Raw genomic sequence first — 57671 nt, 5'->3', positions numbered from 1 at the left:
AGGGGCCTGGAACGTTGATGGAAAAGGGATGTCGGTAGCAGATGTCGCAATGTACAAACCTGATGTAGATAGGACAGATTATATCAGTCAATGGCACGTGTCTCCTGAACAAATCGAGGAAGCCATGCAGTCAAAAAACGACCAGTTATTTCCGAAAAGACGAGGAATCGATTTTTATCATCGTTACAAAGATGACTTGGCTTTATTTAAAGAAATGGGACTGAAATGCTTAAGGGTATCTATTGCATGGACAAGATTATACCCCAATGGGATTGAAAGTGAACCCAATCAAGCTGGGATCGATTTTTATGTGAGCTTATTCAAAGAGATGAAGAAGAATGGGATTGAACCTCTAGTCACATTATCTCATTATGAAATGCCATTATATTTGGTCAATGAATATGACGGCTGGGTTTCCCGAGAAGTGATCGACATGTTTGTACGATTTAGCAAAACTTGCTTTGAACATTTCGGACCGTATGTAAACTACTGGCTGACTTTCAATGAAATCGATAGCGTCTTTAGACACCCCTTCACTACGATGGGAGTGGTGGAAGAAAAGTACAAAACAAAAAAAGAAGCTGAAGAGGCCATTTATCAAGCACTACATCATCAGTTTGTAGCTAGTTCCCTAGCGACTAAATATGCCCATCAAATCATTCCTAATGCGCAGGTGGGATGCATGGTTACAAGAGCTTTAGCTTATCCGTTAACCTCAAATCCAGTGGACGTGATGCTAGCCCAACAACATAATCGGGAGAACTACTTTTTTTCTGATGTGCAGGTTTTTGGAACGTATCCGACTTTTGTCAAAAATTACTGGCAAGAGAACAATTTTTCCATTGAAATGGTGGAAGGGGATGAGGAGATCATTCAGCAACACACAGTGGATTTTGTCTCTTTTAGTTATTATATGTCTATGATTAAAACAGAAGATGAAGAAGATCGGGAAAAAGTTGGCGGAAATTTAGTCACCAGTGTGAAGAATCCTTATCTTGATACAAGTGATTGGGGTTGGCAAGTAGATCCAACAGGATTGAAAATTGCATTAATCGACATGTACGATCGTTATAGAATGCCTCTGTTCATTGTTGAAAGCGGGATTGGTGCTTTTGATGCATTTGTGGAGGGAAAAATTCATGATGATTATCGCATAAAATATTTTGAAGATCATTTTAAAGCGGTCAATGAAGCCATCAGAGAAGGCGTTGAAGTAATGGGTTATACTACGTGGGGATGTATTGATTTAGTAAGTGCGTCGACTTCTCAAATGTCAAAACGATATGGATTTATCTATGTGGATGCGGATGATGAAGGAAACGGCACTTATGACCGGTTTAAAAAGGACAGCTTTTACTGGTACAAACAGGTGATTGCGAGCGATGGAGCTTCTCTATATGAAGAAAATAGTTAAGCATTAAAAATTACAAAAGAATTGAGAACGAAGTCCTTCAAAAAGTCAGTTGGCGCCACAAGGTCCAATCATCTTAGTAGATGGTTGGGCTTTTTTTGCGGAGCGGGTAAGAAAGTTGATAGTCGACCAAAGGTACCAGAAAAGTCGTACGTCAAATCGTAAAGAACAAACGAGTATTTTGTCTTTTTTCAAACATTTTAAGACGGATTGAGAAGAAAAAACAAAGTATTAAACGCTACTCATAGAAATACTCTAAATCGTTCTTTTATTTTTATAGTTCAAAAAGCAGCTGTAATGATTCTAAACTCATACCAATGCAATGTGATGTTATTTATCAATCTCATGTATGAGGAAGTCGTGAGAAATAATTCTTCAAAAATTTAGTAACCATTTTGCCTGTTGTCTGCTACTATGTGTACACTAAATACTCTATAAGAGAGGTCTTACAAGTGAAAAAAGTTCTAGTAACAACGATGGGTCTACTGCTTCTTTTGGGTGGCTGTTCAACAAACAAGCCAGAAACATCTACTCCAGCAAAAGCTGCAATAACTGAAACAAGCACGACTAAATCAAGTACCACCCAATCAAGTACAGCTCAAGCTTCTAAATCTACGAGTACCGAAGCAACTAAACTAAATACGACTGAGTCATCCGAGCGCCAATCGACAAAAGATCAAAGTGCGTCACTCGTTGCTCAAACCAAAACTTCCTCCAATCAAGCACAAACCAATCAACCAGTGACACACGTTTTGTGGGATGATTCCAAGACTGCAGAGCTTGCGACGTTTATGCAGAGCTGGGGACAAGAAATGGGGCAGCAATATCGAAGCTATGACGACCATGTGCAAGCAAATTACTATGGTCTCCAAGTACCTCAAGATATTTTTGATGGTAAATGGACAACCGTCATTAATCAAACGCCCGTCTCGGTGGAGTGGTCAGAAAATGGTGAGGGACAAGCCGATTTTCAGATCGTGGCAATCTATTCGGACATCGACCATGCTACACCAGCTGGAGGGCATCTCTATTTCTTTGGCTTCCAGCAAAAGCAGCCAGAAGTTCTAATCACACAACAAAATCAAGGAAATCAAAACAATTATCTGTATTTTAAAGAGACAGCGAATGAATCATTGAAAAATGCATTTATTCAGCTTGCCAATCGTTAAACAGTGCTAAGATGAAGAACACTTGGAACTGAATGGCATGAAAAAGATTTTGAAAAAATTGTCGGGCTTTCTGAGTCAGACAAAAGAGGGTATTCAATGAAGAAACACTACTTTATGGCTTTTTTACTTAGTTTATTCTTTTTGTTTGCTCTGCCAGTGCAGGGAATGGCAGTTGCTGGGGGACACGGCGGTGGTTCGACCAGTCGTGGCGGATCCGGTGGCGGCTTTGGCGGTGTCACTACATTTGATGACTATTCGGATCATTATTCCAAAGCTTCTTGGGGAAGACGAGGGTATGGATATTATAGCCCCTATGGTTCATCATCAGTTATAGAAAATTATGTTTTGGTTGGGGCGTCAGTAGGCGGAGCCGCGATTCTCTCTTTGGTTAAACGAAAAAAAGACCAACGAACCAGAAGGAATGATTTATTCGCTCAAATTCCTGGTAATAAAAAGAAAAAACTGCTTGACGAAATCCAACAGACTTTTTTTGCGATCCAAACCGCTTGGGATCAAGAAGCACTTGAAAAATCCAGCAGACACTATACTGACAAACTATTGTTGGAACACAGTCAAGTATTGCAACAGAATAAAGAGGATGGTATAAAAAATCATACAAAGAAAGTCATCCTACATCAAGTGGAAAATTATCGACAACTTCGTGCAGACAGCTTCTCCATTCGGATTGATTTCAGTTGCTGCGATTATGTGGAAGACCGGGTGAGTAAGCAGATCCTCTCAGGAAAGAAACATCGAAAACAATCTTTTTCTCAACTATGGTATTTTAACTATTCTGAAAAAGAGGGGAAATGGCAAGTTGATTTTATTCAACCAATTGACTTGGATTAAGCAAGACCGGACTGGTGATAGTCGTAGTTGTTGGGTTAAATGCATGCATATGATGAAACATTCTAGTAAGTATTAGGTTTTAGTTATTCGAGTTAAGATATCCAGTAAAGCTGCTGACTCCTAATGCCAGACGTTTCGTACCGACCGTAGGCAGGAGGCAGAATAAAAGAAGCATTTCTATACGCAAACAGTTCAAAAAAATCTTTCGATCAGATAGACGGTTACGAACCGCTTTATCAAATCGAAAGATTTTTTTTCGGATGATCATTTTTTGACGAAAAAAATATAAGCAAATTTAACTGGATAAAAATCAAAGAACCCCATCGTTTGACGAGTATCGAATTCTATATGAATAACTGCAAAAACAATGCGTTCAGCGTGAATCACTTCATTTTGAAAAATCTCAAATCAACTACAGCTTCCTTACCGGTTATGATTTTCTCAAGATATCAGTGCCTCTTTGATTCTGCAGTCCGCAGCGCATACGCGTCGAGCAAGATTCTAGCAAGGATCGAGAGGGGCAGTCTTGAACGAACTTCATAGTCTGGAAAGAAGGAGCCTTCTGATTTGAAGCCAACAAAAGGAATTTCGATATGCGCCATTAAGCTAGAGTGCCGATTGGCTGTCAGCAGAATGGTACCGATCTCCGCTTCATAACAGTTTTCAGCTGCGGTGATCAATTCTTTGGTTTCACCATTTAAAGAAACGAAGATCACGATATCTTCCTTTGATAGTTTCTTACTGATGTTCTTAATGATGTTGGGATCGGTATGCATCTCACAGTATTTGCCAGTAAGCTGAAATTTGACCATCATTTCTTGAGCAATCAGTTCAGAAAATCCACGAGCAAAAATCATGATTCGTCTAGCAGCTTTGATTCGTTGGATCGCGTCTTCGATATTGCCGCTTTCCACCATATTGATCGTGCGGATCACTTCTTGTTCATTCTTTAGAATCGCCGTCTTTATCCCTTCGTCCACCTTATCAAGCGCTGCAAAATTGATATTGGTATTATCTTTTTCTTTTAGTGAATGCTTGAAAGCAGTAAACCCCTCGTATCCTTTTTTCTTCATGGTACGAACAACAGTCGCCGTTGAAACGTTTGCATATTCACTTAATTTTATAATGGAGCAAGACGGAATCTCAAGGATATGACTTTGGATAAAATCCCACAGGTATTGCTCTGACTCACTTAATTTTGTATCCATGTTCTGCCTCCCTTCAGCTAGTCTTTATTGTAAATCGAAAGATTCACCTACTTCAAGGTCATGAAGTATTTCTTGTAAAAGTTTTCAGCGGTTTTGTTTATTTATGAAAACATTTACATCAAGTAGTGATCCATAATAGGTTTGTAGGAAAGGAGGGGCGCAAATGGCTGTTTATACATGTACGTTAAATCTAGCGATCGATCTTTTTATCGAAACAGATGAGATGAAACCATTTCAAGTGAATCGCGCAAAGGATGATGATATCCAAGCCAATGGAAAAGGGGTCAATGTCTCATTGATCATGAAAAAACTTGGTATCGATAGTACAGCATTGGGTTTCAAAGCTGGTTTTACTGGTAATTATATTGAGGACTACTTGCATCAACAAGCGATTCAGACCGATTTTGTTCCCGTTCCGGGATTTACGCGAATCAACGTTTTTACGCATGTAAATCGCGATAATAAGGAGTACAAACTTGTGAATAAGGGACCTGAAATTTCAAAAAAGCAGATCAATCTTTTGCTAGACCAAGTTAGACATTTGCAAGCTGGTGACTATCTTTGTGTATCTGGGAGTATGCCACAAGGTGTCTCGCCCAAAATTCTTATAGCAATCAGTCGTATTTGCTTTGAAAAGCAAGTGAATCTGATTATTGATTCAAGTTATTCAGAGGTGTTGGAATGTCTGCCTTATCAGCCCTTCTTGTTAAAGCCCAATGAAGAAGAGCTGCAAGCATGGTATCAGACCGAAATCAATGATCGCAAAGGCTATATCGACTACGCAAAACGATTGGTGGCTAGTGGTGCGCAAAATGTGCTGCTCTCTTTGGGAGGAGAAGGCGGCCTTCTTTTGACGAAAGATACGGTCTACTCTGGAAACTCTCCTAAAGGCAAAGTAGTGAATACAGCATGTGCCGGAGATACGTTGCTAGGAACATTTCTTGCAGGGTATTTAACAGGTGAGCCGCTGGATGTCAATTTGAAGAAAGGATTAGCTGCTGGCAGTTCAACCGCTTTTCGTAAGGGATTAACTGATTTTTCGGATGTTGCAGAGTTGGAAGAACAAATTGAAATCAAAAGAAGGAGCGAATAAAAAATGACAACTTACAAGATTGTTGCTGCAACGGGCTGTCCCACTGGGATCGCCCATACCTATATGGCACAAGAAGCGTTGGAACAAGCCGCCAAACGCAAAGGAATAGCTATTAAAGTAGAGACTCATGGACAAGTGGGGATAGAAAACCAGTTAACGCCAGAAGAGATAAAAAATGCGGATGCGGTCATTATTGCTGCAGATAAAGATGTCCAAGCGGAACGTTTTGCGGGAAAACGCGTGATCAATGTTCCGGTCAGCAAAGGAATCAAAGATGCCGATCAGCTAATTGAAGAAGCATTGAGAGGGTCGCTGATTGCAGAAAACAAGACGGTCGATGCATTGGAGCAAGCAGATGGGGGAATGGCTGCTGGAATCGGACATAGTATTTATAAAAATCTGATGAATGGTGTTTCTCATATGCTGCCATTTGTCGTAGCAGGGGGCGTGATCATCGCCGTCTCATTCGCAATCTGGGGTGTCTACTCTTTTGATCCTAATGATCCCACCTATAATCCGACATCAGCGATGTTAAAAGGAATTGGGGATACGGCAATGGGAATGATGGTCCCTATTTTAGCGGCTTACATTGCTGAAGGGATTGCTAAACGACCTGGTTTGGTGGTGGGATTTGTCGGCGGCTTGTTGGCCAATGCTGGTGGCGCTGGTTTTCTAGGCGGGATCTTTGCTGGATTCTTAGCTGGGTACTTTATTCTGTTCTTGCAAAAAGTCATGAAAGGATTACCGAAACAATTAGATGGATTGAAGGCTATTTTCTTATATCCAGTGATTGGTGTTTTAGTCATTGGTGTGGTGATGTCTTTGTTAGCAAGCCCGATGGAGGCGATCAATCAAGGTATGATGGATTTCTTGGCAGGATTCCAGAATTCGAATCCATTGATTTTAGGCATCATTGTTGGCTGTATGTCCGCATTTGATATGGGCGGTCCCGTCAATAAAGCCGCTTACGTTACGGGAACGGCATTGTTAGCTCAAGGAAACCATACCTTTATGGCAGGTGTTTCTGCGGCATGTATCGCGCCACCATTGATTACGGGATTTGCTGTCTTATTTTTTGGGAAATATTTTGATACGAACGACCGCAATGCAGGGCTAGTCAACTTTATTTTAGGATCAACGCATATTACTGAAGGGGCGATTCCCTTTGCAGCCAAAGATCCTCTGCGTGTTCTGCCTACGATGATGTTGGGTTCATCGATCGCAGCGGTTTTGACCTATATGTTTGGAGTCCAAGTTCCTGCTCCTCATGGCGGCTTCTTAGTATTGCCGGTTGTCACGGGGAAAATTGCTTGGGTAGGTTCGATTTTACTTGGCTCGATCATAGGTGGAGTGATTTTAGGGTTCATCCAAAAACGCAGTGTACAAAAACGTGAAGCAGAAGTTTCAGCTGATGAATGGAAAGAAACAGCGAAAGAATAGAAAAGAGGAAGACAAATGACGTTGATCAAAACAGACCACATTTTTATGAAGCGAGATTTTGTGACACAAGACGAAATAATGACCTTCCTTGCAGCACAAGCAGTTACTCTAGGCATCAGCAGTGATCAAGCTGCTGTTTATAGAAAATTGCTAACAAGAGAAGAGGAGAGTACAACGGGGATGATGGATGGATTTGCTATCCCTCATGCGAAAGATCACAGTATCGAAGAAGCCAATGTCATCATCGTCCAATTAAATAGCAAAATCGATTGGAAAAGTTTGGATGGGGAAGGAACTGATTTTATTATTGCTCTTTTTATACCTGATTCAGAAGCGGGAACGACTCATTTGAAACTATTGTCTCAAGTGGCACGGCTTTTGATGCATAAAGAGGTGACAAATTGTTTGAAGCAAGCACAGTCTCCTGATGAAATTGCCGAAATTTTAAATGGAAAACTGGCAGAAAACTAAAAAAGGAAGTAGTGAAAGCATGACATTATCAAATAAGCAAGCATATATCCAACAGCTATGTAATGAAAATGGCATTATTAGTGCTTTAGCCATTGATCAACGAGGGGCTTTGAAAAAAATGATTGGCAGATTCCAAGACCATTCAGTCACGACAGAGCAAATCAGTGCCTTCAAAAAAATCGTGTCAGCCGAGTTGACGCCCTATGCCTCAGCAATTTTACTAGATCCAGAGTACGGATTGCCAGCAGCCCAAGTTCGGGATGAACAAGCTGGATTATTGTTAGCCTACGAGAAAACCGGTTATGATGCTTCAACTCCGGGTCGTTTGCCTGATCTTTTGTCCAACTGGTCTGTGAAACGGCTAAAAGAAAATGGCGCGGATGCTTGTAAGTTTTTGCTCTATTATGATGTGGACGAACCTGACGAGATCAATGATCAAAAGAAGGCATTTATCGAACGGATTGGTTCGGAATGCCTTGCTGAAAATCTACCATTTTTCTTAGAACTGGTTTCTTATGATGCTGCTATCCCAGACACCACTTCGAAAGAATATGCTTTGAAAAAGCCTCATAAAGTAAACGATATGATGCGAGAATTTTCGCAAGCATACTATGGCGTTGATGTCTTAAAAGTGGAAGTCCCTGTGAATATGAACTATGTAGAGGGCTATGCGGAGGAAGCTGCTTATACTAAAGAAGAAGCGGCGGTTTATTTCAAAGAGCAAGCGGAAGCAACGGATCTGCCCTATATTTTCTTGAGTGCAGGGGTTTCAGCTGAGTTGTTCCAAGAAACGTTGAAGTTTGCCAAAACATCCGGCTCAAAATTCAATGGCGTACTTTGTGGACGAGCAACCTGGGCAAACGGTGTAGAGCCTTTTGTGACTCAGGGAGAAGGTGCGGCGAAAGAGTGGCTGCAGACCCAAGGACGTACAAATATTGAAGCGCTAAACAATGTTCTGCAAAAGACTGCTACACCGATTCACTTGTAATAAAAACGTCCTTTAGAAACAACTGAAAATCAATTCTATCGGTTCCTTCGTTCTCTTCAGTGAATGAAGGGCCTTTTTGTTTGGATGAACCAAACGAATAGCGGTCAAGAATTTCTAGTTAGGTGGTAGAATAAAGCTAGTATTCGTTGTTACAGATAAATAAGGATGCGTTCTTTTCCCGAAAATCTGAGATAACAGTAGGAAAAATGTTGTGTCATAGAAGAAAGGAGTTTTCGATGGAAACTCGTGTATTAAAGTATTTTCTAGCAATAGCCGAGGAACAAAATATTACCCAAGCAGCTAAAAAGCTGAACATTACGCAACCCACTTTAAGCAGACAAATTCGAGAGTTTGAAGAGCGTTTGCACACAGAATTGTTTGTGCGCCAAAATAAGAAACTTTATTTAACAGAAGCAGGTCTGTTTTTAAAAAAGCGCGCAGAAGAAATTCTTGAATTGAATCAGAAAACAGAACAAGAATTGTTCAATTATCAGGAGACGATTCTGAATGGACAAATTGCGATTGGTTGTGTGGAAGCAGAAAACTCCTATTTGCTCACACAAATCATCGAAGAAATGGTTACTGATCACCCCCAAGTGTCTTTTACTATTTTTAGCGGAACTAGTAATGATATTCTGGAAAAACTTGATAAAGGCTTGCTTGATGTGGCGATTTTGATTGATCCTGCAACGACGGATCAATACAATCGGCTGACATTGCCTAAGAAAGAAGTCTGGGGGCTTTTTGTTGCAAATGAACACCCGCTGGCTGATCAAAGCAGTATCTCACCTGCAGACATCCTCACCACACCGTTGATTTGTTCGAGTCGTAAAGAAGTTTTGGAAATGTTTTGCACGTGGGGCGGGTTCGTTGAAGAAGAGTTGACGATCGTCGGGAGATACAATTTGATTTTTAATGTCCTTTTATTGGTCGAAAACAATGTTGGTGCTGCTTTAGCAATTGCTGGAGCGATTCATCATCGAGAAAACCAAACAAAATTCATCCCCTTTTCGCCACCTCTGGAAACGAACTGTGTTCTGGTATGGAGGAAAGAGACGATTTTGGCGCCGACAGTCCAAACATTTTTGAAGAAATTCAAGCATGCTTTGCAAGCATAGAAATCAGCTTAACAAGTATTGGACGTTATGTGGATCAAGCAGTAACATGAACTTGTAAGTTATTGAAAGGATTGCCGCTTTATTGATTGTGAAAGCTGACAAAATGGCACAATGGTATCAGACAAAGAGGTATGCAAGGAGGAGACAAGCAATGGCAAAATTTGAAGAGGTAAAAGATGGCGTGATTTTCCCAAGTGGCGCAAAAAATGAATCGTATGCCCAATACTTTGTTGGACAAAGTTATTTAAACACTTTAGTTGCAGACCCCTCGGTCAATGTTGGCGTTGGGAATGTAACTTTTGAGCCAGGTTGCCGCAATAATTGGCATATTCATCATGATGGTTATCAGATTTTGCTGATTACTGGTGGTGAAGGCTGGTATCAAGAAGAAGGAAAACCAGCCCAATTTTTGACAGCAGGAGATATTGTCGTCACCCATGATGGCATCAAGCATTGGCATGGCGCAGCAAAAGATAGTTGGTTTGAACATCTGGCTATTACTGCCGGAACGCCTGAATGGCTCGAAGCTGTGGCGGAGGAAGACTATCAGCAGTTACAAAAATAAGGAGGCAATGAGAATGAAAAAACAAACAGCAGGAAGTGAACGGTTAGGTGACTTCGCCCCTCAGTTTGCGGCATTGAATGATGACGTATTATTCGGAGAAGTGTGGTCTAGAGAACAAGAATTGTCCGCCAGAGATCGTAGTTTGATCACTGTTGCCAGCCTTTTGACACAAGGTGTGCCTCAATTAGAAGCTCATTTGCGAATCGCCAAAGAAAATGGTGTGACTCAAGCAGAGATCGTTGAATTGATCACACACTTGGCTTTCTATGCCGGATGGCCTAAAGCATGGTCGGCATTCAATTTAGCCAAAGAAATTTATGCGGAAGAATAATTTTTCAGTCCTTTTTACCAGCAAGTTGATTCATTGGCTTCTCCCTTTTTCTGTAGTAGAGTAAAGATAAGCACTTACTAAAGAGGGGGAGTATCATGAAGGAAACACAATTGACGATCGAGACATTGCAACGGGCCCAAGAACGATTTGAAGAAACGTTGGCGCAAATGAGTATCGCGGAAGCGAACACGATGCCGGAGCCACTGATTAAGTCAGTCACTTGGCTGATCTGGCATACCGCTCGCGAAATCGATCTGCAGATTTCCGCATTAGCGGATCAAGAACCGCTTTGGCTAGCGGACTGGACGAAGCGATTTGCTTTGGATTTGCCTGACGATACAGAAGATTGGCGTCATACACCAGAAGAAGCCGCCAAGGTAATCGTTAATCAAAAAGAACTATTAGTGGATTATCTTTCCGCTAGTGTCGAGTTAGCAGTTAATTACCTTCAGTCTATTGATGAAACTAGCTTATCAGAAGTGATTGATGAGAACTGGACGCCAGCTGTGACACGACAAGCTCGGATCGTCTCCATCGTCGATGATGCAGTCATGCATTCGGGCCAAGCAGTCTATACAAGGAGATTAGTGATTGGGAAATAAAAGTTTTTAATGACATCAGAAATTTGAATCTTTGGCTGTTTTCTTGAAATATCGCTAAAATCTTCTTTAGAGCATTTACACCGGTGACGGGTTCCCTTATGATAAGCAAGGGAACCCGTTTTTTTTTGGGGTAAATCATTGATGACAGGAGCAATTAAAATAAATGAGAAATATTAAACTTACGATTGAATATGATGGCAAGCGCTATCTGGGGTGGCAACGTTTAGGCGATTCTGATCGAACGATCCAAGAGAAAATTGAAAGTATTTTGACACAAATGACAAATGAAAAAATCGAAATCATCGGGTCTGGACGTACAGATGCAGGGACGCATGCGAGAGGACAAGTAGCCAATTTCAAGACAGCAAGCGATTTGTCCCCCGAAAAAATGTTGCAATTCCTGAATCGCTACCTACCTCAAGACATCGTCATCAAAGAGGTCGCAGAAGCCTCTGAACGGTTCCATGCCCGTTACAATGCGACCGGCAAACAATACAGTTATTATGTTTGGAATAGTCCGATTCCAACCGTATTTGAACGTCATCGGAGTTTTCATTGTCCGCAAGAGCTTGATTGGGACAAAATGCAAGCAGCTTGTGAGAAGTTTATTGGCACTCATGATTTTATTGGCTTTTCTGCATTAAAAAAGACCAAAAAATCCACTACTCGTACAATCGAGGAACTCTCACTCACAAGAGAAGGAGATATGCTGCGTTTTCGCTTTAAAGGAGATGGCTTTCTTTATAAAATGGTACGGATCATCACCGGGACGATTTTAGAGATTGGTGCGGGTACAATGGACATTTCGGCGATCGATGAGATATTTACGAATCAAGTCCGAAAAGCAGCCGGAGAGACAGTGCCTTCCCAAGGATTGTTCCTAGATGCTGTTTACTACCACTAAAAAATAGAGCTTAAAAGTAAGGTGACATTATGGAATTTGCTAAGGCAGATTTTGATTTATTCGATCGTGAGGTATTTGCCTTTAAACAACTCAAAGACATCTACCCACCAGAAACAATTCAGCGGCTGAAAGAGGATTATCAGATGAGCTGGCAAAAATGGAAACATATCCAAATGACTGTCGCAACCAATGTATCAGCAGACCTTCAACCGAAAGTTGAGAGTTGGACGAATGGTTGGAATTTGCGCAGTCATTTTTGGTGTGCTTATCGGAATGAGGCACATCCGAATCAAAATGCCTGCCTAGCTGCATTGATCAATCAAAAGCAATATCAAGTCTATTTCATGTTCCAACATTACAAAAGTGGCCAACGTTCAGGGAGTTTAGCAGCATATAATGACTTACGCTGGCAGATTGAAGAATGGAGCAAAGACAAAAATTTGGCTGATTATTATATTTGGCCACAGGTGGAACATGAACTAGAAGATCATTGCCCATTAGCTGTATACCTCTCAGAGCCGCAAAAACAAAGACAACTTGAAGAAAAGCTGCAAGGACGCAGTTTTCAAATCGGCAAACTTTGGTTTCCATCAGAGAGCATCGAAGATGTTGAGAGATTGACGACTGAAGCATTAGAAGAATTAAGTCCATTGTATTTTTCACTAACAAGATAAACAATGCTCTTAAGATAACCAAACAGCAAAATACCTCGAACTGAACGATAGCTGATTTCTGTTCTACAGGAATTTCAGACCCTCCTATGTTGATGGTCTGTACCGCTATTTGTTCGGTTTTTTTGTCATTCAGAGAATTTTTTCTTTGGTCAGAAAGCGAATCAGTAGGCCAGATGAAGGAAATATGGTAATTTGCATATAAATCATTTCAAGTAATTGCAAGAGGATGGAACACTTCAAAGTTTTGCTGGCAGAGAGGATGAGAAGGATGGACGAGGAACGATTAAGTCAGCTTTACAATTTGATCATCAATCCAGGGACAAGAGATTGGGAACGATCCCAGTTGTTGGCAGCCCGAGATCGGTTAGAATCCGGACAAGAACAAAAAAATGTCCTATCAGAGTTGGAAGCTGCTTTGCGACCATTGGCACTTCGAGGCAACTTGACACCGGATTTACAGGATTTTTATGATCAGTTAAGAGGGATAGAAACAACTCAAACAACTCAAAAAACAAAGACACATCAAATCACTGACTGGAGTCATCAAGAAACAGCCATTTTTGCGGGGGGTTGTTTTTGGTGTATGGTGGAGCCTTTTGAACAGAAAACAGGGATCACTTCTGTTCTTTCAGGATATACCGGCGGGAATATCCCGCAGCCCACGTACGATCAAGTCAGTAGCGGGTTAAGCGGACATGTAGAAGCAGTGGAAATCATTTTTGACAATCGGTTGATTACGTATGAGGAGCTAGTCTCATTGTATTGGCAGTTGACGGATCCCACAGATGCTGGTGGACAGTTTCAAGATCGGGGAAAGCAGTACCGACCAATCATTTTTGTCGGAGATCCGCAGCAACAAGCGATTGCTGAAGCGTCAAAAGAACAGCTGCAAAGGTCAGGTCATTACGCAAAACCAATCATCACAGAGATTAGACCAGCCACGACTTTCTGGCCAGCCGAGAATTACCATCAAGGGTTTTACCAAAAAAATCCTCATCGGTATCGCCGGATTCAACGTGCCCGCAAACAATTGCTGGCCTATCAGCGGATTAAGCGATTCTTCAGTGGAACCAGATAATTGATAAAAGTGGCTGGTCAGAATAGGCAGAACAGCCGCTTTTGTTTCACTTTGATGCAAATGATTTAGACAATCGGCTAAAAAAAGATCGTTTTTTTTAGAATAACGTCTAAAGAAAGCGGATTCACATTCGCGTAAAATAGAAAACAGGAAGATAGGCAGAAAAGGAGAAAAGGAAGAATCATTCCCACAAAAAAGCGGTGTATTTGTATGTCCGACAACTTCAAAGGATTCACCAACGGCATCTGGTGGCCGTTTATTAGTAGTGGACAGTGCAGTGAATGATTCTTAGGGAGGAGTGGCTCAGAGAACTTGTAGCTGAATAGCAAGTAGTGAAAGGGGTAGTTTTTTAAGAGTGATCTCATTTTGATTTCAATAGGTAATCGGCAGTAATTGTTTTATAGAAAGGAGAAAGCAGGCCCCGTTTGAGTTTCTCTAAATGGAATAACCTATTTTGCTAGTTACGTAATAGACTGAATCATTCGTTTTTTTCAATGCATTTATTTTTATCCAAAAAAGGACGTGGAAAAATGAAAACATTTAAAAAATGGGTTTTTTTGCTTGCTGCTATGTTTGTAGGAATGTTTTATGGCATTGCTGTACATGCTGAAGAAGCAATTGACCAAATCGTTGCACCAACAGGATTTAAAGCTATTTTGGTTTTAGTTCCATTGGTCTTGGTTTTAGTTCTTTTATTTAGAAAGGTAGATATGATCATTGCTGGACTGGTTGCTGGTATACTAGCAATGATCATCGGAGGGATCAGTTTAGCAGAAGCCAATACGCAACTGCTGGAAGCTGTGCCAACGATGTTGAGTATCACTGTCCCCATCATCAATTCTGCTGTGGCAATGGCTGTTTTCAAAGCGGGAAGCTATACGGCAGCTTTGACTTTGGCTAAACGAGGAACAAGAGGCAAGGTAGAATATGTTTCTGCATTTATTGTCATTTTGCTTGCAGCAGCTACTTATATGTCTGGAATTGGCGGCGGCAGTGCAATGGTGATCGCACCACTGGCCTTTGCAGCAGTGGGAGTGGTTCCAGAATTGATTGCAGCCATGTCGCTAGCGGCAGCTGTTTCATTTACAACTTCTCCTGCCTCCTTAGAATCAAGTATTGTTTCCAAACTGGGCGGCTTTAGCGTTTCTTCTTATGTTGTTGAGATGCGTCCTTTTTGGTTGTTGTTTGTCGTGTTAGCTATCGCTTTGGCTTTTTGGGGAACGAAGCGCCGTCACATCGGCTTTAAAGCTTCTGCAGAAAATGAATATGAAACAAAAAGTAATGGCGAGTTGTTCAAAATCACATTACCAGCGATTTTCTTGCTTTTTGCAGTTATATTCGGCCCGCTAGTCAATGAGTTGATTGGTTTTGTTTTCTTCACACCGCTTGTTTATATGGTGATCACATTAGCATTGATTTACTTATGTACTGATTTTTCAATGAATCAATCGGTGGAAGCAATGGTAGATGGATCAACGTATATTCTGACTCGTCTTTTTCAAGTGGGAATCTTCTTGGCATTCATCAATATCATTGCGCAAACAGGAACGTTTGCCGTCATTGCTGGGGTAGCTCAAAATGCACCGGAATTTGTTGTAGTACCTGTGGCGATTTTAACCGGAGTCTTGATTGGCATTCCTGCCGGAGCGTATGTGGGCTCAGTGTTGACACTTGTTTTGCCAGTCGCCGTTTCCCTAGGATTCCCACCGATTGCTTTAGGTTTTGTCACAATGGGCGTGGGCTTAGGCAGTCAAATGAGTTTCGTCAACATCACGATGCAAGCATTATCTTCAGGATTCCAAATCCCCATTTTGGATGTGGTCAAAGGAAATGTGAAATGGCTAAGTCTTGCTTCAATTATATTGTTGTTCATTGGTTTGATTTTTGGGTAAGTAAGAGGGAGGAAAAGAAATGGATCTACTAATTAAACAAGCAAGAATCGAGGATGGAGAAGAGTTAAAAGACGTTGGCATTACTGCTGGCAAAATCGTCGAGATCGCACCATCCATCGAAACAGTTGCAAATGAGACCATCGAAGCCAATGGACGAGTGCTGATTCCCGGTCTTGTAGAAAGCCATATTCATTTGGATAAAGCATTGATCGCTGACCGTGAACCCAACAATTCCGGCACACTGCAAGAAGCTATCGCGGTTACTGCAAAATTAAAGCCAACTTTCACAGAGGAAGACATATACCAACGGGCAAAACAAGCACTTGAGATGCTGATCGTTCATGGTACGACAGCTGTGCGGACTCATGCAGAGTTTGATCCAGCCCAAGGATTTACGGGCTTTGATACAATCATGCGATTAAAAGAAGAATACAAGGATTTGATTGATATGCAAGTTGTCGCATTTCCCCAAGAAGGAATCTTCAAGGCGCCTGGTACTGATAAGATGATGATCGAAGCAATGGAAAAAGGTGCCGACGTTGTAGGAGGAATTCCTTATAATGATGCACCAGCCAATGAGCATATTGATTTGGTTTTTTCGATTGCCAAACAGTTTGATAAAGACATTGATCTCCATCAAGATTTCGCCGATGAAGCGGATGAGACATCAATTGTTTATCTGTGTGAGAAGACCATTAAAGAAGGCTATCATGGGCGTGTCTCCGTAGGTCATTTGACCGCGTTGCATGCGATGCCGCCTGAAAAATTAGCAGAAGTCATCTCATTGATGGCGGAAGCACAAATCAATGTCATGCCATTGCCTGCCACCGATCTTCATTTAGGGGCGAGAAACGATCCTTATAATGTGCGTCGTGCAGTCACTCCGATTCGCAAACTAAGAGATGGTGGTGTAAATATCTGCTTAGGAAGCAACAACATCCGCAATGCCTTCACACCTTATGGGAATGGGGACTTGATTCAGATTGCGATGCTAGCTGTTCCAGTTGCCCACTTAGGTGGGGCTTCCGACTTGCCGACGGTTTTACCGATGATCACTACCAACACGGCGAAAGCGTTGAAACTAGCTGATTATGGATTAGCTGTTGGTAAAAAAGCCGATCTTGTATTGTTAGATACAAAGTCGAAAAGCAATGCATTGATTGATATTCCCGAACGGGTTTATGTGATCAAGAACGGTCGTGTAACGGTTAAAATCGAGAAAACGATCGAAATCTTACGTTAAGGATCATGGAAAGATATTCTTTAGTGGAAAGAGGCGGAAATCAGTTCACTGACACAAAGGATATATCCTAGCTAGAGTTTGTTTTTTGATTCAAGGGGACAAAAACGACTGATTGCTGATCCATTGAAGTGGAATAGCAACATTTTAAACACAACACCTGCTCTTTTTTCTGATAGGAGAGCAGGTGTTGTGTTTTTTGGGGGAAAGGATGAATAACAAAATCAGCTGCAGTGACTGAATATTTCCTTCCTTTAGATACCATTACTTCACAATATATAGTATTTTTTAATCTTTTTCTTACACTCTGTTCACTATATATTGTATTTACTTTTTTTAAAGATTAGGTAAAATGGATCTTGAAGTTTGGAAGGAGCGCTGTTTTTGTCATAATCGTTTAGCAGGGATTTGTGTCGAAGTGAGGCAAACAAGCATAAAGAATCCGCCATTAAGACTCTGAGAAACGCACGAGTTTAGACGACAACCTGTTAGCAGAAGAGTGCCCGTTATTGGAAAAAGGACCTTCAATCTTGTAATACGTGCTGGATTTGATACACTAGAGAGGTTGCCACTGAGACATTAGTCGCGAGAAATCTTTTGTTATCAAAGAGAAATCAGTAAACAAGGTCTTTTATGAGTATTTTGCTGCTAACCAAATGCTATGTAAAGATACGCCTACGTTTTGAACCAGCTTCAGTGTTAGGTTTATCAGTGAGGGAAAAAGCGAGACAAGGATGGCTCAACGATATTTTAGTAAGAAGGATGGATGCATGTGTTATTGATAGCAGGAACGATTGGAGCAGGCAAAAGTAGTTTGACCGATTTTTTATCGAAGGAAATGGCTTCAAAACCATTTTATGAAAATGTTGAGGACAACGATGTGTTACCATTGTTCTACTCAAATCCAGAAAGATATGCTTTTTTGTTGCAAATCTTTTTTTTGAATAAAAGTTTTCTTGCAATGCGGGAAGCCTTGTCTCACGATGACAATGTGATCGACCGTTCGATTTATGAAGACAGCATGATGTTTCATTTGAATGCAGATCTTGGAAGGATCTCACCAATGGAAGTCGAGCAATACGACAATTTATTGAACACGATGCTGCGTGAGTTGGAAGACTCCGCCCCAATGAAACAACCAGACTTGATGATCCACATCAAAGTTTCTTTGGAGACTATGATCGATCGGATCGGTAAGCGAGGACGTTCGTATGAACAGGTGGCAAATGATCCAAGTTTGTATGATTACTACAAATTGTTGAACGAACGGTATGATGCTTGGTATGAAAATTTTGATGTCTGTCCGAAAATGCAGATCGATGGGGATGAACTAGATTTTGTAGCAGACCCTCAAAACTTGAACAAAATTATGAAAATGATCGAAACAAAGCTAGCCGAGATACGTACAGGAAAAGAGAAAGGAATCTATCAAACCCAGCGGGCTGTTGTAAAAGGCGATTTCTCAGAAAAGTGATTGTTCCATAGAGTCTTCCCCTTCACAAGGAAAAAATAAAATCAAAAGAGGGTGCCTGTTTTCAAAAAAACATGCTAAAATCATATCGATACTGAATGGCTGCCATTGTTGAAGCAGAGAGGGGAAAGGCAATTGAATGTAGAGAAATTTATTGCAGCACGAAAGGCTGCCGGGATGTCACAAAAAGAACTTTCAGAGGGTATTTGCACACAAGCAACTCTGAGCAGGTTTGAAAATAATGGACAAGTCCCTTCCTTGAAAATATTGATCAAGTTATGCAATCGAATCAATCTGCCTTTAGTGGATCTTTTTTCTTCAATCAATGTGGTGAATTCACAACTAGATGAACAACTAGAAAAAGCTGAATTTTCGCTGATTACCAGTGAATTTGAACAATTGGCTCAAATTTTGGAGAAAATCGATCCCAAAACGATCAAAGACGCCGATTTAAGAGCTCGTTATTATTATCTTAAAGGATTCGAGATGGTTTTTAACCAGGCGCCGTTCACGGATGTCTTGTTCCATTTTGATCAATTGCTGATGTCAAAGACGACCGACACAGTATTTCAACTGCTGGCCTACACGGGGATCGGCATCGCTTATGCGCGTGAAGCTGAGTTGGAAAAAGCGGAAGTATATTTCGATAAAGTATTTAGCGAAATTTATACGTATCCCATCCAAACAACGGAAGACATCTGGCGCGTTTTGAATATCGTTTTCCATTGCGGGGTTTTTTACGCGCAAACGAATGATCTTGAAACCAGCAACGCACTATTAAATTATGCGATCGCCATTTGCTCAGAGAATCATTTGACCTATTATCTGGCCCGTGCAGCTGCACAGTTGGCCAAAAATGCCCAAGCTGCCGGCGAACCAGCTTCTGTCATTCTAGAATTGATACAAGATGCACTTGCGTTTGCAAAAATCAACAAAAATCGGCTGTTGATCAATGAGTTAAATCAGATGAAAAAACAGCTATAATGATGCATGACTAAAGCAAATGAAAATGAGTCGTTATTTTTGATCCGTTTTATAGGGAACAACCTTTGATCTAGCAACGAAAGATCGAAGGTTGTTCTTTTTTTATATAAGATTAGCGCGGCTTTGTATATAAAAAAATATATAATTATATTGACAAAAATGTTTTAAAGGAGTATTCTCTGATTGTGAAAATACTAACAAAAATGATGGTTCGCTAGCGAGTCGTTTGATTTTTGGAATCAAAGAAGGGATACAAATGGGTGAAAACTTTTTTCGAGAAGAAACAAGGGTCATTCATAGAATGGGTACAACCATCACATTACAAGTTGCCCATAACGATCCAATGTGGTTACTATCAGAATTAGAACGCCTGCTGCATGAATATGAAACACGATTTAGCGCAAACGATCCCCACTCAGAATTGATGGCGGTGAATCACGCAGCTGGTCAACATCCTGTGGTCGTCGATCCAGAACTTTATGAGCTGATCAAAATCGGCAAATATCATAGTTGTGCAGCAGACAGTCACTTGAATATTGCGATTGGTCCTCTTGTCCAAAGATGGCGGATCGGATTTACGGATGCAAAAGTCCTCACACCCTCAGAAGTAACTGCACTATTGCCATTGACAGACCCGCAACAAATTCGTCTGAATGAGGAAGAGCAAAGTGTCTTCTTGGAAAAACAGGGAATGCTGCTAGACCTCGGTTCATTAGCTAAGGGCTACATTGCTGATAAATTACGAATGTACTGTCATCAGAACCATGCTGTTTATGCTTTGATCAATTTAGGCGGTAATATCGTGACCTATGGCGCGTCTCCTAAACATCAGGATGGTTTTTGGCGTATCGGTATCAGAGACCCCCAAGGAACAAGGCAGCAATCATTGGAGATCATCAAAGTCAAGAATGCCTCTCTTGTGACTTCTGGTATCTATGAACGCTATTTACAGCAAGGAGCATCCGTTTATCATCACATCATTGATCCAAAAACAGGCTTTCCAACCAAAAGTGACTTAGCGAGTCTGACCATTGTTTCTAAGTCATCGTTGGAAGGAGAAATCTGGACAACTCGTTTATTTGGTAAACCGATCGTTCAAGTGGTGGATCAATTGAAAGCTCAGACCGGAATCGAAGGAATCTTTGTCACAAGGGAGAATCGGGTCTGCCACACGTCAGGGATCAAAGAAAATTATTTTGGAAAGGAAGAATAAAAAATGAAATTTATAGGCTTAGTAGGAACCAACTCATCACGATCAACGAATCGCGATTTGTTAAACTTCATGAAAAACTTTTTTGCTAGTGAAGCGGAGATCGAACTTGTCGAAATCGCCGGTCTTCCCTTATTCAATAAGCCGGAAGACCATGAGTTGCCGGAAGCAGTCAGAAGGATTGCAGAAAAAATTGAAGCTGCTGATGGCGTGATTATCAGTACCCCAGAATATGACCACGCCGTTCCAGCTTCGCTGATCAATGCCTTGAATTGGCTTTCTTATGGTATTTTTCCTTTTGTTGATAAGCCCGTTATGATCACAGGGGCGTCGTATGGCACACTAGGGTCTTCCAGAGCACAGGCTCATTTGCGGCAGATTTTAGATTCACCGGAATTAAAAGCACGGATCATGCCAAGTTCAGAATTTCTTTTGGGGCATTCATTGCAAGCTTTTGATGAACAAGGACGCCTGAAAGATGAAGAGCAAGTAACAAAATTGCGGGAACTATTCAGTGATTTTCTCTTGTTTGTGACGATCACAAGTCAGTTACAACATGCCCATCAAGCCAATAAACGTGAAGCAGAAAATTTTTCTTGGGAAACCATTTAATTGCGATAGGAGATAGAAAAGATGAAATTAATCGGTATCGTCGGATCAACAGCAGAAGTTTCAACCAATCGAAAATTATTAACATTCATCAAAAAACAATTCACCGAACTTTTTACTTTGGAACTTGTCGAAATCAAAGATTTGCCATTATTCAATCAAGATGATGATCAAACGAACAGTCCAGAGATCCAGCAACTAAATCGAAAAATCATTTTAGCCGATGGCGTAATCATTGCTACACCAGAACACAATCATACAGTACCAGCAGGCCTGAAAAGTGTCTTGGAATGGCTTTCATTTAAGATTCATCCTCTTGAAAATAAGCCAGTAATGGTCGTGGGTGCTTCGTATTATGATCAAGGAACTTCCAGATCACAGTTGCATTTGCGTCAAATCTTGGATGCCCCAGGAGTCAATGCACTTGTGATGCCGGGGAATGAGTTTTTACTAGGAAAGTCAAAAGAAGCTTTTGATGAAGATGGGAATCTGATCGATCAACGAACAATTGATTTTTTAGGCAGCACGTTAGCAAGCTTCGTCAAATTTATTAACGTAGTCTCTGCATTAGCTGGACCTAAACAATTGCCACCAGAAGATTTACATGCGACTGGGAAGATCGCTACAACGGTGGAAGGCGTTGATATGTCTGATGATCAATGGCTTGAGAAAGCTGCAGAAGCAGTAGGGGCCGTTTCTGGAAATACTTATGTTCAGTTAAATCGTGGATTATTGACCGTCGATCAAATCAATTACTTTTTAGATTCAATGCCGATGGAGTTGACCTTTGCGGATAGCAATAATCAATTCTTGTATTATAACTTGCGTCAAGAAGCCCATGAAATGTTGGCAGCTCGTGTTCCCGGTCAGGTGGGCAATCCATTAGCAAACTGTCACCCTGAAAAATCATATAAAAATGTGGAATGGGTGATCCAACAATTGCGCAGCGGCGCTACAGATGCTGTTCGGGTTCATGTACCAAAACAGGTTCCAGAGAAATACATTGTCCACAATTACCAAGCCATGCATGATGAAAATGGCGAATATGCAGGTATCAACGAGTATATTCTAGATTTCAAACCAATCATTGAATGGTATCTGCAACAAACCGGTCAAAAATTGGTGGGAAACGAAGATGCTGTCTCTAGCGCTTCTGTTCACGAGAACTCAGATGCTGTTACCAGTGCTTCTGTCCATGAAGATAACGCAGAGTCAGCTACGACAACTGGTGCGTCAGAGGCTGTCGTAGTCGATGCTGTTTCTAGTGCATCTGTAAAATAAAAGAGGACTAAATTTTTCCTATCCTAAAGGAGATAGAGGAATAAAATGATTCGATCAAAACTAACTGAGTGCAACTTCTTGTTTGCTCCAGAATAGTTTTGATCTTTTTTATATCACTTGAACCGCATAATTGACGGCAATGAGAGAGCATCGTCTTTTCTGATAGATTAACTGAGATCAAGTGATTCACGAAACTTTCTTGAAAAATTTGCATATTTCGATTTTCATTCCTATAATTGATAGGGAGGCCGTTGCTTCTCTGCTAGAAAGTCGCTGCTTGTTTTTCCATTGTTAAAAATCTTTCATCTTCTATAGCTTGCTTCATCAGTTATGCCGTGTTTTTCATTGAAGATCTTGTTTTCTTCTGATCATTTACATACTAATTTTTTCCCAAACAACCACTTATAAAAGATGTCGCTCCCAATAGGGGCTAGAGGAGGAATGTCATGAATTTAACTACCAAACTATTACGTCCATTGGGCTCTGGCATCGCAATGGGCGTTCCTTTGATTACTGGGATTCTTTCCAAAGACCCCATGATTTGTTCTGTTGGAGCCATGGGAGCTTTTTCTTATTTGGCTTTTCAGCACCGTTCCTTCAGTTACAATTTAAAAGCAATCCTGATCCACGGTTTTGCATTGTTGAGTGCCTTTATTTTAGGGGCGATTACTTCATTGATTCCTTGGAGTGCACCGTTTATTATCGGCTGCTTATCCTTCACGGCTTTTTTACTTTCCAAAATCTACCGCTTGCCAAAACCAGATTATTTCTTTGTACTGATGCTCTACGCAACGGGATTCAATTTTCACCATCAAACACAGAATGTGACAGATGCTTTACTGGCGATTCTTCATCAAAGCTCCTATCTTCTTTATGGAATCGTAGGTTCTCTGGCGGCCGGGTTGCTGATTTCCGCTGCAGAAAGGCTGCCTTTTCATTTACCCAAAGATCGCTTTCAGCAGCTTTCTCTCAAAGATAAGTATTATGTCGCTCTTTACCACCAACCGGAAATGATCCTAAAAGCGATGCATTTTTCGATGATTTTATTTATTGCTACTTATAGTGGATATCTGTTGAGAGCAAGCAATGGTTATTGGATCTTGATTTCTGCAGCCGCGGTACTCGCTGGCGAACATATGGAAAACATCAAAAAAAGGACAATCGGTCGTGTGCTAGGAGGAATAGTTGGTCTCTTATTAGGTTTCTTACTCATGGCACTGGATTTACCATTAGAAGCAAAAGCTGCTATTTTGATTGTATTGAATGTATTGACGGAATATTTCATGCCTGTCAATTATACGATCGCCAACTTCTTTACCAATCCGCAAGTGCTGCTTTTGATGACTATCGGCAGTAGTTTTGTACCACTCCATCTGATTCCTTGGCGTTTCTCGGGAACATTGATCGGTAGTTTATTGGCTATGGGATTGATTTTTCTCATGGATTTTGCGTTAAAGCAAATCCAGCAAAGCATGATCTATCGCAAAGAATGATTGCTTGTTGAACAATGCCAGCTGACTTTAGAAATTAGAGCTGTCTGGCTTTCTATCTGCCAGGATTTGCTTTATCATAAAGAGAGAATGACAGACCACAAAGCGAGGGGAGCAGATGCAGGAGATTTTTGAGAAGTATCAGCGATTGCTAGCAATCGCTGATGCTGGGATCTATTATGGCAAGGATATTTATGATCAAGAGCGTTATGTCGAAATGAAAGAAATTCTAGTGGAATTGATGAGCCGATCGACGAAAGAAACAACCGATACGCTTAAACTTGTGCTAGATGCCAATGAGGGGTATCCAACACCAAAAGTTGATGTTCGAGCATTGATTCGTCAGGATAACAAAGTCTTATTAGTGGAAGACATTCATACAAAAGAGTGGTCTTTACCTGGTGGCTATGCAGAAGTCGGTTTCTCACCCAAAGAAAACGTTATAAAAGAAGTGTTGGAAGAGACAGGATTAGTTGTTGAAGTTGACAAACTTTGTGCAGTATTTGATACTAATCTGCGCAAAGACATTCCACAATTGTTTCAATATTATAAATTAGTTTTTGCCTGTTCGATCAAAGAAGGTTCTTTTGTGACGAACAGTGAAACCTCTGCCAGTGGCTTTTTTACGTTGGAAGAGTTGCCGCCGTTGTCAATGAAACGAACGACAGCAGAACAATTAAAGATTTTGATTGAGGAAGAGCAAAATTTTGTGGATTGATCATTCACAAAAACAGTTTAACCAATAGGTCAGCAAAAGAAATCCTGATAGGATCTTTCTGTCAGGTAGGATTGGCTTTTCTGCGGAAAAGATGATCGTTCTTTGGCTGCCTATTTTTGTTTCTGACAGTACAGACTTTTTTTGTTTTTACTATTCAAGTGGTACAATCGAAGCATAACGAGTATGAGGCACTGTGTATGGGAAATAAGCGGTTTTAGCATCTTAAATGAAAATGAAAATAGTTCTGAAATTTTTAGAAAAGTTTATTTACTTGGAGGAAAAGTTGGTATATCATTGATTTCGTTGTTTTATTAAGGATTCAGAGGGAAAATAATCGCGCCTATCTGAATAATGGAGGATTCAAAAAATGAAAAATGTGCTTCACTCTTATTTTGGGCTTGATGAGCTCAACACGACCATCAAGCGGGAACTCTTGGCTGGATTCACGACATTTATTTCAATGGCCTATATTCTTTTTGTCAATCCAACGGTCCTTGGTGCTTCTGGTATGGATGAGGGAGCGGTCTTTACAGCCACAGCATTAGCAAGTGCCCTCGGATGTATTTTGATGGGAGTCTTGGCAAAATACCCGATTGCGACAGCTCCTGCGTTAGGAATCAACGCGTTCTTTTCTTATTCAGTCTGTATCGGGATGGGTGTGCCTTGGCAAACGGCACTAGCCGGTGTTTTTGTCGCTTCGCTGATTTTTATTGCAATCACGATTTTTAAACTTCGTGAAATGATCATTGATGCGATTCCTTCCGACTTGAAATATGCTATTTCTGGTGGGATAGGCTTGTTCATTGCTTTCCTTGGTCTTAGTGAAGGTGGGATCATTGTTTCCGACGATTCAACGTTAGTTGCCTTAGGATCATTGAGTGTAGGTACGACATGGTTAACGATCTTTGGCTTGGTCATTACGGCTGTGTTGATGGTTCGTCGAGTACCTGGCGGGATTTTCATTGGGATGGCAGCGACGACCATTCTTGGTTTAGTGACAGGTTTGATCCACGCACCAAGTTCGATCGTTTCGGCAGCACCTAGTATGTCGTCGACTTTTTTAGTCGCATTGAAGCATGTCGGTGACATCAACACATTGCAAATGTGGGTCGTTGTCCTAACATTCTTACTAGTCACTTTCTTTGATACTGCCGGTACGTTAGTTGGTTTAGCCAATCAAGCAGGTTTCATGAAAGACAATAAGATGCCTCGAGTGGGGAAAGCATTAGCGTCTGATTCGACAGCGATGTTGGCAGGATCATTACTAGGAACTTCTCCAGTAGGCGCATATGTGGAATCTTCAGCAGGGATCGCTGTCGGCGGTCGTTCTGGACTAACAGCTGTGACCACAGGTATTTTCTTTTTGTTTGGTCTATTCTTTTCTCCGCTTTTATCAGTAGTGACCTCTCAGGTTACAGCACCAGCATTGATTGTTGTCGGAGTACTGATGGCGCAATCACTAAAAGAAATCAAATGGCATGAAATGGAAATCGCGATTCCTTCTTTTCTGATTTTATTAGGCATGCCTTTGACTTATAGTATTTCTGACGGGATCGCACTAGGTTTCATTTTCTATCCAATTACAATGATTGCGGCCAAACGTGGTAAAGAAGTCTCACCGATCATGTATGTGTTATTCTTTGTATTTATTGGTTTTATGTGGATCTTGAACGTTTGATCACGAGAAATAAACGGATGCTTGCTGGCTCTTTCATGAGTAGCAAGCATCTTTTTTTGTGGCTTCCTATCTTTTCATGAAGTGAATGGCATCCGAAAGAGAATCAGTGCTTATTTTTGTTTCAGTTCTTGGTATAATAAAAGAAAAAGCAAAGTAGGGTGACTATGGTAACGGTAACGATTAAAGATATCGCTGAAAAAGCAGGCGTTGCGAAAAGCACCGTTTCCCGCTATTTGAATAATGGCTATGTTAGCGAGCAAACACGTAAAAAAATTGATGCAATTATTGAAGAGACCGGCTATCGGCCCAATACGTTTGCCCGCAGTTTAAAAGCACAAGACACAAAACTGTTGGGAGTGATCATTCCTAGGCTGGATTCTCCTTCCACCAACAGTGTGTTAGAAGGGATCGATGAAACAGCTCGAAAGAATGGGTATCAATTGTTAATCACGAATTCTAATCAAAATGAACAACGCGAATTAGAAAATATTGAGATGCTGGTCAAGCAAAAGGTTGCTGGTATCATTATGCTGGCTAGAGAGATCACGAGTGAGCTAGCACAAGTCTTGCAGCAATTGACCGTTCCTGTACTGATGTTGGGTCAACACTTACAAGGAGTCCATTCGATTGTCCATGATGATTATCGTGCGGGAGAGAAACTGGCAGAGTATGCAATTGAACTCGGCCATCGGTCTTTTTTGTTTATCGGAGTGACTGAAAAAGACGAAGCAGTAGGGATCTTGAGAAAAAAAGGCTTTACGGATGTGGTCGCTCAAATGGAAGGGACCAAATTATCTTTCATCGAAACGTCTTTTTCCAGAAGTGAAACCTATCAAAAAGCTCGCTTATTTCTAAAAGAGAATCAAGCGACCTATTTAGCCTGTGCCACAGACAACATTGCTGTTGCCGTATTGAAAGCCGCGCATGAGTTAGGCTTGCGAGTGCCGGAGGATTTCTCCCTTAGCGGCTTCGGTGGATATGATTCGACGGATTATGTCTTTCCGACGATCACGACCACTCACTATCCTTACCACCAGTTAGGTGTCGATGCGGTGGAAACGATCCAGAAGTTGATCCAAAAAGTTCAAGTGCCAGAATTGATTAAGTTACCGAATCAACTGGTGATCAAACAATCAACGATTCCCATAGAACAAATACCATAATGATTCGTGAAAGGGACTGTGCCATAAGTCTCCGACAAGTAACACTATCCGAACCTTAACTATTATTGCTCCTGCGGTACAGTGGCTCCTCGTCGCAAAAGTCCGAGGAATCTATCGCAATAGCATATGATTCGGTTTAACTTGTTGGATGATGACTTTGTCACAGTCTCTATTATTGCTCCTGCGGTGCAGTGGCTCCTCGTCGCAAAAGTCCGAGGAAACTATCGCAATAGCATATGATTCGGTTTAACTTGTTGGATGATGATTTTGTCACAGTCTTTTTTTTTTGATAAAACGGGTTGATTTTGCAAACGGTTTCTGTTATCCTTCTTGTAGAACCGGTTCCACAAAATAAAGTGAGTTGAAATGGAGGAAAATTAAAATGAAAGATCAGAAAATCATTGATCAGTTGCTCCAAGCAGTGGGTGGTAAGGAAAACGTTAAAAATTATGAGCATTGTGCCACTCGACTACGCATTATTTTGAAAAATGATGCGTTGCTAGACAAAAAGAAGGCAGAAAACATTTCTGAAAGCAAAGGTTATTTCTTTAATACAGGACAGCATCAGTTTATTTTTGGGACTGGAAAAGTAAATGAAGTTTATGAGGCTTTTGCTCAAACAATGGGTAAAGATGGTGAGCAGCAGACAGCCTTTAAAGAAGATGTTTATTCCAATCTGACGCCTGTTCAGAAAGTTGTTCGTACTCTTTCTGATGTGTTGGTGCCATTGATTCCGGCATTAGTTACAACTGGACTTTTGATGGGGATCCGTGGTCTGCTAGTTGAATTAGGGGTTCCTTTTAGTGCGGACTGGTATGCGCTCTTTGAAATGCTGACAGATACAGCCTTTGCTTTCTTACCTGTATTGATTGCTTATAGTGCCACCAAAAAATTTGGCGGTAATCCGATCATCGGGATCGTTGTTGGTTTGATGATGGTAGCACCTCAGTTACCCAATGCTTGGGCAGTTGCTAGTGGCGATGCACAGCCGCTTCATTTATTCGGTCTTTCTATTTCAGGGTATCAAGGTTCGATTTTCCCCGCAATTATTGTTGGTTGGCTTGTTTCCAAATTAGAAAAAGGATTTAGAAAATTTGTTCCACAAATGATGGATTTAGTCGTCACTCCATTTCTGACTATCGTAGTGACGCTGACATTAGTTTTATTTGCATTAGGTCCCATTTTGCAAGTTGCAGAAAAAGCAGTGATCAACGGCATTGTTTACCTCGTACAAGCGCCTTTTGGTATTGGCTATATCTTATATGCAGCGGTTCAGCAATTGATTGTTATCACCGGTTTGCATCATTCATTGAGCATCATCGAACTTGGTTTATTAAATACTTCAGGAGAGAATGTCTTGCAAGTTCTAGGAACAGCGAGTATGGCAGGACAATTTGGGGCAGCAATCGCAGCTGCTTTTCTTTACCGAAACAAAGTCAAACGCTCGAATGCCATTAGTGCAGCTGTACCAACCTTGTTTGGGATCACGGAACCATTATTGTTTGGGATCAATCTTCGGTCCTTGCGTATTTTTGCTTCTGGCATGGTTGGGGGGGCCATCGGCGGCTTGATGACGTATGTTTTTCAATTGGCAGCAACAGGAATGGGCATTACATTTATTCCTGGTTTGTTGTTGTATACAGGAGATTTCGGCGCCATGTTGAAATACATTGCAGTGATCCTCATTGCGTTTAGTGTGGGCTTTGCCTGCGTCCAACTGCAGCGGAGAAAGATTTCCGATGAATTGAATGAAGAAACAACGATTGAGGATGACCTTCAAACGTTAAGCGCAACCGAGAATTAATGGAAAAATTGTAGAGAAGAAAGTGGTGGATGGATTTGCGTGCAAAAGAAGCCTGGCAAGAGCTGGAACAACAATCGGAACTAAAAGCAAAGATCGCTCAGGATAACTGGCGACTGTACTTTCATTTAATGCCGGAAACTGGGTGGATGAATGATCCCAATGGGCTTTGTCAGTTTAATGGGGTTTATCATTTCTACCATCAATATGTTCCTCAAAATCCTGCAGGAAAAGAAGCACCCCATTGGGGACATAAAACGTCAACCAATTTGGTAGACTTCAAAGAAGAAGCAATTTTTCTCTCACCAGAACATTCGTATGATCGAAATGGTGTATTTTCTGGCAGTGCGATTGTAAAGGATGATCAGATCCATTTCTTTTATACAGGAAATGTGAAAAACGAAGGGGACCATGATTATACTTTTAGTGGCAGAGAGCAAAATACGGTCCATGTGATTAGTGATGGTTATTCGATTGAAAAACAAGAAGTAGTGATCCCGCATGAAGCATATCCTGCAGGGTTTACCGATCATATCCGTGATCCAAAAGTATTTGAAAAAGAGGGCCGTTACTATATGATCTTAGGGGCTCGAACTCGGGAAAGTGAAGGAAAGATTTTGATTTATCAGTCAGAGGATCTTTCACAATGGACCTATCAAGGGATATTTTTAGGGGATGATTATTCCCTTGGTTATATGTGGGAATGTCCCGATTTCTTTCAACTTGACGGACAAGATATTTTACTTTTTTCACCACAGGGAGTAGATCCGCAAGCTTATGCTTTCAATAATTTATACCAGTCTGGCTACTTATTAGGGGAAGTAGATTGGAAAAATTTGAAATTTAAGCCAACATCGGATTTCGTGGAATTGGATCGAGGGTTTGATTTTTATGCTCCGCAAACGTTCTTGGATCAAAAAGGGCGCAGATTGTTATGGGGCTGGATGGGACTAGGGGACACAAGTCCTGAATACTCGAATCCCACTGTTACTCGAGGATGGCAGCATGCGGCGACATTGCCGCGAGAACTGAGCTTCAATGGGCAACGATTGATCCAACAACCATTGCCAGAATATCAAAAATTACGTGGAAAGCCTTTCTTCTGGAATGTCGAGTTAAAGGATAGCTTTACTGCTCCAAAATTAGCTGGAGAGGTCTACGAACTGCAGGTAGAGCTAACCCAACAGACAAAAAACCTGCAGCTTCTCTTGCGCCAAGACACGATTCTCTCTTATGATGGCCATATTTTTACTCTTTCTCATGGGCCTTCCGGCTATGGACGCAAAAAAAGAAGCATTCAACTATCAGAATTACGACAGATCCAATTGTTTATGGACACTTCATCGATGGAAGTGTTCATAAACAATGGGGAGTATACCTTTACTTCCAGACTTTATCCGCAAAAAGAGCAAGACCAAATCGTCTTCTCAGGGACTGGCAGGTTGGCTATTCAACTGTGGCCATTCTCAAATTAGCAAATAGCATGCGCAATCAGCAAAGAAGCGTGATAGAAGGAAAAGAGCGTGTCTATTCGCGTTGCATCGATCGAATCAATTGCTTAAGGTTTGCTTCATTGATGCGATAACCCCTAGATTCACGATAGACACAATCGTTTTCTTTGAATGTTTTTAACGTGTAGGTCAAGTGCCGATAACTGACACCAAGGTATTCTGCTGTTTCTGTGAGTTTTTCTTGATAAATTCCCGCTACAGCTACTTCCAAGAGCAACAGCGCCAAGCGATAATTCAATTGGTAAGTCTGATTGATGGAGAAATGTTCCATCCGTCTAATCAATTTATCGCCGATATATTGACTGATCATTTTGACAAAATCAATATCTTGCATCAATACTTGCTTGGCATGATCGATAGGAAGCGCCAAGCAAACAGTTGGACCGATCGCTAAAACTTCTTTGGTCGTTTTTTCAGCGGACACTAAGGTCAGATCTCCGATGAAATCACCGGAATGCAAAAATTGTAAAATCGATCGTTTGCCATTGGCTTGAGACTTGATAATCTTTGCTTTTCCTTCAAGGATCACGTACAAGTGAGTCAGTGTCCCGGCTTCTTCTTGTATGATCTCGTTGTGAGAAAACTCGTAAACAGAGGACTGTTCTAATGTTCCAGTGGAAAAAGGCAAGTCCAATTGATGAAATTTTTTGGCAACAGGATAAAGGGTTCGTTTCATTTTTTCTCTCTTTCTAGGAGAAATCTCCTAGTTGTTTTTCTTAGCATACCACATAATGGAGGAAGAGCAAATGAAAGGAGATCTCATATGAAACGAACCCTCTTTTGGTCACTGTTTTTCTATGGTATCAGCGCATTAGGGATCAGCTTGACAATCAAAGCAGCTATTGGTGTAAGCAGCTTTAATTCATTGAATGTCTCACTATCCACAATCACATGTATCAAGGTCGGAACCATTACGACAGCCATCAATCTGCTCTTCTTAGTCACTTGTTGGTTTCTGGACCACAGTCAAAAAAGCCGTTATCGGAAATGGATCAACTATTTGATTATGATGGCAGCTTTGCTTTTCTTTGGCAATTTAGTCAATGGTATTTTATATGGCTTACTGCCAAATCTGATAGTGCCAAACTATTTGGCACAAGTCACATGTTTTATCATTGGGACATTGATTTCAGGACTCGCTACGGGACAAGTGTTGCGACTCAATCACTTGAAATTTCCTATTGAAAATTTTTGTCAGCTGATGGCTGATAGAAGTCGCTTTTCCTTCAAACAATATCGGTATAGTGTTGATGTGCTGTGTGTCATAATCTCAATCGGCCTTTCTACAGCTTTTTCATTTCCTTTGGTTGTGAGGGAAGGAACGGCCATTAGCTTATTCTTGTTATCTGGTGCTATCTCTTGGTCGCGAGAACGGTCATTTCTGTTCTTCCTAAAAAACCAATCAGTCAATGACATTGTTCAGTAAAAAATGTCTGATTAACATTCATTCTTTCGGATGAATGTTTTTTTGATACCTTTTTATAGTGTATAATTGTAGTGTGAGTAAAAAAATGCTGAGAATGATCTAAAAACTACCCAAAGAGAATCATGAGAAAGAACGGAACGAGAAGAATCCTGATAGAGGTTAATTGTGAAGCGAAGCATCATGCAATTCTAGTGAAACTACTCAAAAAGGGGTGAAGACTTGAAGAAACTGCTTTTTCTTTTGGCTTTTGTTATCTGGAAAGGAATAGCCATACATGGAATTCCTTCTTCCTATGCGAAATTTTTAATGGGCTATCATGAGTTGGGCGCCAAGCTAGTGTTGCTTTGTTTCTTTGTTATCCTTTTTTATAGGGATTTGTTGGATCGTTTAAAAGAACTGAAGGTTCTCTCATTGATAAAAATAGGCTTGCTGACATTTGTAGCGATTCTTTTAACAACGGTTTTCTTCAACCAGATTATCTTTCCAGGTGAACAATCAATGACTTTTTATTATCCATCGTCTCAGAGAACCGTTCCTTTACTATTGGGGGCATTAGTAGTAGGCCCATTGTTCGAAGAAATGTTCTATCGCTATACGCTTATTTATACTGGTAGAAAAAGATGGCTGAGAATTGTTACGACATTGTGCAGTCTTTTGTTGTTTTCGTGGGCCCATATTGTTAATGCTAATGGTAATATTTTTTTGTTATACCCTTACTTTATTATTGGATTTTGGCTGACAATCGTCTATTTGCGCAACAAAAATCCATGGGAGTCTGTGTTTGCTCATATCGCTTATAATTCCTTGGTTGTCTTGCTAGCGATAATCGGATGATCTGCTAGCGTTGATTTTGCTGATTAAATGCGGCTACGCGTTCTGCGTTGATCCGCATGATCTCTTCTCCAGAGATATTTTGGTCATTGATGATAAGATCGAAGTCGGGATTTTTTGGTTTATACTGATTGACGCCAAAGGCTACACTATTGGCAGGAATGTCTTTGGTAATAATGGCGCCTGCTCCAATCACAGTATTTTCACCGATGATGACTGGGCCAAGAATTTTGGCACCATCTGCAACGATTACATTTTCTGCTAAAATAGGTGTGCCCAGATTTTCCCAGGCATTCTTTTTCCGGTTAAACCGCTGATTTGAACCAATCGTTACATTCTGGAAAATCACAACATTGGCGCAAAGTTTCGCAGCAATGATCGTACAGCCGCGAGCATGGTGAGCAAAGCGGACACTTTTGTCCATCTCACCACAACGAATCTCGCAGCCATAACGATATTCTAATAATTCAGCTGCTTTCTTTCGTTCTTCTTTTTCTTCAGAAAAACAGTTGATTTGGATTAATTCTTCAAAAGTCATCGTTTCCATAATTTCACTCTCATTCATAGTTGTTTTTTATAGCTATAAAGACCGAATCTTTCATCAGGAGAAGACTTACCAACGACAGTTTAGCGGATAGTTTTCCCCATCATATAAGATCATGATAGACCGCTGTTTTCGTGGCGCTCGGTGATTCATCTAATTCCTGAATCGAAATACCAACGTGTGTCAATTCTTCCCATTCGGTGAGCGTAGGAAGACGCCCCTTACAATAAAGGTTGTTTTCTGCAAAAACTAAAGGCAAGCACGCGAGATCTTCTTGCTCTAGAAGTTCCAATACAAGTGGGTGAGTAATGAAAGGCAGAATGCTTTCAGTCAAAACAGAAGAATGAATCACCAAGGATTCACCATGAAGTTGTTTATAGGCGCGGAGCCAAGACTCCGATTGAGGTAAATAGTCATAAAATTGTGTCTCTTCTGGCTTTTGCAGTAAATAAAGATCAATTTTGGGCATGGTATATTTTCTCCCTTTCTTATGTAGTGAAACGAACAGATAAAGTAGTTTTCATCGCTCACAACCCTTTAGTGAATGATACTCGGTGACCGAGCATCCGTCAAATAATGGCTGGATAAAAAACACTCGAATCTATCACAGCACTGGCTTTGATGGATTCGAGTATTGGTTTTGTGTAATAAGTGATCAGGAATTAGTTCGCTAAGAAACTAAAATCAGTCAATTCATCATAAGTGTAAGCTTGATCAATTTGTCCTTTGTCTTTAGTCCAAGCCACGATTTTGTCTAGTTGGTCCTGTGGGACTTTGGCAGCATAAGGATAGTCTTCTTTTTGGCTATCTAAGTAAGTACTCATGGCATCTGGGAACTGATAGTCGGCTAAGATATCAGCATATTCAGAAGCTTTGTGGCTGTTCATATAATCGATGGCTTGATCGTAAGCTTGATAAAATGCGGCAACATCTTGTGGTCGATCTTTTACCACATCAGTCATAAATTGCAAGGTACCACCTTTGATGCCAGCTTCTTTGGAACTGCCCAAAACAATTGCACCTTGAGCGGCTAACATACTCGCTTGCGGTTCTGTGTAGACAGCACCATCAACTTGATCGCTTAATAGTGCCTCAGAACGAGCCGCAAAAGAAGCAATATCAACGATTTGATAAGTAAAATCATTTTCAGCAGCAAACTGGTCCATGATGTATTCTAAAATGAAGTTCGGTACAAGGGTAATCTTTTTATCAGCCAATCCTTTCATTTCAGAGATGCCTGAATTTGGCGAAGCTAAGACTTTAAAGTCTTCTAGAATGTCCGAAGTGATTGTCATGTCAATGCCATTTTGCTTAAACGTCGCTTCTGTCATCACATCACTGATAGTTGCGTCCAATTCTTTGGCTTGTACGGCAACATTGCGATCATTTGGAGAAGTAAAAGATTTGATTTCAACATTTAGACCTAAATCTTTAAAATAGCCTTCTTCTTTGGCCAGAATAATTGGAATCGCAGATTCTGCTGGTAAAATCCCCACATTCAACGTTTGATCGGTCACTTCAGCAGTTGTCGCAGAGGTGTCAGTTGTCTTAGTTTCTGAAGTGGAATCTGAATTGTTTCCGCAAGCAGCAACTCCTAAAGCCAATAATGATAAGCAAGTAAATAAAATCGTTTTTTTCATTTTTCGTTCCTCTTTCTTATTTATTCCTTGAAGGGATGTTCTTAATGGGTCTTTTTGAATAATTGTTCAAAAGATGTCTTATCCAATGAGAAGGGAATAATGTCTCTTCGTAGTTCCATGCGTGGGGTTTCTAGGGTGTTGAACCCTGGAATCGTCGTGAATGACAAGACAAAACCTTTCGCTTCTAGTGTTTTGATCGTCTGTTGATCATAGAAACCAAAGGGATAAGCAAAAACATCTTGTATCGCTACAGTTTGATTGCAGCAATCTAAATCAGCCGCAAATTTTTCAGCCGGTTCCCACATTGAGCGGCCCATCATTCCTTTTCGTTCATGGAAGTGAGTCGTATGATTGGCGTATTCAAAAACATCACTCATTTCGTTCAATTCCGAGCGACTGAGTGTTTTGGAAACAGCCGGCTTATAAGGGCTCGGTTCAGCAAACAACCAACCGCTGACAACAAAAGCGGTCGCTTTGAAGCCGGCCTCTTTCAATAACGGGTAGGCATATTCCCTCATGGATTGGTAGCAATCATCAAACGTCAACAAAACCGCTTTTTCTGGTAAAGCTTTCTTTTGAAGATAGTAGTCTTTGACTTCCTCCAAAGTAAGGGTATGATATTTTTCTGCTTTCAAAAAGTCGATTTGTTGTTTAAAATGAGAACAGCTATTGAATAACGGCAATGGAAGAGCATCTTGATAGCCATCGGCAACTTCGATTGGTCTTGGTTGCTCACTTAACTCATTGTCTGATCGTATTTCATGAAACACAAGTGTGCGGAACATCAAATGCATCCCTTTCTATTTTTTTTCGCAACAATCAGTATAGCATAGAATGTGAAAGAGGGAACAACTATTTTTTAGAAAGAAGGAGCCAATTTATGGCGATTCATTTAGAATCAGTCGCATTTTCATTTCAAGATCGCTTAATCTTTAACAATCTAGATTTAACCTTAGATAAGGGCCATACATACGTCGTCTTGGGAAAATCAGGGGTTGGTAAAAGTACCCTGCTCTCATTGTTGAAAGGGTGGCAGCTGCCGCAATCAGGTCATATCGATTATGGCGATAGCCATCCTTCTGAGATCGAATTGGTTTTTCAAGACTTACGTCTGTTTCCGTGGCAGACAGTTTATCAAGCGGTAGAAATGCCTCTTCAAATCCAAAAAGTCCCCAAAAACCAAAGAGAAAAGTTAGTCGAAACGTGCTTACAAGCGTTAGAACTAGATTCTTACAAAGCGCGTTTCCCTAGTCAACTGAGTGGCGGCCAAAAACAGCGAGTGGCAATGGCAAGAGGATTAGTGACCAGTCCAGCATTTTTACTGTTAGATGAGCCGACATCGTCTTTGGATCAGGAAACCAAAGAACGTACGCAAAATCTGATTTTATCTGAGCAACAACGACTTGCGAACGGTTTAGTCGTAGTGACCCATGATACAGAAGAAGCGGCTTACCTTGGCGAGACGATCCTATTGGTTCAAGAACATCAAATACATCAGATCAAAAACCCAGTTTTCCACCAAGCTAACCGCCGTGAGACGATGGACTTTTATGCTTTTTCATTGGCATTGAAAAAGAAGATGAGAGGAGAAGTCAGATGAAAGCCGGACGTTCTTTTTTGTGGGGGGCAATGTCGTTTTTATTGTTATGGTGGGGAATCAGCTTGTTAGCGGATAACCGTTCGCTGCCGGACCCTTATCAAACTTTCCAACGATTTTGGCAATTGCGTGCAGAATTAGGGTTACATGCAGGGGCCAGTATGATTCGTGTCCTGATCTCACTATTTTTTGCGTTGCTGATCGGTATACCTTTAGGGATTTTTCTCGGAAGAACAAAAATAGCAGCAATCGTTGATCCTCTGCTCTATTTCTTATATCCGATTCCAAAGGTCGCTTTTCTGCCAGTTTTCATGATTTTTTTTGGTTTAGGGAATGTTTCAAAGGTGATCCTGATTTTTTCGGTGATCGTGATTCAAGTTGTGGTTTCGATTCGAGATGGGGTAAAAGAAATCCCAGCAACTTACTTTCAAGTGATGCAAAATTACACGCAAAACCCGCTGCATCAGATCCGTTTCTTGATTTTGCCAGCAATCATGCCGGCATTGTTTGCCAGCATGCGGGTAAGTATTGGTATCTCGCTTGCCTCCTTGTTCTTTGCGGAAAACTATAATACGACTTATGGCGTCGGGTACTTGATTTTGAGTGCTTGGTCTAAAATGGATTATGAGCAAATGCTGTCAGGCATCGTTGTGATTGCATTGATGGGCTTTTTCTTCTTTGGTGTGGTGGATGGATTAGAAAAATGGGTGTGTCGCTATCGCAGCTGATTATTTTCCATCACTAAATCAAGAGTTTCATCTTGCTATTAAAGAATTCTTCGCTCGCAGAGGTCGAGAAGTGGTTCTTTTCTTTTTGTGCCAAGTGAGGGGAGATAAATTTGGAAATGATCGTGTAATTGTGAGCAATTTCGTATATAATATATGCAGTTGATTGAGAATTATTCTCAGTAGAAGGAAGGATAAGAATGAAAGAAGCAGATTTCTCAAAAAATCTCTTTGATTTAGTGTCGGAACATCCGGAAATCAAAGACATTATGAGCAAACTTGGCTTTACTGCCATCAATAAACCCGGCATGCTCCAAACTGCCGGTCGCTATATGACGATTCCGAAAGGCGCACAAATGAAAAAGATACCTTTGGAAAAAATCATTCAATCTTTTGAAAACCAAGGTTTTCTTGTGAAAGGAGTCGACAAATGAGAACGAAGGAACAACGGCAAGAACGAATCGTCGAAATTTTGAGCTTGCTTCATCAAGGCGGTTCTTTTGAAGAAGCTAAACGCTTATTCAATGAAGAATTTGACGGCGTAGATGTCACTGAGATCACCTCGGCAGAAAAAGCATTGATTCAAAGCGGTTTAGACCCTTCGGAGATCCAACGTCTATGCAATATCCATGCGGCTGTATTTAAGGGATCGATCAACGAGATCCATCATTCAAATGAAGAATATGGACAACCTGGTCATCCAGTCCATACCCTCAAGCTAGAAAACCAAGTCCTGCAATCGTTATTGACGGACGAAATCGACGGATTGCTCAAGAAAATCAAAAAGGGGGACTGGTCACAAAAAGGACGTCTGCAAGCAGCACTGCAGGATCTGTTACAGATCGACAAACATTATGCAAGAAAAGAAACGCTGATCTTTTCATATATGGAGAAGTATGGCATCTCTGCTCCGCCGAAAGTCATGTGGGGAGTCGACGATGATATTCGCGAGATGATCAAAGAGTTGAACCAGTATTTGGCAACTGACAAAGCAGCATATAATCCTCTAGCTGAAAAGTGGCAGGCAGTAAAATCTGAAATTGAAGAAATGATTTTTAAAGAAGAAGAAATCATGGTTCCTATGACATTGGATGTCTTCAGTTTAGCGGATTGGCAACGGATCGCGGAAGATAGCTTTGACATTGGGTTTGCTTATATTCCTGAACCATTGCCTTGGAAACCAAGCCAAGAGTCACTGGAGAAAGAATTGGAACGGGAGCCAGCTCGTCAATTGGCCATCAAACAAGCTCAAGAAACCACAGCTGGTATTGCCGCGGGACTTGGGTTTGAAGAATTCGCTGAACCGCCAGTGACAACGACTGCTCCCACGAACCAAACCATTGAATTTCCCACCGGCTCCTTGCAGCTGGAACAATTGATTGCTATGTTCCAAACATTGCCAGTCGATCTGACGTTTGTGGACAATGAAGATCGGGTACGTTTTTATTCTGAAGGGAAGAGTCGAGTCTTCCCCCGGACAAATTCAGTGATTGGTCGAGAAGTAGTGAATTGCCACCCACCTAAAAGTATGCACATTGTTCAAAAAATCTTAGACGATTTTCGGTCAGACAAAAGAGAAACAGCTGATTTCTGGATTGACATGCGGGGACGAAAAATCTATATTCGCTATTTTGCGTTGAAAAATCCAACGGGGAAATATCTAGGCTGTCTGGAAGTCACGCAAGACATCACAGAGATCCAAAAGATCGAAGGACAAAGTCGGTTACTGGATGAGGAGTAGGAATGGAGTATTTACTCAACAAAACACATGCAAGCAGAAAAAAATGATAAAAACGCTTGCACGAAAATCAAATAAATAGTATAGTATAAACAATCAAATGGGTAGTTACTGATAATGCAGGCTATACCTTCGTACGTGTGTATGGATCCTACACATGTATTGAGGTATAGCCTTTTTTCATTTTAAGGAGGTGAGAAACGTCTTGAAGATCAAAAAGATTCTAAATAATAATGCGGTTTTGGTCGGAAAAGATGGCAAAGATTTTATTTGGATCGGCACCGGGCTGGGCTTTAAAATGAAACCGGGACAAGCAGCAGACGAGACGAAAATAGAGAAAGTATTTGTATTGCATAAGCAATCCTCAGATCGTCTGATTCAGCTGTTGGAAAATATCCCGATTCAGTATGCTTCTTTAGCAGATGATATCATTTCGTATGGGAAAGAAAGATTGGCCTATCGGCTCAGTGATTCCATCTACATTTCTTTGACGGATCATTTATTCAATCTTATCAAATTAAAAAAAGAAGGAATCAGTATCAATAACCGTTTGTCTTGGGAAATCAGGAAATTTTACCCAAATGAATTTTCGATTGGCGAATATGCCATCGATTTGATTGAACAAAAAACAGCTTTTGAATTGGATGAAGCAGAAGTCAGTAATATTGCAATGCACTTTATCAATGCACAGATCAATGATAACTCAGAGCAAATGGAAGATATTCAGGCTTTGACGAAAAAAATCAAAGACATTCTGTCACTGATACGTATTCATAATCGAATCGCGATCAATGAAGATAGTTTAGCTTTTGAACGTTTTGTCACACATTTACGCTTCTTTTTTAAACGATTAGAAAATAGCAGCACCCATGAAGACATAGGAAACCCGCTGCTTGTCCACGTTGTCGACAAATACCCAAAAGCTTATGAAACGACACGTTTGATTGAAGACTATTTAAATACGACGCTATATGATGATGAACAGCTTTATCTGACGCTACATGTGCAAAAATTAATTGAAAATAAATAATCAAGGTGTTACTGGTGATGCAGGCAAGACTTGACGAAACTACTGCGCGTAGTTTTGTTTGGTCTTGTCTTTTTATTACCGGTCAGAGAGAGGAAGGGCAACGATGCAATACCAAGAATTGAACGAACAGATCTTAAAAAATATTGGTGGTAAAGAGAATATCAATGGGTTGACCCATTGCATGACGCGATTGCGATTTAAATTAAAAGATGAAAGTAAAGCCCAAACACAAGTGATCAAAAATCTACCCGGTGTGGTAACTGTTGTTCAAAGTGGGGGGCAATATCAAGTGGTGATCGGTAACCATGTTGCAGAAGTCTATAACGAGTTTACCGAGTTAGCTGGATTGGGACAAGGAGCAGCAGCAGCAGACGAACCAAAAGGTATCCTGAATCGTTTTATTGACATTGTTTCAGGAATTTTCACACCGGTGATCAATGTCTTGATGGCAGCCGGGATGATCAAAGGATTTTTAGCATTGTTGACAACATTTAATGTATTAGACAAAGCGTCAGGTACTTATCTGATTTTAAATGCTACCGGAGATGGTTTGTTTTACTTCTTCCCATTATTCTTGGGTTATACCGCGTCAAAAAAATTTGGTGGAAAACCGTTTATCGGCATGGCGATTGGAGCAGCATTGGTTTATCCAACCATCGTTGCGGCCAATGGTGGTAGTGAGGCCCTATTTACAGTTTTTGCAGGAACACCGATTGAATCACCTGTTTACCTTACGTTTTTGGGGATTCCGGTTATTCTGATGAATTATACTTCAAGTGTGATTCCAATCATTGCTGCTGCATACTTGGCTGCCAAACTTGAAGCACTTTTTTCTAAACTGATCCCGCGAGCTGTCCGTAGCTTTTTTGTCTCTTTCTTAACTTTAGTGATCACAGTTCCTTTAGTTTTCTTGATTGTAGGACCAATCACTACATGGGCAGGATTGCTGATCGGGCAAGGATTGTCTGCCGCCTATCAATTTAGTCCAATCATCGCAGGCATTGTGATCGGCGGTTTTTGGCAAGTCTTCATCATGTTCGGTCTGCACTGGGGCTTTGTTCCAATTGCGTTGAACAATTATGCCACATTAGGCTATGATGTAGTTATGATGGCAGGATTGGCAACTCCTGTTGCAATGGCTGGGGTAACTTTAGCGATTTTTCTAAAAACAAAAAACAGAAAATTAAAAGAAATCGCATTTCCTGCTTTTCTTTCAGCACTTTTTGGCATCACAGAACCGGCACTCTATGGCGTAACTTTACCGAGGAAAAAAGCTTTTTATACTACCTCATTTGCGGTAGCCGTCGCTGGTGGGATCATGGGGATTTTTAACACCAAAGTTTATATCAATGGTGGAACGGGCGTTTTTGCTTTACCTCGTTTTATCCATCCCGAAAATGGGATCGACAATAGTTTTATCGGGTTTGCTTTAGCTAGTCTAGTAGCTTTTGTATTAGGTTTTGCGATTACTTTCTTCTATGCTTATAATTCCAAAACTGAAGACGTAGAGGAGCAACCGGAAACAGAAGCGCCAGCTCCATTGATCAATAATGAAGTGGGGCAAACGGTGCTTTATGATTTAAGTGCTCCGTTAAAAGGCGAGATCCTTCCGTTATCAGCAGTGGAAGATGAAGCTTTTGCAAGTGGATTGTTAGGGAAAGGCTTAGCGATTCTCCCGACTGAAGGAAAAGTATTTGCACCTGCTGATGGTGTCGTTTCAACACTTTTTCCTACAAATCATGCAATCGGTATCACCACAAATGAGGGCATTGAGGTTCTGATCCATATCGGCATGGATACGGTGAATTTAAAAGGTAAATACTTCCAGCCGAAAGTTGCCCAAGGGGACACTGTTACTAGAGGACAATTGCTTTTGACTTTCGATCAAGATGCACTCGTCCAAGCCGGCTATTCTATTGTTACCCCGGTCATCGTATCAAATACCAATAATTTTTTAGATATCGTTGAAACAGATAAATCAGATGTTAATAACATGGATACCGTTATCACGGTTGTCGGATAGGAGTGAATGATTCTTGAAAAAAAATATCGTTTTGTTTGTAGCAGATCAGATGAGAAGTGATTCAATGGCACATATGGGCAATCCTGCTTCCATCACACCTCATTTGGATCAGTTGGCAGAAGAAGGTGTCTCATTTGAGAATGCCTATTGTCAGAATCCAGTTTGTGTTCCCTCGAGAAATAGTTTTTTGACAGGGTTTTATCCCCATGTCAATGGGCACCGGACCATGCATTACCTGCAACGTGAAGATGAGCCTAATATTTTGAAAGAAATGAAGAACCAAGGCTATGAAGTTATTTGGATCGGCAGAAACGATGTCGTTCCAGGTGATCGTCCCAAGACCGATTATTGTGACGAATATTATGATGGTGTTGTGGATGCCAATACACGAGATGCGAAAAACAGTGAAGTCAATCATTCTGCAGATATGAATGAAGCCAGCCAAAAACTTTATGATGAGATGCTTTCTGGTGATAATTATTATTCATTTTATATGGGAAAATTGCCTGATGGAGAGGGCTATGGCAAAACCGACTGGAATTGTGTTCAAAAAGCGCTGGAATTCATTGAACGGCGAGGAAAAGAGAAATCAGATAAGCCATTTTTTATCTATTGTACGATTTCTTTTCCACATCCGCCATATGCTTGTGAAGATCCTTGGTATTCAAGCATCGACCGTAAGAAACTTCCGAAACGTCGACCAAATATTCAGGAAATCCCTAATAAGGCGTCAATGCTTTACGGAATCAATGAAAAACAGAATCTTAATGATTGGACAGAAGAACGCTTTGATGAATTGCGGGCAACTTACTTAGCAATGGTCTCTCGCTTTGATCACCAGTTAGGACTGATCCAAGAGAAGCTGCAGGAAACTGGGTTTTATGATGATACGCATTTGATCGTCTTTAGTGACCATGGGGATTATACGGGAGATTATACAATCACCGAAAAAGTCCAGAACTGTTTTGAAGACCCAATTTCGAATGTGCCTTTATTAATCAAACCAGCTAAATCCATTCAAAGTGTTCCACGGATCACTAAAGCACAAGCCGAGCTAGTTGATTTGCCTGCAACCATTGCAGAATTGGCAGAAATCGAACTCTCCTATACTCAGTTTGGCCGCTCATTGGTACATGTGTTGACAGGAGATGAAGAGCATAAGGACGCGGTTTTTTGTGAAGGTGGAAGAATCCATGGTGAAACCCAAGCAATGGAACTTGGTCACGGACCTCAATCTCCTTACTGGCCGCGTTTGGCAACACAATACAGCGAAGGTCCCGAACATACCAAAGCAGTTATGTGCAAAATGGGCAAATACAAATACGTCATGCGTTTGTATGAAACGGATGAACTGTACGATCTAGAACAAGATCCGATGGAGATCAACAATTTAGCATTGACTGAAGACTATCAGGATCTTCTACAAACTATGAAAAATCGTGTCACCCAATTTTATATGGAGACAACTGATTATGTGCCAATGAAACGGGACAAACGTTGATCCATTATTTCGTAAAAGAATCGAGGCTTCTACCATGAAACATATTTCAGTATTGATCAAACCCGCATCTTCCCTCTGCAATCTTCGCTGCAGCTACTGCTTTTATGCCAATGTCAGTTCCTTGCGGGAAGTCCGCTCGTTTGGCAAAATGAAAGAAGAAGTGACAGAGAAAATGATCGAAAATATTTATGCAGACTTAGAAGACGGTGATCAATTGACATTAGCGTTTCAAGGTGGAGAGCCAACGATGGCGGGCCTCAATTATTTTCGAAAAGTGACCCAACTAGTGGATCAACAGCAAAAGCAGGTACAGGTCCATTATGCGATTCAAACGAACGGGACCATGATCAATGAAAAATGGTGTGCTTTTTTGAAAGAACATGATTTTTTGGTCGGTCTCTCGATCGATGGCCATCCGCTCTACCATGATCTGCACCGGGTCGATCCGAAAGGAAGAGGAACTTTTCAGCGAGTGCTGCAAACAAAACAGCTGTTTGACCACTTTGAGATTGACTACAATGTGCTTTGTGTCCTGACCAATCCATTGGCTAAAGAGGCTAAGAAAGTCTTTCGCTTTCTAAAAGAACAAAAAATCGATTTTGTCCAGTTTATTCCTTGTTTAGATGATTTAGATGTGAAAGAAAGAAATAGTTATGCCCTCACACCAAAACGTTTTGCGGGATTTTACCACCAGCTTTTGCAGTTATGGCTGCAAGAATTAGCGGAGGGGCATTATGTGAGTATCAAGCTTTTTGATGATCTTTTGAATCTATTGGTCAAGCAACAAGTCACCGCCTGCGGGATCTTAGGAAACTGTCAAGTGCAATATGTCATTGAAGCAGATGGCAGTGTTTATCCTTGTGATTTCTATGTGTTAGATGACTATCGAATGGGGTATATTCAAGAACAGACCTTGCGTCAGTTATTTGAACAGGACATTGCAAAAACGTTTGTGTGTCAACGGCCCGAAATGCCAAAGAAATGTCTGAGTTGCCCGTTTCAAAAAATGTGTCGTGGCGGCTGCAAACGAATGAAAGATGCCATCTATGTGGATGGGGACTATTGCGGTTATCAGCAACTCTTGCAGGAATTTGTGCCGCAGATCAATCGGATTTTAGGTTTGTTACAGGGGGTAAGTGTGTGATTGGGTTCATTTATTTTATAGTGATCGTGTTGGCGAATACGGTTGGTGCCGTTTCAGGCATGGGGGGCGGCGTTCTGATCAAACCTATTTTTGATTTTATCGGCGCCCATTCTGTTGCGGCCATCTCGTTTTATTCTGCCGTAGCAGTCTTTACTATGTCGCTGGTTTCTACCGCAAGACAGTTGGCTAGCGGACATAAGATCAATTGGCAAATCGTCCTTTGGGTTTCAGGAGGCGCCATCTTAGGCGGTATCTTGGGCAATGTCGCTTTTGATCAGCTGTTGCTGTTTTTCCAGAATGAAGACCATGTACAGATGGTGCAGATCTTTTTGACCGTCGTGACGTTGTTGTTTGCTTTCTTTTATACCAAATATGACTGGCCCGGATTCCAACTGAAAAATAACTTCTGGTATTGCTTCTGTGGTTTAGTCCTTGGTTTTCTAGCCAGTCTTCTAGGAATCGGCGGCGGACCGATCAATGTTTCTTTGCTGATGCTGATGTTTGCTTTGCCAATCAAAGAAGCGACAGTCTATTCGATTTGTACGATTTTTTTCTCTCAATTGGCGAAAATCGTGACGATTGCTGGGACCACTGGATTTGGCCTCTATGACTTAAAGATTTTGTGGTTTGTGATTCCAGCCGCGATTGTTGGCGGTTTGTTAGGGGCAAAAGTCAGCACTGTCCTCTCACCACAAAAAGTGACGCTGGTCTTCCAGACAGTCATCCTCTTGGTGCTAACCATCAATCTTTATAACGGCTATCAATTATTATAGAAAGAAGGCAGATGGGATGATCAAGATTCCTGCTGGAACGTATCGAATTGGCACGGATACAAAAGCTGGCTTTGAAGAGGACCAAGAAGGTCCCAAGATCCAAGTTGAGATGGCCTCTTTTGAAATCGATGAAACGACTGTTACCAATCAGATGTTTGAAGCATTTATTGCGGCAACAGGCTATGTGACGGAAGCAGAACAGTTTGGCTGGTCGTTTGTCTTTCATTATTTTCTTTCCGAAAAGACGAAACAGAGGAGCCAACTGATCCCCAATATGAGTTGGTGGTATGCGGTTGCGAGAGCAGACTGGCGACATCCTGAAGGTCCGGACTCATCGATTGAGCAACGGATGGATCATCCAGTCGTCCAAGTCTCGCGAAATGATGCGTTGGCATTTTGCCGCTGGGCAGATAAGCGGCTGCCAACAGAAGCTGAATGGGAGATTGCCGCGAAAGGTGGTACAGAGAATGACTTTTATCCATGGGGGACAGATTTTTTAGCTGGAGAAGACTATCACTGCAACATCTGGCAAGGCGCGTTTCCCAAAGCAAATACGAAGGCAGACGGCTTTGCGAGTACTGCACCTGCTCGGTTTTATGAGCCGAATGGCTATGGACTTTATCAAGTCATTGGCAATGTGTGGGAATGGTGCAGCAATCCCGCAAGGATACCATTGGAGCAATTTCGTTCATGGGACAGCCATTTTTTTGAGCAACGATTTCAGCAGGTGGATGATGCCATGTATGCGACACGGGGAGGGTCGTTCTTGTGTCATGAATCTTACTGCAAACGTTATCGGATCGCAGCCCGCAATGGAAACTCCGGGATGTCTGCGGCCAATAATTTAGGCTTTCGCTGTGCCAAAAGCTAGGCGTGTCTGTGAATAATAATAAAAAAACTATCTAAAAAATCTTGATTGTCTCATTGCTTTTTTTTAGCAAGTCGTCCTTTGATAGGAACAATCAGTGATCGCTTAGATAGTTTTTTGTTTAATTGCTGTCTTAATAAATGATGGAAGTAGGGCCTGTGTTGACCGATTAATCCCATTGAGAAAGATAATTTCCTGAAAGATCATAAACCAGATTCAGTGCAGTATGTCCCCGAATATCATCGACACCGACCGTCCAAGTCCATTTGCCTTGAGAACCATTTAAGATCACGATACTAACTCCGGGATAATAATGGTCTAATTTCGCAACCCGTTTTTCCGTTTCTTTGATAACCTTGGGAATAACGCCCCAATCGATTTCATTATAAGCAATGGTCTCTTGAATAGGTAACTCGATCGTATCACTGTCTTTCTGCCATTTTTGTAAAAGATTTGTCGAATAATACCAGTATTCATCTTGTAGTTTAGTGGTGGGGTTGATGATTCGCGCGACTGCATAGACGCCGCTTTTCAAAGGAATGTTCCGAATGTGATAGCTATAACTGATGAGCTGAACCTCTTGATCTTTCAGCGCTTTTTTGTCGGTTAATTCAGCCATGATCGCGGAAGCAGAGGCTTCTTCTCTAAAAAAATTTCGGTCGAAGGGTAGCAAGGTTGTTAAAGCACCAAATGCTAACAAGATGCTAGGGAGAATGACCAATGTGCCGATCCAATAGAACAAAGCCCTTTTTCTTTTTCTGATACCAAAAAATAATGCCAAGACTATCATTAGTGCTATAACGAAATACCAGAGTAGCGGAAGATAGCCGATCACTTGGTCGCGAGTTTCTACAACTGTGTACTCATCCAGCCCAAACCAGTTTTCGGCAATATTGATGTTCGTCAGTACAACGATCCCTAAGATTCCTGCAATGATGAGCAGGAGGATGAAATAAAAAAGCAGAGAAGGGAGAAGCTTGGAGTTACGTTTTTTATCAGTCATGGGTCACTTCCTTTGTCGGTTCATTGTGAATGAGCTGCTATTCCTAGTCCAGCCAAAATCTATTTATCTAAATTATTTTATTCGCTGTTGACACTAATTATACAACAAATAAAAAAAGAGACAAAAGGCAATGCAAACAAAAAGATCTGATCCATAGAAAGTAGAGCAACTATGGATCAGATCATTCGTTTCTTGCTTTTTATTTATCAATGATTATCGGTTCACGTTGTCTTGACGAGCAATACCAACAAAGAACTTCAAGCAATAAATCGCGCAGATACCGACAATTACGTAAATGATTTTAGCGAATAATGTAGTTGATCCGCCCGCAATTGTTGCAACCAAGTCAAATTCAAATAGTCCAACCAATAACCAGTTTAGGCCGCCAACGATAAGTAGCGCTAAAGCTATACTGTCTAATACTTTCATTTTAGAATTCTCCTTTCTTTGTGCATATTTATAGTATATAGCATGTGTTTTGTTTTGGGAAAAATACTGCTTGAAGAAAATCGTCACTGTTTATTCGCCATCATCGGATACTTCGATATTCTTTTCTTTCTCTCCATTTTGTTTCCGTTCATTGTAAATAAATACATGACGGACGATCTTCAACAATGGTCGGATCGTTAAGAAGATTGCTCCTATCAGATAGGCGATAGTTCCATAGATCGCAGGCAGATCTGTCAAGGACACGATACTTCCGAAAATATAAAATAAACCAGTCAAAATATCATTCGTTAGGGAAATCAGCAGATACCGGTTTTTGAAATAGACATGAAAACGGCGTCCTTTAATAATGACGTCTTCGTCTTTACCAAGTTCGATCTGATGTTCATTTCGTTTGATTTTTGGCACTGAGGGCGATCATCCTTTCTTTGCGTTAATTTGGCTTTAATACCACTTTGATGTTGTTATCTTCTTTTTTGTCAAAAATGTCATAAGCCGCAGCGGCTTCTTCTAAAGGCATGGTATGAGTGATGATCGGTGTTGGGTCGATCTCCTCTTTTTGGATCATTTCATAAATTTTTGGCATTAAGTGGATAACGGGTGCTTGTCCATGTTTCACTGCCACATTGCGCATGAAAAACTCTTGTAAAGGGTAGGACGATGCTGGAGTCATATAGACACCAGTAATTTGCACGGTACCAAATTTTTTGACCGCTTTCGCCGCCATTTGGATCGGTGAAATCGTACCACTTTGCAAGCTGACCAAATTTTTGGCTTTTTCTTTGACGGGTTCTAAACCATCCATACCGACGCAATCGATGATGACATCGGCGCCGCCTTTTGTTAATTCATACAAATCATCAGCGCTTGTCGCAAGGTCATCCAATTGGAAGGTCTCTACCTGATTGTAGCTTTGCGCCTTTTCCAGTCGATGGGCAACTGGATCGACCGCAATCACTCGTTTCGCACCAGCCATAACGGCGAACTTTTGGGCAAAAAGTCCTACAGGTCCTGAGCCAAGAATAATGACGGTATCGCCTTGTTTGACACCCGCATTTTGGACACTCCAGTAGGCAGTTGGCAAAATGTCTGATAGAAAAAGCACTTTTTCATCCGGGATCGCGGTATCTGGAACGACAAACGAAGTGAAATCAGCAAAGGGAACCCGTAAGAATTCTGCTTGTCCACCCCAATGATTGCCATTCAGCTTACCAAAGCCAAAGAGGCCACCATAAAGTTGATCAGAAGAGTTATCACATTGGCTCTCCATCTCATTTTGACAAAAATGACAATGTCCACAGCCAATATTAAAAGGGATGACAACACGGTCCCCTTTCTTCAATTTTTGAACTTGACTGCCGACTTCTTCAACGATCCCCATTGGTTCATGACCAACAACGTACCCTTCTTCTAGTACTGCACCACCGTGATGATACAAATGAAGATCAGAGCCGCAGATCGCTGTTGCTGTAATTCGAATAATCGCATCTGTTGGTTCAATGATCGTCGGATCACTCACATTTCGAACTTCCATTTTTTCTTTTCCTTGCCATGTTACTGCACGCATACTTGTTCCTCCTTTTATGAGATGTGACGGGAAAGGTTCCTGGTCGTGTGATTGACTGCCATTTCTTCTTTTGGGATGACAAAAAATTCGTGTTCTTAATAATTGTGCCGGGAAAAAATGCTTTTGACAAAAGAAACGCTCATGGTTTACCAGCCGAATTTTTTGCGATCGGCAAGACAGTTGAAAACAGAATAGTTGATTTAACTAAACAAGCGTGACACTATAAAGGTGGATCGAAAACAGGATCGATGGGCTCATCCATCGAAGCGTATCCCCAATGAGGACTCACATAAAAGTAGAAAAGAGGAGAAAAACATGGATATTACGATTCGTGGAAAAGCATCTTGTGTGAATTGCAAGGAAAATTATGATGGCAAATTGATTGTTCATCTGCAAGAAGATGCAGATGGGAAGCTGAAAACAGTTCCGCCTCTAGAAGAAAACGAGTTACACTCAGATGAAATCGCTATTCATTATGATTATGGTGAAGTAAAAGATGCGATCGAAGGCACCTTTGTCTGTCCTGCATGTCAGACAACAAATGATGTCCGCATCGAGATACCGCAAGAATTACTGCATAATAACTAAAAAAGAAACGCCAGTGGTTGGCGTTTCTTTTTTAGTTATCTGTCCGATCAACCACTTCGACATTGAAGTCTTGCAAGATTTTCAATCCAGAAGACTCATGGTTTCTACCTGAAACTAGCTGTTGATTAATGAGAAAATCGGCTTCTGGAAAAGCACTCTGAATCTCGATCGTATTAGACAACACGCAGATGTTGGTTTCTACTCCGGTCACTTCGATATGTTTTTGTTCATTTTTATCATTGAAAAGTTGCTCCTTGATTTCCAAGAGAACTTCAGGTGGGATACTAAAGTAATATTTTTTTATTACTTTTTCATTCGGCAACGGTTGCAGTTCAGGAACGATCTGTAACGCTTCTTGTTCTTCATCAGGAGTATCTTTACAATCAATCGGGATATCTCTTGTAAAAAGGATATATTCACCTTCTGCACGAGCTTGTTGAAGCCGTTTTGCGATTCGCGTGATCAAAGCAGGGCTGTCAGAAATAAATGATTGACTATTTTCATCACGAATCTGATTCTGCATATCAATAACAACTAACATTGACGATTCCTTCTTTCTTTTTTTCATAAAACATAGTTTTATTTTCATTGTTCTTTCTTAAGTGATAAAAAAATGAAAAAAGAGAACAATAGCTTAAGAAAAATCCTCTAAAACTATCATGCCTGAAAATAAATAAGATTTCAAAGAAAACGCTCCAAAAAATCTCCGGCTATGAAATTCGTTATTTTTTTTGATAAAAAAACAATGCTTATTGTTTGCTCATTACTAAGAGTCATGATACTTTAAAATTACAACATTATAAAATAATGATAAAAATGAAAGCAGGGATAAAAGATGAAAAAGGCACTATCAATAGGGTTGTTGCTGTTTTCGACCGCATTGGTGACAGCGGCTTGCGGCAGTAATTCGGAAGACAAAAATACTGACGCATCGGGAAAACAGACAAGTGATGGGAAAATAACATTAGATTTTTGGTCTTTTTGGGGATCGGGGGCTCGCCAAGAAGTCATCGAAGAGATCATCGACGATTTTAATCAGTCACAAGATGAAATCGAAGTGAAATATAGTTACCAGCCTTGGGGAGATATTTGGACGAAGTCTCTCTCGGCAATCACTGCAGGAAATCCACCGGATGTTATTGTTCAAGACATCAATTCAGTCGCGCAGCGTGCAGAAGCACAGCAAGCAACGAACTTGAGCGAGTACGTTAAAGATGGCATGTCTGATGAATTTTATCCTCAATTATGGGATACGGTAGAATATGAAGGAGACCCTTATGCAATTCCTTTCAATACCGATACCCAAGTGATTTTTTATAACAAACAAATTTTCAAAGAAGTAGGGATCAGTGAAGATCAGTTACCCCAAACATGGGACGAACTTGAAACTGTTGCACACAAATTAGATGTCAAAAAAGGCGATGATTTTGAGCGTATCGGATTCTATCCTTTGTGGAACCTTGGCGCGGATGTTTGGGCATTGAACGCTGATAACGGTGTTAGTTGGTTTGACAAAGATGAAAAGGTTTCGATTGACACAGAAAATAAAGTGGAGGCTCTGGATTGGATTCTTGATTGGCAAGATTATTATGGGCAAGATACGATCAATCGTTTAGAAGCTGAGTTTGGCTCCGGTGTAGCAGATCCATTTATTTCTGGTTTGGTGGCCATGCGGGCACAGAATATCAATTATTACTCTAGCTTGATGGAAAATGCGCCAGATGACTTTGATTTTGGCGTCATCCAGATTCCAGAAAAAGAAAAAGGTTCTGGTCACTGGTCATGGGGTGGCGGCTTTGTCTTAGAAGTTCCTCAAGGAGCCAAAAATCCCGAAGCGTCCTACAAGTTTATCGAGTATCTTTCAACCCCAGAAGTTCAAGAAAAATTTGGTGAAAAGAGCTTTGATATTATGGCTAACCGAACAGCAAATGAAAATCTTGTCAAAAATGATCATTTAGATGAAAAAGGTCAAATGATCTATCAAATGGCGGATGAGAATTTTGCTAATACAGTAATCACTCCGGTACCATTGGATGCACCAGATTTCAGCAGTTTAGTCAATGAACAAATTGATCAAATTCTGCTAGGGAATAAAAAACCAGCAGAAGGATTAGCAGATGCTCAAAAAGCAGTGGAAGATCTTGTAGAACAAAATAAATAATAGATTGAGATAGGGAGTTGCGGCTAGCCGCATTCCCTTTTCTATCGTTACTGTTCTCATTGCATCATTGCTATTTTGCTGAAAAAAGATGGCAGAAAACACTTTACTAAAGGAGGGGAATTATGAAAAAGAAACGATCGAGAAGCAAAAGACAAGATGCCCTCTGGGGATATTTGTTTGTAGCGCCGTTTTTGATTGGTTTCATGGTGTTCATGCTGGGCCCTATGTTATTCTCGTTTATCGGCAGCTTTACGGATTATAATCTAACGTCAAAAATGAATTTTATTGGTTTTGGAAACTTCAAACGAATGTTTACGCAAGATGCACTTTTTTGGAAATCACTTTATAATACAATTTATTTTGTACTCTTTAATGTCCCACTGACGACCTTATTCAGTGTCTTTCTAGCTACATTATTGAATCAAAAGATTAGAGGAATCAGCTTTTTTCGGACGACTTTTTATTTGCCAGCGATTTTATCCGGTGTGGCAGTATATGTGTTATGGATGCAGCTGCTGTCGCCTTCCGCTGGTTTGATTAATACTTTTTTAAGCTGGTTCAACATCAAAGGACCGGCCTGGCTGTTTGATCCTGAATGGACCAAACCGGCGTTGATCCTAATGAAAATTTGGAGCTCTGGGGGGGCGATGCTGCTGTACTTGGCGACATTGCAGAACATCCCCGGAACGCTTTATGAATCAGCAGAGATCGATGGTGCTGGTATGTGGGCTAAGTTTAAACATATTACGATTCCATTGATTACACCAATTATTTTTTATGATGTCATTACGTCGACAATCGGTTCTTTCCAAATCTTCCAAGAAGCCTATGTTATGACGAAAAATGGCACTGGTGGACCAGCCAATTCGCTCTTGTTCTATAATCTCCATATGTGGAATAAAGCGTTTGTAGCTTTTGATATGGGGTATGCAATGGCGATGTCGATGATCCTTTTCTTAATCGTATTAGTCTTAACATTTATCAATCTGAAATTAGCTCCTCGTTGGGTCCACTATGCAGGAGGACAAAACTGATGGCTTCAACAAAGTACACTATCTCAGGAGGGCTGACTGTATGCAGATGTACAAAATAAAGAGCAATTCTCAACAGCAGCGGATCAAAAAGTTAACGAGTTATTTAGTGATGACTGTGATTGGCATCGTTCTGATCATTCCGTTGCTGTGGATGGTATTCACCTCATTAAAGCCAATGGAAGAGATCGTCCGTTATCCACCAACGTTTTTTCCAGAAGAAATCAATTTCTCAAATTATCTTGATACGATCAATGCGTTTCCTTTTTGGCAATATGCAAAGAACACCTTGTTTATCACGGTGTTAGTTGTGTTCGGCAACGTGCTTTCAAACTCATTTATCGCTTATGGATTTGCCAAGTTGGATTTTCCAGGGAAAAACCTGATTTTTTCTCTGGTCCTTTCAACAATGATGATTCCAGGATTTGTGACGATGATTCCACAATACGTGCTGTTTTCTAAAATCGGCTGGGTAGGGACGTATCTGCCGCTGATCATTCCCTCATTTTTTGGGAATGCCTTCAATATCTTTCTGATGCGGCAATTTTACTTATCGATCAATAATGAACTGATTGAAGCGGCAAAAATGGATGGCGCCAATCATCTATATATCTGGAGCCATCTGATGATTCCTTTAACCAAACCTGCACTGATCACGATTGCCATCAATTCATTCAATGGTGCTTGGAATGACTTCTTAGGACCATTGCTGTATATTCAAAATCAAGAAAAATATACACTCCAAATCGGTTTGCAAGTTTTCCAAAATCAATCAACGACACAGTGGAACTATTTGATGGCGGGTGCAACACTGGTCTTATTACCAACGATCCTATTATTCTTTTTTGCACAACGCTACTTTATTGAGGGAATGGATCTGACGGGAGGAACCAAAGGATGAGAAAGATAGAGCCGCAGCGTTTATTCAATGGTCTGATTACTTGGATCAATTGGATGCCCAAATTGATTCTTCTACAATTTTTGTGGTTGGTTTGCTCAATGCCTTTTTTTACAGTGGCAACAGCGACAAGAAGTATGATTGCGGCGATTAAGCAGATCAAAGACACTCAAGAGAGGGCAGAACAAGAGAAAACGACGACGATTTTCTTTACGAAATTTTCTGAGCTGTGGCAACTGAATAAAAAGAAAGATATTGTATTCAGCTTTTATAGTCTTTTTCTTTTGATTGATCATTCCATTCTTAGTCGATTTCCACAACCGCTTTTTCAAGTCATGGCCACGATGCTGATCGTGATCTTCATGATCTGTAGCTTGATTTTTTTCTATCAGACGCTTTTAATGGGCGAAAAGAAGCAGCAAGTCAGCTTCTTTTATGCTTTTTATCAAGCCGGTCGCTCACCTAAACGAGTGTTGCTCCATCTTTTTTGGACGATTACGCTATTGTTGTTTTTTGGCTTCTTCGGTCCGGCGTACCTATTTTTGGTGGGAATGAGTGGTTGTTGTTTGATTCAGTTAATTATCTGTCCTGCTTCGATTACTTCAATCCAGATCTCTCATTGAAAAGAGTAGACATAAGTTGAGACAAAACGATACGATACCCTGCATGATGGGGACCGCCGTTTTGGGAACTTATGACTACTCTTTTTAACTGCATTGATTAGGAGCTAATCCATTAAATAAGCAATTGTAGCGGTACCGACCGCTTTGGCTGCAATCAAGAGACAGTCTTCATTCATCATGAAATCAGGACTGTGGTGAGGATGATTGAGATGATCTTCTGTCATACAACCGATATAAAAGAAAAGACTAGGTCGTTCTTGTGCATAGTAGGCGAAGTCTTCAGAGGGATCTTGAGGACCGCAATCAAAGATCTCCTTCACTTCAGGTAAGTGAGCTTCTTTGAGGGAATCAATCACTTGTAGTGTAAAAGCTGGATCATTATAAAGAACCGGATAATTGTCATCATATTCAAGACTGGTTTCGACCGCAAAAGTTTGTGCTAGACCATCTGCCATTCGCTGGATCTGTTGGTGAATCGTTTGACGAGTGGTTTCTTTCATCACACGAACATCTCCCTTTAGGGTCACAGTCTCTTTGATTGCATTAAAGGAACCACTCCCGTCAAAAGAACCAATCGTTAGACTTGCTGTGTCAAAAGGATCGATCCGACGAGAAACGATCGTCTGTAGTTGAGTAACGAAATAACTGCCTGCTACGATGGCATCATTTGCTAGTTGCGGCATGGAAGCATGACCACCTTTGCCACGAATGGTCAAAGTGAAATTTGCCCGTCCAGTTTGGGTTTCGCCAGAGTGGTAGCCAATCTTGCCTGTTTCCATTGAAGACATCACATGGACGCCAAGTACATGATCAATATCTGTTAAACAACCGTCGGCAATCATGCCTTTGGCACCGCCAGGAGATACTTCTTCAGCTGGTTGGTGGATGATGCGGATGCTTCCTTTTAACTGGTCTTTTAAGGTAATCAAATTCTTAGCCAAAACCATTAAATAGGCTGTATGCCCATCATGACCACAAGCATGCATCACACCAGGAACCTGAGATCGAAAAGGCAGCTGATTGTCTTCTTCTACAGCCAGAGCATCAAAGTCGGCCCGTAAAGCCAGCCGTTTTCCAGGTTGCTCACCGATGATATCAACGATCAGGCCATAGCCGTCGCCACATTCTGTGATTTGGCAGTCTAGTTTTTCATAGTAGGCTTTGATATAAGCGGCGGTTGCTTTTTCCTGAAATGAAAGCTCTGGGTGTTGATGCAAGTGCCGCCGAATCGCAATCATTTCCCCTTCGTCTTTTTCCAATTGCTGCATAAGTGTTGTTGTGATATTCATCTGAATCCCTCCTATTTCTACTTTTATCATACACGAAGCAACTATTTTTCTGCACGCGATAACCTAACCTGTTTTCTTGCGTAACAAGTAGGGATTGACAAAATCGCTGTTTCTCTCTATTCTTAAAAAGAGATTTAGTAAACAGTAAACAACGGGGTGGCAGAATGGCAAGTATGAGGGATATTGCAAAATTGGCAGGGGTTTCCGTCGCAAGTGTGTCGCGAATCTTAAACAATGATGAAACATTTAGTATCAACGAAAATACCCGCAAACGGGTGATCGAGATTGCCAACCAGCTGAATTATTCTAAAGACAAGAGCTTGTCGAGTTCGCGAGAAGCTGGCGATAAAAATACGATAGCAATCATTACACGGCATAACAGTGAATCGGAGCGTAATGATCCTTATTTTATGATGATTCGTAACGGAATAGAGAAAGAGGCAGCCAAATGGCGTTTAAAAACGGTTCGTGTCTTCTCGATGCGAGACCAAGACAAAGATCTGACTCAACTGGCAAAGTATGGTGCTGTCATCATCATTGGGGAAATGACGCAAGAAGCATTGCAAGAAATCAGCCGGTACAATCAACATATTATTTTGGTAGATAATTATAGTGAAAACGACGCCTATGATTGCATACAAACTGATTTTGCTCGAAAGACCCATCAAATTTTGGATATCTTAAAAGCAAAAGGACATGAGAACATAGCATTTATTGGTGGTGTTTCCAGTCGAGTAACGATCACAGGAGAAGTCGTTTATGATGAACAAGAAATTCGTGCAGAGAATTACAAAAATTGGATGCTGATGAACAAGCTGGAAGAATACAGTCATGTTTTTCAAGGAAAATGGTCACCAGAGACTGGATTAGCTTTTGGCAGAAAAATCGCCGAGATGACCCCGCGGCCGACAGCCATCATCGTTGCTAGTGATCCCATGGCAGTGGGGGTCTATAAAGCATTAAATGAATACGGGCTGAAGATCCCAGAAGATATATCAGTGGTTAGTTTTGATGATATTCAAATGGCCCAGTTTATGACACCAGCGCTTTCTTCAGTCAAAATGAAAGCGGAAGAAATGGGTCAAATGAGTGTAGAGCTGGCGAAAAACAAATTATTGGGCGTTCGAACAATGCCAGTCCGAGTGATTTGTAAAAGTGAATTGATATTAAGAGAATCGATTGCCGATAAAAAAAGATCATGAAAAATGATCTTTTTTTTATTTTAGAGTTGTGTAAACATTAACTAAACAATTATACTGATTGTAGTAAACGTTT

The 57671-nt window shown here is 40.9% G+C and carries 57 protein-coding genes (1 of these 57 only partly in view); 45 read left to right on the top strand and 12 right to left on the bottom strand.

Annotated elements, in window-relative coordinates:
- From IGJ45_RS11905 to IGJ45_RS11895, 3 genes are all read left to right on the top strand, one after another.
- A protein-coding gene (locus tag IGJ45_RS11905) for a glycoside hydrolase family 1 protein (RefSeq protein ID WP_349703614.1) crosses the window boundary here: on the top strand, window positions 1–1414 show its 3' portion. The gene continues 65 nt to the left of window position 1, outside the view; 1414 of the gene's 1479 nt are visible here — the last part of the coding sequence; its start codon lies beyond the left edge, outside the window; it ends in the stop codon at window positions 1412–1414.
- Window positions 1415–1887: 473 nt separating this feature from the next.
- Window positions 1888–2580 (top strand): DUF4767 domain-containing protein, encoded by a 693-nt coding sequence (locus tag IGJ45_RS11900; RefSeq protein ID WP_409531509.1) that lies wholly within the window; start codon window positions 1888–1890, stop codon window positions 2578–2580.
- Window positions 2581–2676: 96 nt separating this feature from the next.
- Window positions 2677–3429: a TIM44-like domain-containing protein gene (locus IGJ45_RS11895; RefSeq protein WP_349703612.1), complete on the top strand. Its 753-nt coding sequence runs from the start codon at window positions 2677–2679 to the stop codon at window positions 3427–3429.
- Window positions 3430–3878: 449 nt separating this feature from the next.
- Here the strand turns inward: IGJ45_RS11895 and IGJ45_RS11890 are convergent, their stop codons facing one another.
- Window positions 3879–4637, bottom strand: coding sequence for a MurR/RpiR family transcriptional regulator (locus IGJ45_RS11890; protein ID WP_003125844.1), 759 nt, complete (start codon window positions 4635–4637; stop codon window positions 3879–3881).
- 163 nt (window positions 4638–4800) lie between these two features.
- Here IGJ45_RS11890 and pfkB point away from each other — a divergent pair, with 163 nt between their 5' ends.
- The 24 genes from pfkB to IGJ45_RS11770 all read left to right on the top strand — a co-directional run bounded on the left by pfkB (window position 4801) and on the right by IGJ45_RS11770 (window position 30913).
- On the top strand, window positions 4801–5730 hold the full coding sequence (pfkB, locus tag IGJ45_RS11885; RefSeq protein WP_349703611.1) for a 1-phosphofructokinase: 930 nt from the start codon (window positions 4801–4803) through the stop codon (window positions 5728–5730).
- A gap of 3 nt (window positions 5731–5733) precedes the next feature.
- The gene (locus tag IGJ45_RS11880; protein ID WP_005470752.1) at window positions 5734–7170 is read left to right on the top strand and encodes a PTS fructose transporter subunit IIC; all 1437 of its coding nucleotides are present in this window, start codon (window positions 5734–5736) and stop codon (window positions 7168–7170) included.
- A 15-nt stretch (window positions 7171–7185) separates the two neighbouring features.
- On the top strand, window positions 7186–7641 hold the full coding sequence (locus tag IGJ45_RS11875; RefSeq protein ID WP_005470755.1) for a fructose PTS transporter subunit IIA: 456 nt from the start codon (window positions 7186–7188) through the stop codon (window positions 7639–7641).
- Between the two features lie 19 nt (window positions 7642–7660).
- Complete coding sequence (gene lacD / locus IGJ45_RS11870) at window positions 7661–8629, top strand: tagatose-bisphosphate aldolase (protein ID WP_103300981.1); 969 nt, start codon at window positions 7661–7663, stop codon at window positions 8627–8629.
- Between the two features lie 236 nt (window positions 8630–8865).
- A complete protein-coding gene (locus IGJ45_RS11865) occupies window positions 8866–9747 on the top strand; it encodes a LysR family transcriptional regulator (protein ID WP_081131533.1) in 882 nt (293 codons plus the stop codon).
- A gap of 151 nt (window positions 9748–9898) precedes the next feature.
- Window positions 9899–10312 (top strand): cupin domain-containing protein, encoded by a 414-nt coding sequence (locus tag IGJ45_RS11860; protein WP_349703609.1) that lies wholly within the window; start codon window positions 9899–9901, stop codon window positions 10310–10312.
- Between the two features lie 13 nt (window positions 10313–10325).
- Complete coding sequence (locus tag IGJ45_RS11855) at window positions 10326–10643, top strand: carboxymuconolactone decarboxylase family protein (RefSeq protein ID WP_005470766.1); 318 nt, start codon at window positions 10326–10328, stop codon at window positions 10641–10643.
- A gap of 95 nt (window positions 10644–10738) precedes the next feature.
- On the top strand, window positions 10739–11245 hold the full coding sequence (locus tag IGJ45_RS11850; RefSeq protein ID WP_003125858.1) for a DinB family protein: 507 nt from the start codon (window positions 10739–10741) through the stop codon (window positions 11243–11245).
- A 163-nt stretch (window positions 11246–11408) separates the two neighbouring features.
- Entirely contained in the window at window positions 11409–12149 is a 741-nt protein-coding gene (truA, locus tag IGJ45_RS11845) for a tRNA pseudouridine(38-40) synthase TruA (RefSeq protein WP_003125859.1), read from the top strand.
- 29 nt (window positions 12150–12178) lie between these two features.
- Window positions 12179–12823: a glucose-6-phosphate 1-dehydrogenase family protein gene (locus IGJ45_RS11840; protein ID WP_081131530.1), complete on the top strand. Its 645-nt coding sequence runs from the start codon at window positions 12179–12181 to the stop codon at window positions 12821–12823.
- Window positions 12824–13091: 268 nt separating this feature from the next.
- On the top strand, window positions 13092–13901 hold the full coding sequence (gene msrA / locus IGJ45_RS11835) for a peptide-methionine (S)-S-oxide reductase MsrA (protein WP_349703608.1): 810 nt from the start codon (window positions 13092–13094) through the stop codon (window positions 13899–13901).
- 581 nt (window positions 13902–14482) lie between these two features.
- The gene (locus IGJ45_RS11830) at window positions 14483–15793 is read left to right on the top strand and encodes a citrate transporter (RefSeq protein ID WP_409531708.1); all 1311 of its coding nucleotides are present in this window, start codon (window positions 14483–14485) and stop codon (window positions 15791–15793) included.
- Window positions 15794–15812: 19 nt separating this feature from the next.
- Complete coding sequence (locus IGJ45_RS11825) at window positions 15813–17036, top strand: amidohydrolase family protein (protein WP_349703606.1); 1224 nt, start codon at window positions 15813–15815, stop codon at window positions 17034–17036.
- A gap of 763 nt (window positions 17037–17799) precedes the next feature.
- Window positions 17800–18507, top strand: coding sequence for a deoxynucleoside kinase (locus IGJ45_RS11820; RefSeq protein WP_060814549.1), 708 nt, complete (start codon window positions 17800–17802; stop codon window positions 18505–18507).
- A gap of 132 nt (window positions 18508–18639) precedes the next feature.
- Entirely contained in the window at window positions 18640–19488 is an 849-nt protein-coding gene (locus tag IGJ45_RS11815) for a helix-turn-helix domain-containing protein (protein ID WP_005470778.1), read from the top strand.
- Between the two features lie 256 nt (window positions 19489–19744).
- Window positions 19745–20701, top strand: coding sequence for an FAD:protein FMN transferase (locus tag IGJ45_RS11810; protein ID WP_003125867.1), 957 nt, complete (start codon window positions 19745–19747; stop codon window positions 20699–20701).
- A 3-nt stretch (window positions 20702–20704) separates the two neighbouring features.
- The gene (locus tag IGJ45_RS11805; RefSeq protein WP_021150173.1) at window positions 20705–21310 is read left to right on the top strand and encodes an NADPH-dependent FMN reductase; all 606 of its coding nucleotides are present in this window, start codon (window positions 20705–20707) and stop codon (window positions 21308–21310) included.
- Between the two features lie 21 nt (window positions 21311–21331).
- On the top strand, window positions 21332–22588 hold the full coding sequence (locus IGJ45_RS11800) for an NAD(P)H-dependent oxidoreductase (protein ID WP_003125869.1): 1257 nt from the start codon (window positions 21332–21334) through the stop codon (window positions 22586–22588).
- 446 nt (window positions 22589–23034) lie between these two features.
- Entirely contained in the window at window positions 23035–24081 is a 1047-nt protein-coding gene (locus IGJ45_RS11795; RefSeq protein ID WP_171918082.1) for an FUSC family protein, read from the top strand.
- Window positions 24082–24196: 115 nt separating this feature from the next.
- The gene (locus IGJ45_RS11790; protein ID WP_081131526.1) at window positions 24197–24796 is read left to right on the top strand and encodes an NUDIX hydrolase N-terminal domain-containing protein; all 600 of its coding nucleotides are present in this window, start codon (window positions 24197–24199) and stop codon (window positions 24794–24796) included.
- Between the two features lie 367 nt (window positions 24797–25163).
- Entirely contained in the window at window positions 25164–26474 is a 1311-nt protein-coding gene (locus tag IGJ45_RS11785) for an NCS2 family permease (RefSeq protein WP_060814017.1), read from the top strand.
- Window positions 26475–26638: 164 nt separating this feature from the next.
- Window positions 26639–27637, top strand: a complete 999-nt coding sequence (locus IGJ45_RS11780; RefSeq protein ID WP_138371083.1) for a LacI family DNA-binding transcriptional regulator — start codon at window positions 26639–26641, stop codon at window positions 27635–27637.
- A gap of 382 nt (window positions 27638–28019) precedes the next feature.
- Window positions 28020–29441 carry a PTS transporter subunit EIIC gene (locus tag IGJ45_RS11775; RefSeq protein ID WP_002328679.1) on the top strand — a complete coding sequence of 474 codons (1422 nt, stop codon included), beginning with the start codon at window positions 28020–28022 and terminating at the stop codon, window positions 29439–29441.
- Window positions 29442–29470: 29 nt separating this feature from the next.
- The gene (locus IGJ45_RS11770) at window positions 29471–30913 is read left to right on the top strand and encodes a glycoside hydrolase family 32 protein (RefSeq protein WP_138371082.1); all 1443 of its coding nucleotides are present in this window, start codon (window positions 29471–29473) and stop codon (window positions 30911–30913) included.
- 52 nt (window positions 30914–30965) lie between these two features.
- On the opposite strand, the gene IGJ45_RS11765 is transcribed toward IGJ45_RS11770, so the two are convergent.
- The gene (locus IGJ45_RS11765; RefSeq protein WP_003125882.1) at window positions 30966–31625 is read right to left on the bottom strand and encodes a cyclic nucleotide-binding domain-containing protein; all 660 of its coding nucleotides are present in this window, start codon (window positions 31623–31625) and stop codon (window positions 30966–30968) included.
- 87 nt (window positions 31626–31712) lie between these two features.
- On the opposite strand from IGJ45_RS11765, the gene IGJ45_RS11760 reads away from it, so the two are divergent.
- Entirely contained in the window at window positions 31713–32375 is a 663-nt protein-coding gene (locus tag IGJ45_RS11760) for a YczE/YyaS/YitT family protein (RefSeq protein ID WP_257602267.1), read from the top strand.
- Window positions 32376–32594: 219 nt separating this feature from the next.
- On the top strand, window positions 32595–33209 hold the full coding sequence (locus IGJ45_RS11755) for a CPBP family intramembrane glutamic endopeptidase (RefSeq protein WP_003125885.1): 615 nt from the start codon (window positions 32595–32597) through the stop codon (window positions 33207–33209).
- Window positions 33210–33213: 4 nt separating this feature from the next.
- Here the strand turns inward: IGJ45_RS11755 and IGJ45_RS11750 are convergent, their stop codons facing one another.
- The 4 genes from IGJ45_RS11750 to IGJ45_RS11735 form a co-directional block, all read right to left on the bottom strand.
- Window positions 33214–33753 (bottom strand): serine acetyltransferase, encoded by a 540-nt coding sequence (locus tag IGJ45_RS11750; protein WP_081131521.1) that lies wholly within the window; start codon window positions 33751–33753, stop codon window positions 33214–33216.
- Window positions 33754–33853: 100 nt separating this feature from the next.
- Window positions 33854–34219, bottom strand: a complete 366-nt coding sequence (locus tag IGJ45_RS11745) for an arsenic metallochaperone ArsD family protein (RefSeq protein WP_081131520.1) — start codon at window positions 34217–34219, stop codon at window positions 33854–33856.
- 193 nt (window positions 34220–34412) lie between these two features.
- Window positions 34413–35390, bottom strand: a complete 978-nt coding sequence (locus IGJ45_RS11740; RefSeq protein WP_034704185.1) for an ABC transporter substrate-binding protein — start codon at window positions 35388–35390, stop codon at window positions 34413–34415.
- A gap of 41 nt (window positions 35391–35431) precedes the next feature.
- Complete coding sequence (locus IGJ45_RS11735) at window positions 35432–36175, bottom strand: polysaccharide deacetylase family protein (protein WP_138371080.1); 744 nt, start codon at window positions 36173–36175, stop codon at window positions 35432–35434.
- A 95-nt stretch (window positions 36176–36270) separates the two neighbouring features.
- Here IGJ45_RS11735 and IGJ45_RS11730 point away from each other — a divergent pair, with 95 nt between their 5' ends.
- From IGJ45_RS11730 to IGJ45_RS11685, 10 genes are all read left to right on the top strand, one after another.
- A complete protein-coding gene (locus IGJ45_RS11730; RefSeq protein ID WP_138371079.1) occupies window positions 36271–36990 on the top strand; it encodes an ABC transporter ATP-binding protein in 720 nt (239 codons plus the stop codon).
- Window positions 36987–37715 carry an ABC transporter permease gene (locus IGJ45_RS11725; protein WP_138371078.1) on the top strand — a complete coding sequence of 243 codons (729 nt, stop codon included), beginning with the start codon at window positions 36987–36989 and terminating at the stop codon, window positions 37713–37715. The genes IGJ45_RS11730 and IGJ45_RS11725 overlap by 4 nt, the downstream gene beginning before the upstream one ends.
- A 197-nt stretch (window positions 37716–37912) precedes the next feature.
- Entirely contained in the window at window positions 37913–38146 is a 234-nt protein-coding gene (locus IGJ45_RS11720; protein WP_003125896.1) for a DUF1858 domain-containing protein, read from the top strand.
- On the top strand, window positions 38143–39453 hold the full coding sequence (locus tag IGJ45_RS11715; protein ID WP_138371077.1) for a DUF438 domain-containing protein: 1311 nt from the start codon (window positions 38143–38145) through the stop codon (window positions 39451–39453). The genes IGJ45_RS11720 and IGJ45_RS11715 overlap by 4 nt, the downstream gene beginning before the upstream one ends.
- Before the next feature lie 202 nt (window positions 39454–39655).
- Complete coding sequence (locus tag IGJ45_RS11710) at window positions 39656–40480, top strand: PRD domain-containing protein (RefSeq protein WP_349703605.1); 825 nt, start codon at window positions 39656–39658, stop codon at window positions 40478–40480.
- Between the two features lie 103 nt (window positions 40481–40583).
- Window positions 40584–42503, top strand: a complete 1920-nt coding sequence (locus IGJ45_RS11705) for a beta-glucoside-specific PTS transporter subunit IIABC (RefSeq protein ID WP_349703604.1) — start codon at window positions 40584–40586, stop codon at window positions 42501–42503.
- A gap of 13 nt (window positions 42504–42516) precedes the next feature.
- Entirely contained in the window at window positions 42517–44004 is a 1488-nt protein-coding gene (locus IGJ45_RS11700) for a sulfatase-like hydrolase/transferase (RefSeq protein ID WP_081131513.1), read from the top strand.
- 34 nt (window positions 44005–44038) lie between these two features.
- Window positions 44039–45148 carry a radical SAM/SPASM domain-containing protein gene (locus tag IGJ45_RS11695; protein ID WP_349703603.1) on the top strand — a complete coding sequence of 370 codons (1110 nt, stop codon included), beginning with the start codon at window positions 44039–44041 and terminating at the stop codon, window positions 45146–45148.
- Window positions 45145–45921: a sulfite exporter TauE/SafE family protein gene (locus tag IGJ45_RS11690; protein WP_081131511.1), complete on the top strand. Its 777-nt coding sequence runs from the start codon at window positions 45145–45147 to the stop codon at window positions 45919–45921. Before IGJ45_RS11695 ends, IGJ45_RS11690 begins: the two co-directional genes overlap by 4 nt.
- 16 nt (window positions 45922–45937) lie before the next feature.
- Window positions 45938–46792: a formylglycine-generating enzyme family protein gene (locus tag IGJ45_RS11685; RefSeq protein ID WP_138372175.1), complete on the top strand. Its 855-nt coding sequence runs from the start codon at window positions 45938–45940 to the stop codon at window positions 46790–46792.
- 166 nt (window positions 46793–46958) lie between these two features.
- On the opposite strand, the gene IGJ45_RS11680 is transcribed toward IGJ45_RS11685, so the two are convergent.
- The 4 genes from IGJ45_RS11680 to IGJ45_RS11665 form a co-directional block, all read right to left on the bottom strand.
- The gene (locus tag IGJ45_RS11680) at window positions 46959–47792 is read right to left on the bottom strand and encodes a hypothetical protein (protein ID WP_005470822.1); all 834 of its coding nucleotides are present in this window, start codon (window positions 47790–47792) and stop codon (window positions 46959–46961) included.
- Between the two features lie 213 nt (window positions 47793–48005).
- The gene (locus IGJ45_RS11675; RefSeq protein WP_003125912.1) at window positions 48006–48221 is read right to left on the bottom strand and encodes a DUF378 domain-containing protein; all 216 of its coding nucleotides are present in this window, start codon (window positions 48219–48221) and stop codon (window positions 48006–48008) included.
- A gap of 90 nt (window positions 48222–48311) precedes the next feature.
- On the bottom strand, window positions 48312–48647 hold the full coding sequence (locus tag IGJ45_RS11670; RefSeq protein WP_003125913.1) for a YrhK family protein: 336 nt from the start codon (window positions 48645–48647) through the stop codon (window positions 48312–48314).
- 25 nt (window positions 48648–48672) lie between these two features.
- On the bottom strand, window positions 48673–49806 hold the full coding sequence (locus IGJ45_RS11665; protein ID WP_081131508.1) for an alcohol dehydrogenase catalytic domain-containing protein: 1134 nt from the start codon (window positions 49804–49806) through the stop codon (window positions 48673–48675).
- 315 nt (window positions 49807–50121) lie between these two features.
- On the opposite strand from IGJ45_RS11665, the gene IGJ45_RS11660 reads away from it, so the two are divergent.
- Entirely contained in the window at window positions 50122–50394 is a 273-nt protein-coding gene (locus IGJ45_RS11660) for a hypothetical protein (protein WP_081131506.1), read from the top strand.
- A 31-nt stretch (window positions 50395–50425) separates the two neighbouring features.
- On the opposite strand, the gene IGJ45_RS11655 is transcribed toward IGJ45_RS11660, so the two are convergent.
- Window positions 50426–50935, bottom strand: coding sequence for an isochorismatase family cysteine hydrolase (locus IGJ45_RS11655; RefSeq protein WP_005470828.1), 510 nt, complete (start codon window positions 50933–50935; stop codon window positions 50426–50428).
- Between the two features lie 294 nt (window positions 50936–51229).
- On the opposite strand from IGJ45_RS11655, the gene IGJ45_RS11650 reads away from it, so the two are divergent.
- From IGJ45_RS11650 to IGJ45_RS11635, 4 genes are all read left to right on the top strand, one after another.
- On the top strand, window positions 51230–52555 hold the full coding sequence (locus tag IGJ45_RS11650) for an ABC transporter substrate-binding protein (protein WP_349703601.1): 1326 nt from the start codon (window positions 51230–51232) through the stop codon (window positions 52553–52555).
- Between the two features lie 122 nt (window positions 52556–52677).
- Entirely contained in the window at window positions 52678–53589 is a 912-nt protein-coding gene (locus tag IGJ45_RS11645) for a carbohydrate ABC transporter permease (RefSeq protein WP_003125918.1), read from the top strand.
- Window positions 53590–53629: 40 nt separating this feature from the next.
- Window positions 53630–54487 (top strand): carbohydrate ABC transporter permease, encoded by an 858-nt coding sequence (locus IGJ45_RS11640; protein ID WP_021150133.1) that lies wholly within the window; start codon window positions 53630–53632, stop codon window positions 54485–54487.
- On the top strand, window positions 54484–55107 hold the full coding sequence (locus IGJ45_RS11635) for a DUF624 domain-containing protein (RefSeq protein WP_081131503.1): 624 nt from the start codon (window positions 54484–54486) through the stop codon (window positions 55105–55107). Before IGJ45_RS11640 ends, IGJ45_RS11635 begins: the two co-directional genes overlap by 4 nt.
- A 104-nt stretch (window positions 55108–55211) precedes the next feature.
- Here IGJ45_RS11635 and IGJ45_RS11630 read toward each other — a convergent pair whose 3' ends face one another.
- Complete coding sequence (locus IGJ45_RS11630; RefSeq protein ID WP_279282102.1) at window positions 55212–56396, bottom strand: amidohydrolase; 1185 nt, start codon at window positions 56394–56396, stop codon at window positions 55212–55214.
- Between the two features lie 164 nt (window positions 56397–56560).
- Between IGJ45_RS11630 and IGJ45_RS11625 the strand changes: the two genes are divergently transcribed.
- On the top strand, window positions 56561–57598 hold the full coding sequence (locus IGJ45_RS11625; protein WP_156247957.1) for a LacI family DNA-binding transcriptional regulator: 1038 nt from the start codon (window positions 56561–56563) through the stop codon (window positions 57596–57598).
- Window positions 57599–57671 lie beyond the last annotated feature (73 nt).

The organism is Enterococcus sp. DIV0574, from assembly GCF_051711125.1.
GTDB classification, from domain to species: Bacteria; Bacillota; Bacilli; order Lactobacillales; family Enterococcaceae; genus Enterococcus_D; species Enterococcus_D gallinarum.
This window is presented reverse-complemented; position numbering and strand designations above follow the sequence as displayed.

Coding starts and splice junctions, on each gene's coding strand:
- IGJ45_RS11900 (WP_409531509.1), top strand. CDS start 1,888: ATGGGTCTACTGCTTCTTTTGGGTGGCTGTTCAACAAACAAGCCAGAA.
- IGJ45_RS11895 (WP_349703612.1), top strand. CDS start 2,677: ATGAAGAAACACTACTTTATGGCTTTTTTACTTAGTTTATTCTTTTTG.
- IGJ45_RS11890 (WP_003125844.1), bottom strand. CDS start 4,637: ATGGATACAAAATTAAGTGAGTCAGAGCAATACCTGTGGGATTTTATC.
- pfkB (WP_349703611.1), top strand. CDS start 4,801: ATGGCTGTTTATACATGTACGTTAAATCTAGCGATCGATCTTTTTATC.
- IGJ45_RS11880 (WP_005470752.1), top strand. CDS start 5,734: ATGACAACTTACAAGATTGTTGCTGCAACGGGCTGTCCCACTGGGATC.
- IGJ45_RS11875 (WP_005470755.1), top strand. CDS start 7,186: ATGACGTTGATCAAAACAGACCACATTTTTATGAAGCGAGATTTTGTG.
- lacD (WP_103300981.1), top strand. CDS start 7,661: ATGACATTATCAAATAAGCAAGCATATATCCAACAGCTATGTAATGAA.
- IGJ45_RS11865 (WP_081131533.1), top strand. CDS start 8,866: ATGGAAACTCGTGTATTAAAGTATTTTCTAGCAATAGCCGAGGAACAA.
- IGJ45_RS11860 (WP_349703609.1), top strand. CDS start 9,899: ATGGCAAAATTTGAAGAGGTAAAAGATGGCGTGATTTTCCCAAGTGGC.
- IGJ45_RS11855 (WP_005470766.1), top strand. CDS start 10,326: ATGAAAAAACAAACAGCAGGAAGTGAACGGTTAGGTGACTTCGCCCCT.
- IGJ45_RS11850 (WP_003125858.1), top strand. CDS start 10,739: ATGAAGGAAACACAATTGACGATCGAGACATTGCAACGGGCCCAAGAA.
- truA (WP_003125859.1), top strand. CDS start 11,409: ATGAGAAATATTAAACTTACGATTGAATATGATGGCAAGCGCTATCTG.
- IGJ45_RS11840 (WP_081131530.1), top strand. CDS start 12,179: ATGGAATTTGCTAAGGCAGATTTTGATTTATTCGATCGTGAGGTATTT.
- msrA (WP_349703608.1), top strand. CDS start 13,092: ATGGACGAGGAACGATTAAGTCAGCTTTACAATTTGATCATCAATCCA.
- IGJ45_RS11830 (WP_409531708.1), top strand. CDS start 14,483: ATGTTTTATGGCATTGCTGTACATGCTGAAGAAGCAATTGACCAAATC.
- IGJ45_RS11825 (WP_349703606.1), top strand. CDS start 15,813: ATGGATCTACTAATTAAACAAGCAAGAATCGAGGATGGAGAAGAGTTA.
- IGJ45_RS11820 (WP_060814549.1), top strand. CDS start 17,800: ATGCATGTGTTATTGATAGCAGGAACGATTGGAGCAGGCAAAAGTAGT.
- IGJ45_RS11810 (WP_003125867.1), top strand. CDS start 19,745: ATGGGTGAAAACTTTTTTCGAGAAGAAACAAGGGTCATTCATAGAATG.
- IGJ45_RS11805 (WP_021150173.1), top strand. CDS start 20,705: ATGAAATTTATAGGCTTAGTAGGAACCAACTCATCACGATCAACGAAT.
- IGJ45_RS11800 (WP_003125869.1), top strand. CDS start 21,332: ATGAAATTAATCGGTATCGTCGGATCAACAGCAGAAGTTTCAACCAAT.
- IGJ45_RS11795 (WP_171918082.1), top strand. CDS start 23,035: ATGAATTTAACTACCAAACTATTACGTCCATTGGGCTCTGGCATCGCA.
- IGJ45_RS11790 (WP_081131526.1), top strand. CDS start 24,197: ATGCAGGAGATTTTTGAGAAGTATCAGCGATTGCTAGCAATCGCTGAT.
- IGJ45_RS11785 (WP_060814017.1), top strand. CDS start 25,164: ATGAAAAATGTGCTTCACTCTTATTTTGGGCTTGATGAGCTCAACACG.
- IGJ45_RS11780 (WP_138371083.1), top strand. CDS start 26,639: ATGGTAACGGTAACGATTAAAGATATCGCTGAAAAAGCAGGCGTTGCG.
- IGJ45_RS11775 (WP_002328679.1), top strand. CDS start 28,020: ATGAAAGATCAGAAAATCATTGATCAGTTGCTCCAAGCAGTGGGTGGT.
- IGJ45_RS11770 (WP_138371082.1), top strand. CDS start 29,471: ATGGATTTGCGTGCAAAAGAAGCCTGGCAAGAGCTGGAACAACAATCG.
- IGJ45_RS11765 (WP_003125882.1), bottom strand. CDS start 31,625: ATGAAACGAACCCTTTATCCTGTTGCCAAAAAATTTCATCAATTGGAC.
- IGJ45_RS11760 (WP_257602267.1), top strand. CDS start 31,713: ATGAAACGAACCCTCTTTTGGTCACTGTTTTTCTATGGTATCAGCGCA.
- IGJ45_RS11750 (WP_081131521.1), bottom strand. CDS start 33,753: ATGGAAACGATGACTTTTGAAGAATTAATCCAAATCAACTGTTTTTCT.
- IGJ45_RS11745 (WP_081131520.1), bottom strand. CDS start 34,219: ATGCCCAAAATTGATCTTTATTTACTGCAAAAGCCAGAAGAGACACAA.
- IGJ45_RS11740 (WP_034704185.1), bottom strand. CDS start 35,390: ATGAAAAAAACGATTTTATTTACTTGCTTATCATTATTGGCTTTAGGA.
- IGJ45_RS11735 (WP_138371080.1), bottom strand. CDS start 36,175: ATGTTCCGCACACTTGTGTTTCATGAAATACGATCAGACAATGAGTTA.
- IGJ45_RS11730 (WP_138371079.1), top strand. CDS start 36,271: ATGGCGATTCATTTAGAATCAGTCGCATTTTCATTTCAAGATCGCTTA.
- IGJ45_RS11725 (WP_138371078.1), top strand. CDS start 36,987: ATGAAAGCCGGACGTTCTTTTTTGTGGGGGGCAATGTCGTTTTTATTG.
- IGJ45_RS11720 (WP_003125896.1), top strand. CDS start 37,913: ATGAAAGAAGCAGATTTCTCAAAAAATCTCTTTGATTTAGTGTCGGAA.
- IGJ45_RS11715 (WP_138371077.1), top strand. CDS start 38,143: ATGAGAACGAAGGAACAACGGCAAGAACGAATCGTCGAAATTTTGAGC.
- IGJ45_RS11705 (WP_349703604.1), top strand. CDS start 40,584: ATGCAATACCAAGAATTGAACGAACAGATCTTAAAAAATATTGGTGGT.
- IGJ45_RS11695 (WP_349703603.1), top strand. CDS start 44,039: ATGAAACATATTTCAGTATTGATCAAACCCGCATCTTCCCTCTGCAAT.
- IGJ45_RS11685 (WP_138372175.1), top strand. CDS start 45,938: ATGATCAAGATTCCTGCTGGAACGTATCGAATTGGCACGGATACAAAA.
- IGJ45_RS11680 (WP_005470822.1), bottom strand. CDS start 47,792: ATGACTGATAAAAAACGTAACTCCAAGCTTCTCCCTTCTCTGCTTTTT.
- IGJ45_RS11675 (WP_003125912.1), bottom strand. CDS start 48,221: ATGAAAGTATTAGACAGTATAGCTTTAGCGCTACTTATCGTTGGCGGC.
- IGJ45_RS11665 (WP_081131508.1), bottom strand. CDS start 49,806: ATGCGTGCAGTAACATGGCAAGGAAAAGAAAAAATGGAAGTTCGAAAT.
- IGJ45_RS11660 (WP_081131506.1), top strand. CDS start 50,122: ATGGATATTACGATTCGTGGAAAAGCATCTTGTGTGAATTGCAAGGAA.
- IGJ45_RS11655 (WP_005470828.1), bottom strand. CDS start 50,935: ATGTTAGTTGTTATTGATATGCAGAATCAGATTCGTGATGAAAATAGT.
- IGJ45_RS11650 (WP_349703601.1), top strand. CDS start 51,230: ATGAAAAAGGCACTATCAATAGGGTTGTTGCTGTTTTCGACCGCATTG.
- IGJ45_RS11645 (WP_003125918.1), top strand. CDS start 52,678: ATGAAAAAGAAACGATCGAGAAGCAAAAGACAAGATGCCCTCTGGGGA.
- IGJ45_RS11640 (WP_021150133.1), top strand. CDS start 53,630: ATGCAGATGTACAAAATAAAGAGCAATTCTCAACAGCAGCGGATCAAA.
- IGJ45_RS11635 (WP_081131503.1), top strand. CDS start 54,484: ATGAGAAAGATAGAGCCGCAGCGTTTATTCAATGGTCTGATTACTTGG.
- IGJ45_RS11630 (WP_279282102.1), bottom strand. CDS start 56,396: ATGAATATCACAACAACACTTATGCAGCAATTGGAAAAAGACGAAGGG.
- IGJ45_RS11625 (WP_156247957.1), top strand. CDS start 56,561: ATGGCAAGTATGAGGGATATTGCAAAATTGGCAGGGGTTTCCGTCGCA.